This is a genomic window from Acidovorax sp. SUPP3334 (genome assembly GCF_030159055.1).
Taxonomy (GTDB): domain Bacteria; phylum Pseudomonadota; class Gammaproteobacteria; order Burkholderiales; family Burkholderiaceae_C; genus Paracidovorax.
The window spans coordinates 1-53,521 of record NZ_BQXQ01000008.1 but is presented as its reverse complement, the minus strand read 5'-3'; the positions used below and the strand labels follow the sequence as shown (position 1 = coordinate 53,521).

The following is a 53,521-nucleotide window of genomic DNA, read 5'->3' as shown; positions in this document are numbered from 1 at the left end:
CGGCACCAGCGCGGCCATCGTCATTTGGTCAGGAAGAAACGCCAGCTTGGCGCCGCAATGCAGACATTGGACGCTGTCGAAGAAAACCAGATGACCGCATTGGTCGCAATTGAATACCTGCATGGTGCGAGCTTAGGGCCTGTGAGATATCTTGCAGCGCACATGCGGCAAGAGTGTGGCAACCCTGTGGGCTTTGAAAGAAAAACAGGCTCCGAAGAGCCTGTTTTTCTGGAGGGTGGCAAGCCGTCAGGCCTGCGGAACCTCAAGGACGCACAACGATGCTGTTGCGCACGTCGCGCACATGCTTGGTGTTGCGGGCGATGGATTCAGCCGTGTTCTTTTCGGTTTGCGACTTGGCGAAACCGGACAGTTGAACGGTGCCGTTCAGCGTTTCCACGCTGATCGACGTTGCGGAAACCGATTTGTCTTCAGCCATCTTGGCCTTCACTGCGGTCGTGATGCCGGCGTCGTCCACGTAGGAGCCGACGGTTTGCTGATCGCGCGCCACCGAGCAGCCTGCGGAGATGATGGTTGCGCCAGCGAGGGCTGCAAAAGCGAGGGCACGTGCGTATTTCATGATTTATTTCCTTGGTTTGGTTGAACACGGGTGCTTTGGGGTTCTGCAGCCCATCGACCTGTTGCACCCTCCGTGGTCGATGAACTGTTTCTTGGGTGGCGTTGCGCCTTTCAGCGCTGCAGCCAATCCTTGAGTTCGTCGGCATGCTCTTCTTCGTCGGCCAGGATGCCTTCCAGCATCCGGCGCGTCGTCGGGTCCTTGTCGCCGATCAGCGTGATCATCTGGCGGTAGGCTTCCACGGCGATGCGCTCCGCCACCAGGTTGGCGCGAACCATGGCCTTGAGGTCGGACGATTCGTCGTAGTCGGCGTGGCTGCGTTCTTCCAAGGTGCTGGGCGAAAAATCAGGCTCACCGCCCAGTTGCACGATGCGCTGCGCGATCTTGTCCGCGTGGGCGGACTCTTCATTCGCATGCACCAGAAACTCGGCGGCGATCGCAGGAGACTCCATGCCATCGGCCGTGAAATGGTGGCGCTTGTAGCGCAGCACGCAGACCAGTTCGGTCGCCAGGGCATCATTCAGCAGCTTGACGATGGCATCGCGGTGGGGGCCGTATGCAGGGGTCACTGCCCCTTCTTCGAGGTCTTGGGTCGCTGCGAAATGGAGCGCCTTTTCATCCAGCACGAGGGTCTGGGAATCGGCCGGCGAATGGGTGGCCGGGTTGAGAGCGGTTTCAGGAGGCATGGAGCGCTCGCTTGTTGTTATGGGTGTTTTCTAAGCCGTGGACGACGAAGTCGTTCAATAGTCGTAGCGGCGGGGACGGCGGCTCATCATGCAAAGCGCTGCCACTGCGGCGCCGGCAACCGCAGCCATCAGCAACGACTTGCCAGGCTGCTCGACCACATAGCGCGTGGTGACGTCTGCTGCCTGATTCAGTTGGCGGCGCGCGCGTTCGGTGGTGTCAGCACAGTACGAAATACCGCGCGAGGCCAGATCCTGTGCCCGGGCTGCCAAATCGTCGATGAGCGGGTTCACCTCGCTGTGCAGTTCATCGACCTTGCGCTCTGCCTTGTCCAGGGTGGCATTGGCTGCGGTGCGGGTGGATTGCACGGCGTCCTTGGCAGAGTCCAGCATGCTGTCGGCTGCACTGTGGGCGGAGTCCACGGCTTTTTGTGCGGCGTTCTGAGTGTTCATCATGATTGAAGTCCTTTCGGGATTGCGAAGGTAGGCGAGCCAGCTTGATTCGTGAGCGTTCTGGTCAAGCGGGCATCAACCGCGCTTGAGCAGGCTCAGAACGAAAGTGACCACGGCCATGATCACGAATACGAAGAACAGAATCTTCGCGATACCCACGGCACCGGCAGCAATACCGCCGAAGCCAAAAAGTGCGGCGATCAGGGCGATCACCAGGAAAACCACTGCGTAATGCAACATATCCATCTCCTCTTGCACCAGATGTTCCGGCGGGTTGGTGGGGTGGCGCCGCTTTGTCAGCGCCTGGATTGAATGTAGTTTTCGCGGCGTGCGCACGCTGCCGGTGCCCGGCGCGCAGCCATGTAGGACGCGGCCGATCTGAAATGCAATGGCCCAAGATGCCGGGCGCTACCGCGTGTGAAGGGGAGGGCGGCTCTGCCGAAGAGCCGCAGTGCGGCCAGGTCAGTGAACGTGCGGCAGCACGGCGGAAACGAGCGTGCCTTCACTGGGATCTGACGTGACCGTCAGCCGGCCGCCCGCTGCTTCCACCCGGTGCCGCATGCCCATCAGTCCATGGGCGGAAGAGTTGACCTTCTCGGTGTCGAAGCCGCTGCCGTTGTCGCGAATCTGCACCGCCACGTGCGTTGGGTAGTTGTGGACGGCGACCAGCACCTTGGCGGCGTTGGCGTATTTGCCGATGTTGGTGAGCGATTCCTGCACCATGCGGTAGATGGTCAACTGAACGGATTCCGGCAGATCGACGGCTTCGAGATTCAGGTCGACCTGAATATTGCTGCGCTCCGCGAACTCCCGGCCCAGGATTTCCAGCGATGCCGTCAGTCCCAGATTGAACAGCGACGAAGGACGCAGGTCTTCGATGATGCGGCGCTTCAGGGCAATGCCGCTGTTCAGCGTTTCGGTCAGGTGCTTGAGGCGCTCCGCAATTTCAGGGGCCTGGGAATCGACCTTGGACTTCAGCCGCGCGACATCGAGCTTGGCAGCGGTGAGCAACGCACCCAGTTCGTCGTGCAACTCACGCGCCAAGTGTCCTCGCTCGTCTTCTCGCACCTGTTGCAGGTGGTTCGCCAGTTCGGTGAGCGAAGCCGTGCGCTCGCGCACCAGTTGCTCCAGGCGGTCCCGTTCCCGCTCGAGCGTCTCTTGTTCGCGCTGATTGAACGACTGCAGCGCGCTGGCCTGCCGCAGGTACATGTAGAACGCCAGCAGCCCGATCGCTGCCATGGTGGCGATGCCGATGCGCGACAACATGAGAGAGTGCAGGATCTCTTGCGTGCTGTGGTTCGTTCTGTCGGTGCTGCGCTCGGTCAGTTTGCCCGACAGGGACCGAATGGCATCCATGTTCTCTTTGCCGACATCGGTGGACAGCACGAACTTCCAGGCGTCGTCGTTGTCCTGGCGCCGCAGCCGCAGGCTCAGGTCGAGCTCGGACATCTTGCGGGAAATCTGCCGCGACAGCTGCGTGAAGTCTTCCTGATCTTCGGCGGAAGATCCTAGAAAGATGGCACGCAGCTCATCCAGGTTGCTGTTGATCGTGGAGGCCGCCTTTTCATAAGGCTCCAGATAGCGCTCATCACCCGTCAGCAAATAACCTCGAAGGCCGGTTTCCGCGTCGAGCATGTTCTGCATCATGCGGTCGAGTGCGGCACGCGTCGCGTAGGTGCGAGACAGGGCGCTGACTGCGTCGTGCGAGCGGTCGTAACCGGCCTCGTTGATGCCAACCAACGCCGATGCAGCCAGCAGTGCCAGGGGCAAGCTGACAGCCATCTTGCGAAAATTGGACCAGCGCATAGGTTTCTCCGAAAGACAAGCGGGTGATTTCTGGATAATGTCACCAGCCAGCGGTGTTCCGCTGCACGCACGCCCGCAACGGGTGAATTGGCTACCAGAACGATAACGGGCAGCTAGGCTGCCCCTTGAAAGAATGCTCAATGATCAAGATCGGCATTGTGGATGACCATGCGATTGTCCGCTCGGGATTGCGACAATTTTTGTCAGAACATGTAGACCTTCGGGTGGTAGGCGAGGCGTCCAATGGGCGCGAGGCCATCGATTTGGTGCGCGCACAGGAGATCGACGTGCTGCTCATGGATTTGTCGATGCCAGGGCAAAGCGGGCTCGACGCATTGGCCATGTTGCGCGCCAAGGCGCCTGACATGGGCATCCTGATCCTCAGCGGGTACCCGGAAGAGCACTACGCCATCAACCTGATTCGCCAGGGCGCCAGTGGTTATCTCAACAAGGAATGCGACCCCAAGGAAATCGTCGAAGCCATTCGCACCATTTCGTTGGGCCGCCGTTACCTGACCCCTGCCGTCGCCGATCTGCTCGCGCAGCAGCTCAACCGCAAGGACGATGCCCCGCCGCACGAACAGTTGTCGGAACGCGAGTTCCAGGTGTTCCTCAAGCTGGCCAAGGGTGAAACGGCTGGCGACATCGCCAAGTCGCTGTCGCTCAGCGTGAAAACGGTGAGCACCTACCGCACGCGGTTGATGGAAAAAATGGCGCTGTCGTCCAACAGCGACCTCACCTATTACGCGCTGAAAAACAAGCTGATCGATTAAAGCGGCGCTCAATGCAAAAGGCCACCGAATCCGGTGGCCTTTTTTGCGAGCGTGTTCGGCGCCGTCCCCCGCCATTTGCCACGCCAGTGGCTTCCTAACCTGTGGCGGACTTTGTAGTGGTCTGGCGGCGGGTGGTGCTGTGCTCCACGCAGTACTCCACCAGTGCGTCGATTTCATTGGACTTGTCGAATACGGCGTCAACACCAAGCTGCGCGCACCGCATGCGGACGTCAGGCGTCGCATAGTTGCTGAGCACCACCATTTTCTGGCCGGCAGTCCGGTTGCGGCAGGCAGCTAAAACACCCAGGCCACTTCCCTGGCGCAGGAACAGATCGACGATGGCCAAGTCCCACTGGCCTGAATTGTTGGCAAGCCACTCTTTGCCTTCATCTTCGGTTTCCGCAATGCCTACGGCCTCCACCTCTGCCAGTTCCTCTAGCGTGCCGATCAGGTTTTCGCGGATGGTGGCGTTGTCTTCAACAATATAGGTACGCAGTTTCACTGTGGGGTCCAGTCCGGATCACGGCGGCAGAAGGGGGAGGTGATCACAGCTTCACTTTATGGGGAACCAGTGTGTCATTCTGCCAGTAGCAACATGCTGAGCCGGTAGGATTCTTCCTACGGTCTGGCATGGCGGCACACGGAGCAATGCTCCTGGCGTGGGATTTTCAAAGCAGTCCACTCCATGGAACGCCCATCGAGCATCAGCAACCGTCCTGCGAGCGATTCACCGCATCCGACGATGAGCTTCAATGCTTCCGCTGCCTGCATGGAACCCATGATTCCCACCATCGGGGCAAAGACGCCCAGTGTCGAGCATTGGGTTTCTTCGAACGCCGCATCGGGTGGGAAGATGCAGGCATAGCAGGGTGCCTGTGCGTTGCGAGGGTCCACCACGGTGATCTGCCCATCGAACCGAATGGCTGCTCCGATGACCAACGGAATGCGGTGGTTCACACACGCCGCATTCACGGCTTGGCGAGTTGCATAGTTGTCGCTGCAGTCCAGCACGACGGTGGCTTGGGGCACCCGTTCGTTCAGCCATTGCGAATCGGCGCGGGCCTGTACCGCCTCGATTCGGACTTCCGGATTGAGCGCTTTCAACGCCTGTGCGGCGGAGCGCACTTTCGACTCGCCCACGCGCGCGCTGGTGTGGGCGATCTGGCGCTGAAGATTGGTCAGGTCCACCGCATCGTCGTCCACCAGGGTGATGCGGCCCACGCCCGCTGAGGCCAGGAACAAGGCGGCTGGTGAGCCCAACCCGCCGGCACCGATCACGAGCACATGGGCGTTGAGGATGCGTTCCTGCCCCTCGATCCCGATGTCGTCGAGCATGATGTGGCGGGAATAGCGGAGTAGCTGATCGTCGGTCATCGGCAGCGAAAGAGATGAGCCCTGGGCCATGAAAAAGGCCGGGCGCCCGTAAGGAGCCCGGCCATCGGTGAGCGGTGGAAGCCTTGGAAAACCTCAGTTTTCCTTCTTCTCTTCCTTGCGTTCCGTCTGCGTCTTGCTGACCAGTACGGCCTGGCCCTTCAACTGGTTGAGCGCCTGTGCCAACTGGAAGTCTTTGTCCGAGCCGAACTCGGGCATCTTGCGGTCGGCGACCGGCTTCTTGGCTTCTTCCTCAAGGCGCTTGCGTGCTTCTTCGCGGGCTTTTTCGCGGGCTTCGTCCTTCTTCTCTTCGCCCTGGCCGCTGGTCAGATGCTTTTCCAGATCGGCTTCTCGCATGCGCAAGGATGCATAGACATCGCCCTCGGCGCTTTCGTCCACCATGACGTCGGGCACGATGCCCTTGGCCTGAATGGATTTGCCGCTCGGGGTGTAGTAGCGTGCCGTGGTCAGCTTGATGCCGGTGTCTGGGCCCAAAGGACGCACCGTCTGCACGGAGCCCTTTCCGAACGTCTGGCTTCCCATGATGGTGGCGCGCTTGTGGTCTTGCAGGGCGCCGGCCACGATTTCGCTGGCAGAGGCGGAGCCTTCGTTGACCAGCACCACCAGCGGAACGCTCTTGAGCGATGCGGGCAGCCGCTTGAGGGGATCTCCGTTGCCGCGGCGTTGGTAGAACTCCGGCGCCGCCTTGAACGTGGCCTTGCTTTCCGCGAGTTGTCCGTCGGTCGTCACCACGGTCACGTTCTCTGGGAGGAACGCTGCCGACACAGCCACCGCGGCATCGAGCAGTCCACCCGGATCGTTGCGCAGGTCGAGCACCAGCCCCTTCAGATTGGGTTCCTGGCGATAGACCTCTTCGATCTTGCGCACGAAGTCGTCCACCGTGCGTTCCTGGAACTGCGACAGGCGAATCCAGCCGTAGCCAGGCTCGATGACCTTGCCCTTGACGGACTGCGTCTTGATTTCTTCGCGCGTGATCGTCACCGGAAAGGTCCGGCTTTCGTCCTTGCGGAAGATGGTCAACGTCACCTGGGTGCTCGGCTCGCCGCGCATGCGCTTGACGGCGTCGTTCAGCGCGAGGCCCTTGACGGCGGTGTCGTCGATCTTGGTGATGAGGTCGTTCGTCTTCAGGCCCGCACGGAAGGCAGGAGAGCCCTCGATGGGCGAGACGACCTTGATCAGTCCGTCTTCCTGCGTGATCTCGATCCCGACTCCGACGAAGCGGCCGGAGGTTCCTTCGCGGAATTCCTTGAACGACTTCTTGTCGAAATACTGGGAATGCGGGTCCAGGCTGGACACCATGCCCGAGATCGCGTCGGTGATGAGCTTTTTGTCATCGACCGGCTCAACGTAGTCGGTCTTGACCAGTCCGAAGACGGCAGACAACTGCTGGATTTCCTCAAGCGGCAGCGGCGTCATCGCTCCGCGCGCCACCGTCTGCAGAGAGACGGTGGTCAGTGCCCCGGCAACGACGCCGATCGACACCCAACCTGCGATTTTCAGTTTGTGGCCCATTAAAAACACCTTTGCCGCTTCAATATACACCTTGGAAAGATTGCCCCCATTGCAGTTCCGCGATGGAAGCGACTTTTGCGTGGCACGGACCGCCTTTACATGCGCTTTACGCCTTGCCTTGGGACGCCACCGCAGCCGCTGCCTTGGCGGCCGCTTCGGCATCGCCCAGGTAGTAATGCCGCAGGGGCTTCAGGTCGGCATCGAGCTCATAGACCAGCGGAATGCCATTCGGAATGTTCAGGCCGACGATGTCGTCGTTCGAAATTCCGTCGAGGTATTTGACCAGTGCGCGGATGGAGTTGCCGTGCGCGGCCACGACGATGCGCTTGCCCGACCGGATCGCTGGCGCCATGGATTCGTTCCAGAACGGCAGCACGCGCTCCACTGTGTCCTTGAGGCACTCCGTGAGTGGAATCTGTTCGGGCGCAAGGCTGGCGTAGCGGATATCGCCGCGTTCGCTGCGGGGGTCGGTGGCTTCCAGGGCCGGCGGTGGGGTGTCGTAGCTGCGTCGCCACACCAGCACCTGTGCATCGCCATATTGCTTGGCCATGTCCGCCTTGTTCAGCCCCTGCAGCGCGCCGTAGTGGCGCTCGTTGAGGCGCCAGCTGTGCTGTACCGGCAGCCAGGTGCGGTCCATTTCGTCGAGCGCATGCCACAGCGTGCGCGTGGCGCGTTTGAGCACGCTGGTGTAGGCCAGGTCGAATTCATAGCCTTCCGCCTTCAAAAGGCGGCCTGCGTTCTTGGCCTGCTCCACGCCGGTCGGCGTGAGGTCGACGTCGGTCCAGCCGGTGAAGCGGTTCTCAAGATTCCAGGTGGATTCGCCGTGGCGGATGAGGACGAGTTGGTGCATGGTTTCCCTAGAGCAGGCGGGTCAAAATCCAGCATTCTAAAATCGTGCGGTTTGCCAACCCTAGGACTGACGTGAAATTCATCATCGACAATTGGTATCTGGTCTTCATCGCGCTGGCCTCCGGCGGCATGCTCTTGGTGCCGCTCCTGAAGGATGCGACGGGCGGATCGTTGACGGCGGCGCGCGCCGTGCAACTCATCAACCGTGAAAAAGGCGTCGTCATCGACGTGTGCGAGCCCGAGGAATTTGCGGCCGGCCATGTCGGCGGCGCGAAGAACATTCCCCTGGGCCAGCTGAAAGAGCGCCTGCCGCAGGTGGTCAAGAACAAGGCCCTGCCGCTCGTGCTGGTGTGCGCCAAGGGCCCGCGGGCCCAGCGCGCCGTCGGCATCGCCAAAAAGCTCGGCTACGACAATGCGCAAGCCCTGGCGGGTGGCCTGAAGGCATGGAAAGACGCCAGCATGCCGGTTGAAAAGGCCTGATTGGCCGCAATGTGCGATGTATCGCTAATTTTTTGAGCAGAAAGGCCGTCCCATGCAAGCCGTGAAGATGTACACCACCGCCGTCTGTCCCTATTGCATTCGGGCCAAGCAGATTCTCAAGTCGAAAGGCGTCGAGCAGATCGAGGAAATCCGCGTGGATCTCGATCCCGTGGCCCGCACGCACATGATGGAAACCACCGGGCGCCGCACGGTGCCCCAGATCTTCATCGGCGAAACGCACGTCGGCGGGCACGATGACCTGGTCGCGCTCGACGGCCGTGGCGGCTTGATGCCGCTGCTGGGCGGTACGGCGGCCGATGCCTGAGAGGCGGCTTTCCAGCCGCTGCGCCGCTGCATAATGCAGCCCCAAGTGCCCGCTGCGGGAGCGTTTCCCCAGCGGGCTTTGTTTTGTCGAATAGTGTTCTGACTGAAAGACCGACACCATGGCTACCGAAGAAAATCCCGTGTTCCAGATCCAGCGCGTGTATCTGAAGGACTTGTCCCTGGAGCAGCCCAATTCGCCCGCCATCCTGCTCGAGCAAGAGCAGCCCAGCGTGGACATCCAACTGGGTGTGGAAGCCACGCCCGTGGCCGACGGTATCTTCGAAGTGGCCGTGACCGCCACGGTGCAGACCAAGATCAAGGACAAGACCGTGTTCCTGGTCGAAGCCAAGCAAGCCGGCATCTTCGAAATCCGCAACATTCCTGAAGACCAGATGGGCCCGATCATGGGCATCGCCTGCCCGCAGATCGTGTATCCCTACCTGCGCGGCAACGTGGCCGACATGATCACGCGCGCCGGTTTCCCCCCGGTGCACCTGGCCGAAATCAACTTCCAGGCCATGTACGAGCAGCAGCAAGCCCAGGTGGCCTCGGCCGCACCGTCGCCCATCATCACGCAGTAATCAGCTGCGCATTGCGCAGGGAGGCCCGCTCGGCCTTTCGTGCGCAAGCCCAGGCACGCACGCACGAATGAACATTGTTGTTTTGGGGGCTGGTGCCTGGGGAACCGCCATGGCCATCAGCGCCGCGGCACACCCGGCAGCGCATGCCGTGACGCTGTGGGCGCGCGATGCCCATCAGATCGCCGGCATGCAGGCGGCCCGGCAGAACGCTCGGTACCTCCCGGACATCGAATTCCCTTCTTCCCTGGCGCTGAGCGCGGGTGACCCGTTGGCGCTCGCATTGGGCGCGGACCTGGCCATCGTCGCAACGCCCATGTCCGCCTTGCGGGGCATGCTCCACACGCTGAGCGCCCTCGATGTGCCGGTCGCCTGGCTGTGCAAGGGCTTCGAGGCCGCGCCACCCGGCGGCAGCGCCGTCGGTTTGATGGGGCATGAAGTCTGCGCGCAGGCCGCGCCGCGCCTGCGCAGCGGCGTTTTGAGCGGCCCCAGCTTCGCCCAGGAGGCCGCGCGCGGCCAGCCCACGGCCCTGGTGGCGGCGAGTCCCCATGCGGCGGTGCGCGACTTGCTGGTGGACGCATTCCATGGCCCCACGCTGCGCGTGTATGCCAATGACGACATCGTCGGTGTGGAGGTGGGAGGTGCCGTGAAGAACGTGCTGGCCATCGCCACGGGGCTGTGCGACGGGCTCGATCTGGGCCTGAATGCCCGAGCCGCCCTCATCACGCGCGGCCTGGCCGAGATGACCCGGCTGGGGCTCGCACTGGGCGCAAGAGCCGATACGTTCATGGGGTTGTCCGGCCTGGGCGATCTGGTCTTGACCGCCACCGGAGACTTGTCACGCAACCGGCGCGTGGGCCAGGCGCTGGCGCAAGGGCTGACGCTCGCGCAGGCCGTGGATTCACTGGGCCATGTGGCGGAGGGCGTGTACAGCGCCAGAACGGTGCTGGCGCGGGCACGCCACCTGCAGGTGGACATGCCGATCACCGAAGCGGTGGTCGCGTTGCTCGACGGCCGAAGAACGCCGCACGATGCGTTGACGATGCTCATGGGCAGAGGCCCGGTGGCTGAGCTCTCGCGGCCTTGAGTCAGGCCCCTAAAGCTCAGTCACCGGGCCTCTTGAGCCCACAACATACCGGGGTGCTCAGAGCACGCCGAACAGCATCAGCAGCAGAACGAGGGACAGTGGGACGCCGAGGAGCCAGAGGATGACGGGCATGGAATTTCTCCTGAAAAGTGGTTGATCGATGAATCAACCTTAAGGGCCCACCCTGGCCCTTGCGGTGCGGCGTGGGCACCTGCCAGCGTAGTCCCGAGCCTACCGGCCATGCAGGAGAGCGCAAGGCGCCAGACGGCTCCCTTGCACTGGGCGATGGCTCGGAAAACTCGGTCCAGCAGCCCGGGTTTCAAAACTCCAGGTTGTCGATCAGCCGGGTGCTGCCCAGCCGTGCGGCGCCGAGCGCCACCCATGTGCCGCCACGCAGTGAGCCGTCGCCCGATGGCGGCTGCAGATCGCTGCGGCGGCGCACGGTGAGGTAGTCCGGCTGCCAGCCTTGGCTGCGCAGCGCCTCAATGGCCTGCTGCTCCAGTGCGCCCAGGCCGCCTTGGCCGGGTTGGACCGCCAAGGCGGCGTCCGCCAGCGCTTGGAGCGCCTGCGCCAGCTGCCGGGCGCGCGAGCGCTCTTGCGTACCGAGATAGCCGTTGCGCGAACTGAGCGCCAGGCCGTCCTCGGCGCGGCGGGTTTCGCCAGCCACCACGTCGATCGGCAGGGCGAACTGCCGCACCATCTGCCGGATCACCATGAGCTGCTGGTAGTCCTTCTTGCCGAACACGGCCGTGCCGCCGCTCGCGCCGAGCACGCAGGCGAAGAGCTTCATCACCACCGTGCAGACGCCGACGAAGAACCCGGGGCGAAAGTGCCCTTCCAGGATGTCGGCCAGCGCCGGATCGGGGTGCACCTTGAAGGTCTGCGGCTCGGGGTACAGATCGGCCTCGCGCGGGGCGAACAGCACGTCGCAGCCGGCCTCGCGCAGTTGGGCGCAGTCGGCCTCCCACGTGCGGGGATAGCTGTCGAAGTCTTCGTGGGGCAGGAACTGCAGGCGGTTCACGAAGATGCTGGCCACCGTCACGTCGCCCAGTGGCCGGGCCTGTTCCACCAGCGAAATATGGCCGGCGTGCAGGTTGCCCATGGTGGGCACGAAGGCGGGGCGGCCCCGGCCTGCCAGAGCCTGCCGCAGGTCGGCCAGCGTGTGTGCGATGAGCATGGTGTTCCGATCAGAAGAGGGCAGCCGCCGGGCCGCCATGAAGCCGCAGGGCCGGCCGTTGAGGAAGGAAGCGGGATGAGAGCGGGATGAGCGCGGGATTAGCGCGGGATGAGCGCGGGGAGAGCGCGCCCTACCAGGCGTGCAGCGCGTCGTCGGGAAAGCGCCCGGCCTTGACGGCCTGCACATAGGCCTGCATCGCGCCTCGCACGCTGCCGGCTTCCTGCATGAAGTCGTGCACGAAGCGCGGCATTTTGGCCAGGTGGATGCCCAGCATGTCGTGCAGCACCAGCACCTGGCCGGCAGTGCCGCTGCCCGCCCCGATGCCGATGGTGTGGCAGTGGGCCAGCTCGGCCGTGAGTTCGCGCGCCAGGGCTGCCGGCACCATCTCCAGCACCAGCATGGCGGCACCTGCGTTCTGCAGCTCGGACGCCTGCTGGCGCAGCGCGCGCGCGGCCAGGTCGCCCTTGCCCTGCACGCGGTAGCCGCCCAGGGCATGCACCGTCTGCGGCGTGAGGCCCAGGTGGGCGCACACGGGCACGCCGCGCTGCACCAGGAACTCCACCGTGGGCGCCGTCCAGCCACCGCCTTCCAGCTTGACCATGTGCGCGCCGGCCTGCATGAGCGTGCAGGCGCTGCGCAGCGCCTGTTCGCGGCTTTCTGCGTAGGTGCCGAAGGGCAGGTCGGCGATGAGCCACGCCGTGCCCTGCACGCGGTGCAGGCCGCGCGCCACGCTGGCCGTGTGGTAGGCCATGGTGTCCAGCGACACGCCCACGGTGCTGGGCAGGCCCTGGCAGACCATGCCCAGCGAATCGCCGACCAGGATGCACTCCACGCCCGCGGCGTCCGCCATGGCGGCGAAGGTGGCGTCGTAGGCCGTGAGCATGGTGATCTTCTCGCCGGCCTCGCGCATCTGCTGCAGGCGCGGCAGGCTCACGGGGCGGCGCTCGGGCAGGGGAGAGGCGGGCGGCAGCGTGCCGTAGGGCGTCGCGGTGGACGCCGCAGCGGAGGCGGTGGCAGGGGTGGCAGTGGTCATGTGGATGTGGCAGAGCCGGGCCGAAAGTGCGGCGAGTCTATGCGATGCCGCTATGCTTGCCGCCCATGACGAAATCCCCCCTTTCCCTGGACGGCGGCATCGCCGCGCTGGCCCAGGACGACGTTGCCCGCGCGCTGCGCGAAGACGTGGGTGCCGGCGACCTCACCGCCGGCCTGATCGACCCTGTGCGCCGCGTGCGCGCCCGCGTGCTGGCCCGCGAAAGCGCGGTGATCTGCGGCGGCCCGTGGGTGGAGGCCGCCGTTCTCGCGCTGGACCCTGCCGCGCGCACCGTGTGGCACGTGCAGGAGGGCGAGCGCTGCGCACCCGATCAGGTCGTGGTGGAGGTGGAGGGCAGCGCCCGCGCGCTGCTGAGCGCCGAGCGCACCGCGCTGAATTTTCTGCAACTGCTGTCGGCCGTGGCCACCAAGACCGCGACCTATGTGGATGCCGTGCGCGGCACGCGGGCGCAGATCGTCGATACGCGCAAGACCCTGCCCGGCCTGCGCCTGGCGCAGAAATACGCCGTGCGCACGGGCGGCGGCACCAACCACCGCATCGGTCTGCACGACGCGGTGCTCATCAAGGAAAACCACATCGCCGCCGCCGGTGGCGTGACGGCCGTGCTGCGTGCCGCGCAGGCCGTGGCCGCGCAGGCGGCTTTCGTGGAGATCGAGGTCGAGACGCTGGAGCAGTTGCAGGAGGCCCTGCAGGCCGGCGCGAAGATGCTGCTGCTGGACAACATGCCGCTTGCGATGCTGCACGAGGCCGTGCGCCTGAATGCCGGCCGCGCCATCCTGGAGATCTCCGGCGGTGTGACGCTCGAAGGCCTGCGCGCGCTGGCCGAAACCGGCGTGGACCGCATCTCCATCGGCACGCTGACCAAGGACGTGAAAGCCATCGATTTCTCGATGCGCATGCAGGACATCGCCTGACCCGGCCAGCTCCCTGCACCCCTGAAGCCCATCGAACCGGGCTGCCGCGCGCTCTGCCGCTGCAGCCGAAAGAAGCCACTGCCCCATGACCCCCATCGCCCTCAAGGAAGTGGAATACGAGCAGCCCGAAGAAGGCGCCGCCTGCTCCACCAAGTTCGCCTGGGCCCGCGTGCCCGCCGAGCCCTCGCCCACCGAGCGCGCCGCGCTCAAGGACCGCATCCGGCGCCTGCTGCGCGACAAGAACGCCGTCATGGTGTCGCACTACTACGTGCACCCGGACCTGCAGGACCTGGCCGAGGAAACCGGCGGGCTGGTCAGCGATTCGCTGGAGATGGCGCGCTTCGGCCGCGACCATGCCGCGCAGACGCTGGTGGTCTCGGGCGTGCGCTTCATGGGCGAGACGGCCAAGATCCTCTCGCCCGAAAAGACCGTGCTCATGCCCGATCTGGACGCCACCTGCTCGCTCGACCTGGGCTGCCCCATCGATGCGTTCAGCGCCTTCTGCGACGCGCATCCGGACCGCACGGTGGTCGTGTACGCCAACACCAGCGCGGCCGTGAAGGCACGGGCCGACTGGCTCGTCACCTCCAGCTGCGCGCTGGAGATCGTGGGCGCCCTCAAGGCGGCGGGCCACAAGATCCTGTGGGCGCCCGACCGCCATCTGGGCGCCTACATCCAGCAGCAGACCGGCGCCGACATGCTGTTCTGGAACGGCGCCTGCATCGTGCACGACGAATTCAAGGCCGAGGAACTGCAGGCGCTGAAGGCGGCCCACCCGCAGGCGAAGGTGCTCGTGCACCCCGAGAGCCCCGCCGACGTGGTGGCCCTGGCCGATGCGGTGGGCTCGACCTCCGCCATCCTGAAGGCCGCGCGCGAGATGGATGCGCGCGAATTCATCGTGGCGACCGACAACGGCATGATGCACAAGCTGCGCACGCTCAATCCGGCCAAGACCTTCCATGAAGCGCCCACCGCCGGCAACAGCGCCACCTGCAAGAGCTGCGCGCACTGCCCCTGGATGGCCATGAACGGACTGGCCGACGTGGCCCGCGTGCTGGAGACCGGCGCCAACGCCATTCACGTGGACCCGGCGCTCATCCCGCGCGCGCGCCAGCCCATCGACCGGATGCTGGCCTTCACGGCGGCGCTGAAGGGTGGGCAGCCGGTCGGCGCGCTCGTGCCGAACATCGGTGCGGCATGAGGCGCCTGGATGGCTTTTATCGTGATGCTATTGTTTTGATAGCTGTTGCCGCATGATTCTCTAGGGCGCTGGCCTGTTTTGACGTGAATTTCAGGATCGACTTCTCCGACCCGCGCGATCGCAGCGGCCCGCGCCTGCGCCATGCGTTCGGCACGCCGCGCCGCGTGCTGGCCGCCAGGGCCCCGCACGAAGTGCGCGCGGTGCTGGACGCGGTCGAAGCCGCAGCGCGCGAGGGGGGCTGGTGCCTCGGCTATCTGCGCTACGAAGCGGCCGGCGCGTTCGATGCGGCGCTGCGCACGCATCCGGCCGACGGTCCGCTGGCGTGGTTCGCCGTGTTCGATCAGCCGCTTCCCTGGCCCGATGCGCCCGCCGACGAAGCGGGCGCGACCGCTGGCATGCCGGCCGCGCCCACCATCGACTGGCACACCCGCCCGCAGCGCGTGGCTTTCGATGCCGCCGTGGCCGCCATCCACCAGTCGATTGCCGCGGGCGAGTATTACCAGGTGAACTACACCGCGCCCATCCGGGGCAGCCTGGCGCAGGGCGACGGGCCTTCGGCGGCGCTGCCGCTGTTCGCTGCCTTGCAGCGCGCCCAGCCCGGTGGCTATGCCGCGTGCATCGACAGCGGCGCCGAACAGGTGCTGTCGGTGTCCCCCGAGCTGTTCTTCGACTGGCGGGGAGGCAGCCTGCTGGCGCGGCCCATGAAAGGCACCGCCCCGCGCGGCGCCACGACCGATGCCGACGCCGCGCAAGCCGCCGCGCTGCGTGCCTCGCCCAAGGAGCGCGCCGAGAACGTGATGATCGTGGACCTGCTGCGCAACGACCTCTCGCGCATCGCCGAGCCGCACAGCGTGCGCGTTCCCGCGCTCTTTCACACCGAAGCGCTGCCGGCCGTGTGGCAGATGACCTCCGACGTCGAGGCCCGCACGCGCGCGGGCACCACGCTGGCCGACGTGTTCGCCGCGCTGTTCCCCTGCGGCTCCATCACCGGCGCGCCCAAGGTGCGCGCCATGCAGGCCATCCACGCGCTGGAGCCCGAAGCGCGCGGCGTTTACTGCGGCGCCGTGGGCATCGTGCGGCCGGACGGCCAGGGCGCCGTGGCCGCCACCTTCAACGTGCCGATCCGCACCGTGGTGCTGCACGGCCGCGATGCGCGCTGCGGCATCGGCAGCGGCATCACCAGTGGCGCGCAAGCGGCGGCGGAATGGCGGGAGTGGCAGCACAAGAGCGCCTTCCTGCAGCGCGCCAGCGCCCCGTTCGACCTGCTGGAAACCCTGGCGCTGGAGGATGGCGTGCTGCGCCACCGCGCGGACCATGTGGCGCGGCTGGCCACCTCGGCCGCGCACTTCGGCCATGCGTTCGACACAGCGCGCGTGCAGGACTGCCTGAACGCGCTGGCCCAGGCCCACCCCGGCGGCCTGTGGCGCGCCCGCCTGCTGCTGGACGCTGCGGGCACACCGCGTGCCCAGGCGTGGGCCATGGCACCCACCGCCACCCCGGTGCGCCTGCAACTGGCCACGCGGCCGATGGAAGGCGCACACGGCGAATTCGTGCGCCACAAGACCACGCGCCGGGCGCACTACGACGCCTTCACGCCAGAGGACGAGGGCGTGTTCGACACCTTGCTGTGGAACGAGTCCGGCGAGATCACCGAATGCACGCGCGGCTGCATCGCGGCGCTGCGGGCCGACGGCCAGTGGGTGACGCCGCCGCTGTCGTGCGGCCTGCTGCCCGGCGTGGGCCGGGCGGTGGCGCTGCGCGAAGGCCGAATGACCGAGGCCGTGCTGCGCGTGCAAGACGTGCCGAAGGTGCGGGCCTGGGCCTTCGTGAACAGCCTGCGGGGCTGGCTGGACGCCGCGCTGCAGGCCTGAGCCGGTGGGGGCGGGAACCCCGGTTCTGGCTTTTGCTACTTATTTCGTAGCAATATGCCCTAGTGTTTATTGCGCTGGAGCCCTGTAGGGCTCAAAGCCGCTCTTTCACGTACGAGCCGCGGTCCATGTCCACGATCTCCACGCTGAGCTGCACCATCACGCCGTCCGGCCGGGGCGTGAGCCGGCGCAGCACGTCCACGACGCGGGCGCCGAGGTCTTGCTTGGCCTCGTGCGAGCGGCCGGAGAGCAGCCGCAGCTGGGCGTGCACGAACGCGCGGTCGGCGGGGGCCGTGCCGATCTCGAAGCGGTCGGCGCGCAGGAAGCGGGATTTCAGGTCCGCCTCGTTCTGGATCTCGGGGCTTGCGGTGAGGGACCGGTTCAGTTCCGCCAGCATTTGCGCTTCGGGCAGACCGTTCAGGTTCTGGCTGTATTCGATGACGAGGTGGGGCATGGCGGATCTCCTGCAGGGGTGGGATGGAACGAAAGGAAGAAAAGGTTTGCGAGAGGGTCGGCGCCGGCTCAGCGCGCCGGGCCGGGCGCGGCCAGGTCCAGCACGCAGCCATCGCCCAGCGCCTCGCGCCACACGCGCACGCGGCTCGCGGGCGGCTGCATGCCCGCCAGCGCCTGGGCGATGAATTGGCAGAGGTTTTCCAGCGTGGGGGTGCCGAGGCCGGGCACTTCATCGAGCCAGTGGTGGTCGAGCTGCTCGCGCACGGTGGCCAGGCGCTCGCGCAGATGCCCCAGGTCGATGACCATGCCGGTGTCGGGATCGCGCGGGCCGGTGACGGCCACCTCGGCGTGGTAGGTGTGGCCGTGGATGCGGCGGCTGCCTTGCGCCTCGATCTCGCGCTGCAGGGTGTGCGCGGCATCGAAGAAAAAGCGCTGGTGGACGGTGAACTGCATGGTCGGCAAGTGGCGAAGCGGGGCGAAAGGAAACGGCGAAAAAACGAGATGGGCAGGGGCTCAGCGGATGCCGGTGAGCTTGTGCGTCTGCAGGCTCAGGCGCCAGGCGGGGCGCTCCAGGCAAGCGTCGATGCAGCGGCCGGTGTTGGCGGCCTGGTCGGGCCCGTCCATGGGTTGCAGAAAGCGGTGCGTGAACTGGGTCTGGGCCTCCAGCGCCACCAGGTCGAAGCCGGGCTGCGGCCACACCAGCTTGAGTTCCTGGCCGCTTCGCTGCACCCACGGCGCGCCGGCCTTGGGGCTGATGCACAGCCAGTCGATGCCGGGCGGCGCGGCGACGGTGCCGTTGCTCTCCACGGCGATGCGAAAGCGCCGCGCATGCAGGGCCTCGATGAAGGCCGGGTCCACCTGCAGCAGCGGTTCGCCGCCTGTGAGCACGACCAGGCGGTGCGCGGCATCGTGCGCCGGCCACTGCGCGGCGATCACGTCGGCCAGCGCGTCTGCGGTGGCGAACTTGCCGCCCAGCGTGCCGTCGGTGCCCACGAAGTCGGTGTCGCAGAAGCGGCAGACGGCGGTGGCGCGGTCTTCCTCGCGCCCGCTCCAGAGGTTGCATCCGGCGAAGCGGCAGAACACGGCGGGCGTGCCGGCCTGGCCGCCTTCGCCCTGCAGGGTGTAGAAGATTTCCTTGACGCTGTAGGTCATGCCAGGGCCTTCACTGGAGACGGTGCGGCCGGGGCGGCCGGGGGCGCCAGTTCGGCCAGCGCCTGCAGGAGCCGGTCCACGTCGGCCTCGGTGTGCGCGGCCGACAGGGCGATGCGCAGGCGCGCCGTGCCTTCGGGCACGGTGGGCGGGCGGATGGCGGGCACCCACAGGCCGCGCTGGCGCAGGCCCTCCATGGCGGCGAGGGCCTCGTCGTTGGCGCCGATCACCACGGCCTGCACGGCGGTGCGCGACTCGCCCAGCTGCCAGTGCGTGCCCTGCAGCAGCGGCGCGAGGCCTTCGCGCAGGCGCAGCACGAGGCGCGCCAGGTGCTCGCGGCGCGAATCTTCCGCCTCGATGAGTGCCAGGCTGGCCTGCAGCGCCCGCGCCAGCAACGCCGGCGCAGCGGTGGCGAAGATGTAGCTGCGCGTCTTTTGCAGCAGCCATTCGATCAGCGCGCCGTCGCCCGCCACGAAGGCGCCGGCCACGCCCGCGGCCTTGCCCAGCGTGGCCATGTAGAGCACGCGCCGCGAGGCCTGCGCGCCGACCAGGCCCGCTTCGGCCAGCGCGCCGCGCCCCTGCGGGCCGAGCACGCCGAAGCCGTGCGCGTCGTCCAGCAGCAGCAGCGCATCGTGGCGCTCGCACAGCGCCAGCAGCGCGGGAATGTCGGCCACGTCGCCGTCCATGCTGAACACGGCATCGGTGATGACCAGCTTGCGGCGCGCGGGGCTGCCGGCCAGGGCGGCCTCCAGCGCGGCCAGATCGGCGTGGGGGTAGCGGTGAATGCGGGCGCGCGACAGGCGGGCGCCGTCGATCAGGCAGGCATGGTTGAGCGCATCGGAAAAAACCGCATCGCCTTCGCCCACCAGCGCGGGCACGATGCCGGCGTTGGTGGCGTAGCCCGCGTAGAAGTACAGCGCGCGCGGCAGGCCCACGAAGCGGGCGAGATCGGCCTCCAGCGCCGCGTTGGCCGCGCTGTGGCCGCTCACCAGCGGCGAGCCGCCCGATCCCACGCCGAACTCGCGCGCGCCTGCGCAGGCGGCGTCGGCGAGTGCCGGGTGGCTGGCCAGGCCCAGGTAGTCGTTGCTGCAAAAGGCCAGCATGGGCGCGCCATCGACCAGCAGGTGCGCGCCGCCGGCGGGCACCACCGCGCGGCGCTGGCGGCGCAGGTGGGCGGCGTCGAGCGCGGCGATGCGCGCCGGGAATTCGTCGATCCAGGAGGCTTCGGAGCGGGGAGTCATCGGGTCGTCCATTCGGCGGGAAGGTCGAAGGGCAGTGCGCGGGCATCCGGCACGGCCTGGTGGGGAATATCTGCCAGCAGCGGTGCGCCCAGCCGCTGTGCGAGCCAATCGAGGTTTTCCTGCGGCGCCAGCATGTGCGGGTCGATCCGGTTGGCGATCCAGCCGGCCAGCGTCAGCCCGCGGGCGCGCACGGCGTCGGCGGTGAGCGCCGCGTGGTTCAGGCAGCCCAGACGCAGGCCCACCACCAGCACCACGGGCAGGCCCAGCGCCTGCGCCAGGTCGGCGCCGGTCTCGGTGTCCGACAGCGGCACGTGAAAGCCGCCCGCGCCCTCGACGACGACCGCATCGGCCAGCGCCGCCAGCGCCTCGTAGCTGCGCACGATGTGGGCGATGTCGATGCGCGTGCCGGCGCGCACGGCGGCGATGTGGGGCGACAGCGGGTCGGGCAGCAGCACGGGGTTGTCCAGCCCGGGCGGCACCGCGAGGGTGGAGGCGGCACGCAGGGCCAGGGCGTCTTCGTTGGCGAGCACGCCGTGGTGCCATTCGGCGCCTGCGGCGATGGGCTTCATGCCCACGACGCGCGCGTGGTGGCGCGCCAGGGCGTGCAGCAGGCCGGCCGAGGCCAGCGTCTTGCCCACGCCGGTGTCGGTGCCGGTGACGAAGCAGGCGAATGTCGGGGTCGGGCTCATGGGGCGGTTTCCTCGGCCAGCGTGGCCTGCAGTGTGGCGAAGGCGGCCTCGCCCAGGTGCTGCACGGCCTCGTCGTCCAGCACGTAGGGCGGCATGGCGTACAGCGTTTTGCCGATGGGGCGCAGCACCAGTCCGCGCGCCATGGCGTGGCGGTGGTAGCGGCGGGAAAAATCGGGCAGCGACGTCTCCACGTCCCACGCCCACACCATGCCGAGCCGGCGCGCATGGCGCACGCGCGGGTGCTGCGTGATGGGCGTGCAGGCGGTGTCGATGCGCGCGGCCAGCGCGGCATTGGCCGCGAGCGGATTGAGCTGGTCGAACAGCTCCAGCGTGGCCAGCGCCGCGCGGCAGGCGAGCGGGTTGCCGGTGTAGGAGTGCGAATGCAGAAAGCCGCGCGCCACGTCGTCGTCGTAGAACGCGGCGTACACGGCGTCGGTGGTGAGCACGGCCGACAGCGGCAGCGTGCCGCCCGTGAGGCCCTTGGACAGGCAGATGAAATCGGGCCGGATGCCGGCCTGCTGGTGCGCGAACATCGTGCCGGTGCGGCCGAAGCCGGTGGCGATCTCGTCCACCACCAGATGCACGCCGTAGCGGTCGCACAGCGCGCGGGCCTGGCGCAGGTATTCGGCATCGTGCATGGCCATGCCGGCAGCGCACTGCACCAGGGGCTCGACGATCAGCGCGGCGGTGCTCTCGTGGTGGTCGGCCAGCCAGTCTTCCAGCGCACGGGCGGCGCGCCGGGCCACCTCCAGCGCGCTCTCGCCGGGCTGCGCGCCGCGCGCATCGGGGCTGGGCACGGTGGCCGCCAGGCGCACCAGCGGGGCATAGGCCTCGCGGAACAGGGCGATGTCGGTCACGGCCAGCGCGCCCACGGTTTCGCCGTGGTAGCCGCCGGCCAGGCCCACGAAGCGGCTTTTTTCCGGCCGCCCGGCATTGCGCCAGGAGTGCGCGCTCATCTTGAGGGCGATCTCCGTCGCGGCCGCGCCGTCGCTGCCGTAGAAAGCGTGGCCCAGCCCGGTGAGCGTGCCCAGCCGCTCGGACAGTTCCACCACCGGCGCGTGCGTGAAGCCCGCCAGCATCACGTGGTCCAGCCGCGCGAGCTGGTCGGCCAGCGCGGCCTGGATGTGCGGGTGGCTGTGGCCGAACAGGTTCACCCACCACGAGCTGATGCCGTCCAGGTAGCGCCGCCCGTCGGCGCCGTGCAGCCACGGGCCGCGGGCGCTGGCGATGGCCACGGGCGGATCGGCCTCATGGCGCTTCATTTGCGTGCAGGGGTGCCAGACGCTGGCCAGGCTGCGGGTGACGAGGTTGTCTTGGTTCATCTTGTGCGAATGGTCAGAGCGCCTGCGTGGGCACGTGTTGGCGCAGCTCCACCTGGCGATTGGCGGCGTCCACGAACACCAGTTGCGGCCGGTGCGTGGCCACCTCGGCCTCATCGACCTGGGCGAAGGCGGCAATGATGAGCAGGTCGCCCACGGCGGCGCGGCGCGCGGCCGAGCCGTTGACCGACACCATGCCGCTGCCGCGCTGGCCCTTGATGGCGTAGGTGACGAAGCGCTCGCCGTTGTCGATGTTCCAGATGTGCACCTGTTCGTTTTCCACGAGGTTCGCGGCGTCGAGCAGGTCTTCGTCGATCGCGCAGGAGCCTTCGTAGTGCAGTTCGCAGTGCGTGGCGGTGGCGCGGTGGATCTTGGATTTCAGCAGGGTGCGTTGCATGGCGGAATGGTCGAAAAAAGAGAGAAGGCGTGCGGTGAGGCGGTCAGCGGATCGGGGGGACCAGGATGGTCGGCGCGGCCGGGGCGGCCCGCTCGGGGTAGTCGCGGCTGTAGTGCAGGCCCCGGCTTTCGCGGCGCATCTGGGCCGAGCGCACGATCAGCTCGGCCACCTGCACCAGGTTGCGCAGCTCCAGCAGGTCGCGCGTGACGTGGAAGTGGGCGTAGAACTCTTCGATCTCGGCCTGCAGCAGCGTGATGCGGTGCGCCGCGCGCTCCAGGCGCTTGTTGGTGCGCACGATGCCCACGTAGTCCCACATGAAGCGGCGCAGTTCGTCCCAGTTGTGCGAGATGACCACGCATTCGTCGGCATCGGTGACCTGGCTGTCGTCCCATGGCGGCACGTCGGGCACGGGCTCGGCCTGGGCGGTGGCGATGGCCTGCGCTGCCGCGCGCGCGAAGACCATGCATTCCACCAGCGAGTTGCTCGCCAGCCGGTTGGCGCCGTGCAGGCCGGTGCAGGCCGTCTCGCCGATGGCCAAGAGGCCGGGCAGGTCGGTGCGGCCGGCCAGATCGGTGAGCACGCCGCCGCAGGTGTAGTGCGCCGCCGGCACCACGGGAATGGGCTCCTTCGTGATGTCCAGGCCCAGCTCGGCGCAGCGCGCGAGGATGTTGGGAAAGTGCTCCTGGATGAACGCGGGGCTCTGGTGCGAAATATCGAGGTGCACGCAATCCAGGCCGTGGCGCTTCATCTCGTAGTCGATGGCGCGGGCCACCACGTCGCGCGGGGCGAGTTCGGCGCGTGGGTCGTGCTGCGGCATGAAGCGCGTGCCGCCAGCCGATTCGGGCAGCCTGAGCTGTCCGCCCTCGCCGCGCACCGCCTCGGTGATGAGGAACGACTTGGCATGAGGGTGGTACAGGCAGGTCGGGTGGAACTGGATGAACTCCAGGTTGGACACGCGGCAGCCCGCGCGCCAGGCCGCGGCGATGCCGTCGCCCGTGGCCGTGTCGGGGTTGGTGGTGTACAGGTACACCTTGCCCGCGCCGCCCGTGGCCAGGATGGTCTGCGGCGCCCGGAAGGTGACGACCTCGTCGGTGCCCTCGTCCAGCGCATACAGCCCCAGGCAGCGCTGCGGCCCGCCACGGCGCAGCTTGTGCGGGGTGATCAGGTCCACCAGCGTGTGCTGCTCGAAGAGCGTGATGCCCGGCGTGGCGCGCACCGTGTCGATCAGGGTGCGCTGCACGGCGGCGCCGGTCGCGTCGGTGGCATGCACGATGCGGCGCGCGCCGTGGCCGCCCTCGCGCGTGAGGTGCAGGGCGCCGTCCTCCTGCGAGAACGGCACGCCCAGGCCCTGCAGCCAGCGAATGGCCTCGGGCGCGTTCTCCACCACGAAGCGCGTGGCGGCCAGGTCGCACAGCCCTGCGCCGGCCACCAGCGTGTCCTGCACGTGGGCGTCGTAGGTGTCGCCCTCGGCCAGCACGGCGGCGATGCCGCCCTGCGCCCAGGCACTGGCCCCGTCCTGCAGCGCGCGCTTGGTGATGACCGCCACGCGGTGCGTGGGCGCCAGGTGCAGCGCGGCCGACAGCCCGGCCAGCCCGCTGCCGATGATGAGAACGTCGAAATCGTGCGTTGGCATGGTGTGGCTCGTGAACGGTTCGGGCGTATGGACGCGTGTGGGCAGAAAGGCCGCGGCACACGGCCGCTGCGGTGAAGAAAGGCCGGCTAGACCGGCGTGTAGGCCAGCCGCACGTAAATGGGCGCGAACGCCTCGGCCTGGGTGATCTCGATCAGGGTTTCCTTGGCAAGCTCCAGCAATGCGATGAAGGTCACCACCAGCACGGTGCTGCCTTTTTCGGGCTCGAACAACTCTTCGAACGGTACGAAGCGCCGGCCCTGCAGCGTTTTGAGCACCGCGCTCATGTATTCGCGCACGCTCAGTTCCTCGCGGGTGATTCGGTGGTGCTGCACCAGCTTGGCGCGCCGCAGAATGTCGCGCCACGCCTCCTGCAGGTCGGCCACATGCACGTCGGGAAAGCGCGGCTGCAGGCTCTGCTCGATGTGCACCTGCGCCCGCAGGAAGTCGCGTCCGTATTGCGGCAGGCGCGACAGGCCGGCGGCAGCCAGCTTGATCTGTTCGTATTCGAGCAGGCGGCGCACGAGTTCGGCGCGCGGGTCTTCGGGCTCGGCGCTGCCTTCCTGCTTCTTGGGCGGCAGCAGCATGCGCGACTTGATCTCGATGAGCATGGCCGCCATCAGCAGATACTCGGCCGCCAGCTCCAGGTTGCGGCTGCGGATTTCGTCCACGTACACCAGGTATTGGCGCGTGACGCCCACCATGGGGATGTCCAGGATGTTGAAGTTCTGCTTGCGGATCAGGTACAGCAGCAGATCGAGCGGCCCCTCGAACGCTTCGAGGAACACCTCCAGCGCATCGGGCGGGATGTACAGGTCGGTGGGCAGCGCGAACAGCGGCTCGCCATACAGGCGCGCCAGCGCCACGGCATCCACGACCTGGGGGGAGGCCCCCTCGGCGGCCAGCGAGGGCGCGGGTGCCGTGTCCGCAGCGGTGTTCATCGGTTGCTATTGAAAATATAGCTGCCAGCGCTATTTGCTATTGCGCTGGAGGGCATTTTGATGCCTGAAAAATCAGCCTTGGGTCTGGTAAACGTAGGGCTTTTGCGGCACGCTGGCCTCGTCGTATTCGCCCCAGATGCTGCGGTCCACCCGCTTGTCCCACAGCAGCGCGCGGCCGGCCTGCTGCTGCGCGTCCAGCTCGGGCTTCTCGGTCTTGAGCTGGTTGATGAACTGGGTGGTGTCGGACTGGTAGTCGGGGCGGCGAAAGAAAGACATGGCGGTGGGTGCAGTCGCTGTAGGGAGGCGGCGATTTTACCGGGCGGCGCCCGTGCCCGGCGCCGCGCCCCCGGCACGCTACAGTGCCAACCCTGAATCCCCCTCGGAAAGGCCCTCGATGAACACCCCCCGATGGAGCGCCCCCGTGGTCCGGGCGCTGCGCGCCACTGGCCTCGCCTGCGCGCTCGGCACCATGGCGGCCCTGCTGGCCGGGTGCGACCCCCAACGCATCAGCGAACTGGAGGAGGGCAGCTCGACCGAGGCCGACGTGCGCTCGCGCTTCGGCGAGCCCGAGCGCGTGTGGGACGAGCCCGGCGGCGCCCGCACCTTCGAATACAACCGCCAGCCAGCCGGCCACCAGAACTACATGATCACCATCGGCCCGGACGGCCGCATGAGTTCGCTGCGCCAGGTGCTGGCGCCGCACAACTTCGAGCAGATCGTGCCCGGCATGGCCATGGAAGACGTGCGCCGCCGCCTGGGCAAACCCATGAAGGCCGTCACGTACGAACGCAAGGGCGAAACCGCCTGGGACTGGCGCTGGAACGACGGCGGCAACCAGCCCATGGTCTTCACCGTGTACTTCGACGGCCAAGGCCGGGTGCTGCGCAGCGGCAGCGCGGTCGAGATCCGCGACGGCCGCTAGCCATACCCCGCGCCGCCCCGCAGGCGCCGGGCGGGGCGCCGGAATGCCGCTGGCGCGTTGTTTGCATGGCCTTGCGGTGTTGGAGTAGCCTGTGACACCCATCCGCCCCGCCATGCCTGAACAACCATCGCCATCTCCCGCACCCGCGCCGCCGCCCGTGCCGCCGCCGCCGGCGTCAGCGCCGCTCTACCCCATGGAGTCGCTGCGCCACGGCCACTACGAAGACGTGCAGGCACTCTTTGCCGGCACATTGTTCGTGGCCATGGCGCTCATGCTGTTCGGGCAGGCGGGGCTGCTCATCGGCAGCACGGCGGGCATCGCCTTCTTGCTGCACTACGTGACCGACATCTCCTTCGGCAAGCTGTTCTTTGCCATCAACCTGCCGTTCTACTGGTTCGCCTGGACGCGCATGGGGCGCGAGTTCACCATCAAGACGTTCCTTTCGGTGGCGCTGCTGTCGGTGCTGACCGAGCTGTTTCCGCACGTCATGCACGTGGACTACCTCAACCCGCTCTTCGCCGCCGTGCTGGGCGGGCTGCTGCTGGGCACCGGCTGCCTGTTCCTCGCCCGCCACAAATCCAGCCTGGGCGGGGCGACCATCCTGTCGCTGTATCTGCAGCAAAGCCGCGGGGTGCGCGCCGGCAAGGTGCAGATGGCCATCGACTGCGTGGTGGTGCTGCTGGCGCTGTTCGTGGTGCCGCCGGACCGGGTGGCCTATTCGGTCCTGGCGGTGCTGGTCATGAGTGGTTTTTTATGGATCAGCCATCGGCCGGGGCGGTATGTGGGGCATTGAGCGCCACTGATAAAGCTAGAGTTCGTGAGCCCGTTTGCGCTCGTCAGTTGGGCCCGGTCATCGGACAAGACAGGGTTTGCCTCTCCGGTAGCGGAGAGTTGCTCCAGTCAGGTGCCTCTTTCTTCTGGAACCCCTCCAGAGATTGGTAACCCGTCACGTTCCAGCGGTAGTCGCTGGCCTGTGTCACTTCGATCACTGGGTAGAGGCATTGGCTGCTGCGTTTTTTCAGACGAAAGACGATTCGCTTCGGGCCATCCTCAGCGTTCTTTTCCAGTATCTCGTATGGCGTCGGCTTGCAGGTACTGAACGCTGAACGCCATTCGATCGTTTTCGCACGTACCTGCAATGCGCCGGAACAGGCCCTGCCAGTACCGTCGAAGACGCCGGTAAAGAGCTTTTCCGATGCTGCCGCAGTGCTTGAGCTAATGCCGATAGCGGCGGCCAACACTGAATTTATTACTGCGTGCATGTTGTTGTCTTGCCACTTCGAATAAGAATTAAGCAATAGTCAAGTTTTCTTGCGTACATCGAATCTCCTACGTTATATTTTGACGCTACGCTTGATGATGTAATCATTGCCCAGCCTGTTATAACTTTTTTCAATTTTGCTTTTTGATATTTAAGTAATTGTCCGGTCTTCAGTATGTGTGCCGCAGGATTGAGTTTTTTTATTATTTCAACTGTGCTACTCCTCTCGTTGGCAATTTTGGCGATGCTATCCCCAGGTTTTACTGTCACTTCATAGATGGCTTGGTCTGCATCTAAAACGCTTTTGATTGAATAGTTTGCTAAGCGCATTAATAAATAGCCAATTCCTGCGCGAATATTATGTGATGGCAGGGTAGTTGCTGTGCCAGCCGTCAATAAATTCCTCCAGGCCGGTGGGATGATTAAGTCACCTCCTTCTTTACTTGAAAGAAGAGATTGAAGTCCTGGATCGCCAGGATTTCCGATTTGCATTGGATTTGATGTCCATTTCGGACTTTCTGCGCCAGTTTCCACCCAGACCATGGCCTTGATTAACTGCCAATCCAGTGCTATGTACCCAGTTGTGCTGGACAAATGGCGATTGTATTCGTTGGTGGCGATTTGAATTTCGCAATCCAGCGAATTCCATTTGGAGTCGCCTACTGCTTTGTTGATTCCGTCCTGCCATTTCTCGAAACCGGTTTTAGCTGTATTTCGCGTTGTCATATATCACCTTCCTTTGTTGGTTGTATTCATAGTGAATTCGCTAATGCATAGCAGTTCTTGCTTCAGCCCATTTAATGGATATGACCTAGCAATAACTGTAGGGGCCAGTGGCTTGGTGCGGTAGCCTTTTGAAAAGAAGGTCTGTCGCGTTACGTACGCTTCTCAACAAGCAGCTAGTCAGCGCACGCGCATGCCAGGCGTCGCGCCCGGCCAAGGCTCCAGCACATGGATGCCCGGATGGGCCTTTTCATCGCCGTGGCTGGCGGCCAGCACCATGCCTTCGCTGATGCCGAACTTCATCTTGCGCGGGGCGAGGTTGGCCACCATGACGGTGAGCTTGCCGATCAGATCCGCGGGCTGGTAGGCGCTGGCGATGCCGCTGAACACGTTGCGGTGGCTGCCTTCGCCCACGTCGAGCGTCAGGCGCAGCAGCTTGGTCGAGCCTTCGACCGGCTCGCAGTTCACGATCTGCGCGATGCGCAGGTCGATCTTGGCGAAGTCGTCGATGGTGATGGTGGGCGCGATCTCTTCGCCGCCGGGCACGGTCTTTTCGGGCGCTGGGGTGGCAGGCGGCTCGAACAGGGCGTCGAGCTGCTTCACATCCACGCGCTGCATCAGGTGCTGGTACGCACCGATGGCGTGGCCTGCGCCCAGCAGGGTCCGTGCGTCGGCCGAGGTGAGCGGCGGCACGTTCAAGAAGGCTTCGACCTGGGCCGCCAGCGCCGGCAAGACGGGCTTGAGGTAGATGGTCAGCAGGCGGAAGGATTCGATGCAGGTCGTGCACACGTCTTGCAGGCGTGCGTCCATGCCTTCCTGCTTGGCCAGTTCCCAGGGCTTGTTGGCGTCCACGTATTCGTTCACGCGGTCGGCCAGCAGCATGACTTCGCGCAGGGCGCGTGCGGTGTCGCGTTTTTCCAGCGCTTCGGAGATGGTGCCGGCCTGGCCCGACAGCGTGGACAGCAGGGTTTGGCCGTCGCCGCTCATGGCGCCCAACTGGCCGCCGAAGCGCTTGGCGATGAAGCCGGCCGCGCGCGAGGCGATGTTGATGAACTTGCCGATCAAGTCGCTGTTGACCCGGGCCATGAAATCTTCGGGATTGAAGTCGATGTCTTCATTGCGGCCATTGAGCTTGGCGGCGATGTAGTAGCGCAGCCACTCGGGGTTCATGGACAGGCCCAGGTACTTGAGGGGGTCCAGGCCCGTGCCGCGGCTCTTGCTCATCTTCTCGCCGTTGTTCACGGTGAGAAAGCCGTGCACGCAGATCTTGTCCGGCGTCTTGCGGCCGCTGAACTTCAGCATGGCGGGCCAGAACAGGGTGTGGAAGGTGACGATGTCCTTGCCGATGAAGTGGTACTGCTCAAGCAGCGGATCGGCCATGTAGGCCTCGTAGTCTTCGCCGCGCTTTTCCAGCAGGTTCTTGAGCGAGGCGAGGTAGCCCACGGGCGCATCGAGCCACACGTAGAAATACTTGCCGGGCGCATCGGGGATCTCGATGCCGAAGTAGGGCGCGTCGCGGCTGATGTCCCAGTCGCCCAGGCCTTCGCTGGTGCTGCCGTCCGGGTTGGTTCGCACGGTGAACCATTCCTTGACCTTGTTGGCCACCTCGGGCTGCACGTGCACGCCGTTCTGCGTCCAGTCCTGCAGGAACTCCACGCAGCGCGGGTCGGAGAGCTTGAAGAAGAAGTGCTCCGAGCTTTTCAGCACCGGCTTGGCGCCCGACAGCGCCGAGAAGGGGTTGATGAGGTCGGTGGGCGCATAGACGGCGCCGCAGTTCTCGCAGTTGTCGCCGTACTGGTCCTTGGCATGGCACCGGGGGCATTCGCCCTTGATGAAGCGGTCGGGCAGGAACATGTTCTTCTCAGGGTCGAAGAACTGCTCGATGGTGCGCGTTTCGATGAGGCCGTTGGCCTTGAGGTCGCGGTAGATCTGCTGGGCGAGCGCGTGGTTTTCCGGCGCATCGGTGTTGTGCCAGTTGTCGAACGCGATGTGAAAGCCGTCCAGGTAGGGCTTGCGGCCCGCGGCGATGTCGGCCACGAACTGCTGGGGCGTCTTGCCGGCCTTCTCGGCCGCGATCATGATCGGCGCGCCGTGGGCGTCGTCCGCGCCCACGAAGTTCACCTGGGCGCCCTGCATTCTTTGATACCGCACCCAGATGTCGGCCTGGATGTATTCCATGATGTGGCCGATGTGGAAGTTGCCGTTGGCATATGGCAGGGCGGTGGTGACGAAGATCTTGCGTGCGGTCATCGGGTGCGGGCGTTCGGGGTGGGCCGCGAAAAACGCGGACAAGCTGCGGATTTTAGGCGCTCGCCCCGGCCCGTGCCGCCCTGCCATGCGGTGTGGTGCGTTGCGTGCGGGTCTGGCGCGTCAGAGGGCCGTGCGCCGTCCCGCACACCGCGCCTTGCGGATCAATCGGCAGGCGCCCGCACTGCGTTGCCCGCATCGGACCAGCCGAAGAAGCGGCAGATCTCGCTGCGGCGCGCCAGGGCGTCCGCGCGGCCGAGGGCCATCAGTTCGCGCGTGTACCCGGCTTCGAACAGCAGGTAGCTGGCCAGCGCGGCGCCGCGCACGTCCTTCATGTTGGAGGTCACGCCCAGACCGCCCAGCAGCGTGCGGATGGGCCGGGGCAGCTCGCCCACGTAGCGGGCGGCCACCGCGTCCAGCCGCTGCGAGGGGGCGATCACCAGCAGCTCCAGCGGGCGCAGCGCGCTGTGGGCGCGCACCTCGGGCGGGATCAGCGCGAGCGTCTGGTTGATCCGCTGGGCGCGCTCCACATCGACCGACAGCGCATCCAGGAAGATGTTGGACAGCGTGTGCCCGGCGATCTGCGCGAGCGACGGGTAGGCGGGCGAATCGCTGTGCTGCGCCTCGCCCGCCGGCTCGTGCATGCGGCCCGCGCCCACCACCAGAATGCGTTCGGCCCCCAGGTGGATGGCCGGTGCGATGGGGGCGGACTGCCGCATCGAACCATCGCCGAAGTATTCGGTGTGGCCGTCGATGCCAAGGGCCGTGGCGGGAAAGACGAAGGGGATTGCCGACGATGCCAGCAGGTGCTCGTGCGTGATGCGGTCGCGCGTGGCCTTGCGCTGCGACCGCACCCACGGCTGCTGCGCCTGCGCGGCCTCGAAGAAGGTGACGTGCTCGCCCGAGCTGTAGCTCGATGCGGTGATGGCCAGGGCCTGCAGATGCCCCTGGCGGATCAGCTTGGGCAGCCGCACCAGCGGCACCAGTTGCGTGAGCAGGCCGGTCAGGGGCGAGTTGTCCAGCAGCGAGCGCGGCCGCATGCGCCGCCAGCGCGCGAGCAGCCAGCCCAGCGACATCAGCGTGAGCCAGCCCGCGCCGCTGCGCATCACGCTCAGCGAATCGGCGCGATAGACCTGGTGCGCGTGGAAGTTGCGCCACACGCGGGCGATGCGGCGCACGGCCCGGTCGAAATGGTCCGCACCGCAAGCCAGGGCGGCCGCGTTGATCGCCCCGGCCGAGGTGCCGGTGATGATCGGAAACGGGTTGGGCTCGCGGCCCGCGCCACAGGCCATGCGCAGGTCGGAGATCGCCTCCAGCACGCCCACCTGATAGGCCGCGCGGGCCCCGCCGCCGGTCAGCACCAGGCCGATGGGGCGGGGCGATGCGGGGGCAACGGGCGGCGGCGGCGCGGCGGAAAACGGCGGCATGGCGGGCCTCCTTGTCGTAGGTGCGGGCTCAGGCGCCGGGCGGCGGCGCCTTCAGCAGCAGGGCGGCCAGGGCGTCGGCCTCGATCAGCGCGATGCCATGCTCGCGGGCGTAGCTGCGGGCGTTGTCGCTCACGGTCCCTTGCAGCGCGATGTATGCGCTGCCGTGGGCGTCCTGGGCCTGGGCGGCGGTGTGCAGGTCGCGCAGCGGCTCCACGCCATGCGTGGCGGCCTTCCAGCGGCGGGCGCTGACCAGCGTCACCTGCCCGGCCTTTTCCAGGCAGAGATCGGCCTGCAGGCCGGTCAGCCGGCGCACGGCGTAGCCCTCGGCCTGCCAGGCGCGCTCCAGCGCGTCGGCGAAGGTGCGCCAGGGCATGTCGGCCGCCTGGGCGAGCACGGCCTGCACCCGCGCGCTGCTGGGCGCGCGCCACTGGCGCCATGCAGCCAGGCAGCCCACGCCGAAGATCGGCATTGCGCCCACTGCGGCGTAGGGGGCGATGTGCGAGGGCAACAGGGCTCCGCACGCCAGCGCGATCAACCCGGCCACCGACCAGCTGACCCACCACGGCGAGCGCAGCAGGATCGCGAACAGGGAGTTGGGGGCCATCTTGAATTTCACGGGGATCCTTGTGCTGAAGCGGGTTGATTGCGTGCGTGCGTACGGCCGAGCCGCGCGAGACCTGCGCATTGTCCCCGCCCCTGCGGGGTTGGCGGATCAGGGAATAGACTACCGGCCCCCTAAGGAGTTATTGGCATGGCAGTCACAGAACAGGCGCTTTTGGCGGCGCTCGCAAGCGTAAGCGATCCGCACACGGGCAAGGATTTCGTCAGCGCGCGCGCGGTGCGCAACGTGCGCGTCACGGGCGGCGATGTCGCCTTCGACGTGGAACTGGGCTACCCCGCCAAGAGCCTGGTGCCCGAGCTGGAGCGCCAGTGCATCGCAGCGGCCCGGACCGTGCCCGGGGTGGAGCAGGTCACCGTTCGCATCACCAGCCAGGTCGTCGCCCATGCGGTGCAGCGCGGGGTGCCGCTGCTGCCGCAGGTCAAGAACATCATCGCCGTGGCGTCGGGCAAGGGCGGCGTGGGCAAGAGCACCACGGCCGCCAACCTGGCCCTGGCCCTGGCTGCCGAAGGCGCCAGCGTGGGCGTGCTGGATGCCGACATCTACGGCCCCAGCCAGCCCATGATGCTGGGCATTGCCGGCAAGCCCGAGAGCGCCGACGGCAAGACCATGGAACCCCTGCGCAACCATGGCGTGCAGGTGATGTCGATCGGCTTCCTGGTCGATGCCGACCAGGCCATGATCTGGCGCGGCCCCATGGCCACGCAGGCGCTGGAGCAGCTGCTGCGCCAGACCAACTGGCAGGACCTTGATTACCTCATCGTGGACATGCCGCCCGGCACCGGCGACATCCAGCTGACCCTGAGCCAGCGCGTGCCCATGACCGGTGCGGTGATCGTCACCACCCCGCAGGACATCGCCCTGCTGGACGCCAGGAAGGGCATCAAGATGTTCGAGAAGGTGGGCGTGCCCATCCTGGGCATCGTCGAGAACATGGCGGTGCACGTTTGCAGCCAGTGCGGCCACGCCGAGCACATCTTCGGCGAAGGCGGCGGCCAGCGCATGGCCGCCGAATACGGCATGGATTACCTGGGCGGGCTGCCGCTGGACATGCAGATCCGGCTGCAGGCCGACAACGGCGCCCCTACCGTGGTGGCCGACCCCGAGGGCGACGTGGCCCGCATCTACAAGAAGATGGCGCGCGACATCGCGGTGAAGGTGGCCCAACAGGCCAAGGATTTCTCGTCCAAATTCCCCACCATTTCCGTCAGCAAGACCACCTGAACGCGCCGCCGCCGGTGCATGCACCGCTGTCCTTGCTGTTGCCTGATAGCGCGAAAAAAACATGACATGTTGTGTGCCATGTGTCTTGACGTAGCTCAAGCATTGCGCTGAAACTGTTCATCGAACCCGCGCCAAGGGGGGCGCGAGAACGTCGAGAAGAGCACACCAGAGAGGAACGCATGTCATCCACGCAACCTGGTTTTCTGGACAAGGATCGCATCATCGCCGGCCCCGGTTTCAATCGGTGGCTCGTTCCTCCGGCGGCCTTGGCGATCCATCTGTGCATCGGCATGGCCTACGGGTTCTCGGTGTTCTGGCTGCCGCTGTCCAAGGCCCTTTCCACGTCCGGCACCGGCGCTGCCTGTCCCAAGGACATGAGCTTCTTCGCCGAGCTGTTCGCCTCCGGCTGCGACTGGCGCGTGGCCACGCTGGGCTGGATGTACACCCTGTTTTTCGTGTTCCTTGGCTGCTCGGCCGCCATCTGGGGCGGCTGGCTGGAGCGTGCCGGTCCGCGCAAGGCGGGTGTCGTGTCGGCGGTGTGCTGGTGCGGCGGCATGCTGCTGTCGGCGCTGGGCATCCACTTGCACCAGTTCTGGCTGATGATCCTGGGCTCGGGCGTCATCGGCGGCATCGGGCTGGGGCTGGGCTACATCTCGCCGGTGTCCACGCTCATCAAATGGTTTCCCGACCGGCGGGGCATGGCGACCGGCATGGCCATCATGGGCTTCGGCGGCGGCGCGATGATCGGCTCGCCCCTGGCGGTGGACCTGATGAAGCGGTTTTCCACCCCCACCGACGTGGGCGTGATGCAGACCTTCGTGGTGATGGCCCTCGTCTATTTCGTCTTCATGATGGCTGGCGCTCTCGGCTACCGCGTGCCCGCCACGGGCTGGAAGCCGGCCGGCTGGACGCCTCCTCCACCCAGCGCCAACACCATGATCACGCAGCGCCATGTGCATGTGAAGCGCGTGTGGGGCATTCCGCAGTTCTGGCTGGTGTGGGTCGTGCTGTGCATGAACGTGAGCGCGGGCATCGGCGTGATCGGCATGGCCTCGCCCATGCTGCAGGAGGTGTTCGGCGGCGCGCTCATCGGTGTGCCTCAGAAATTCGGCGAACTCGACAAGGCGCAGCTGGCGGCCATCGCGGCCGTGGCTGGCGGCTTCACCGCGCTGCTGTCGCTGTTCAACATCGGCGGCCGGTTCTTCTGGGCCAGCCTGTCGGACAAGCTGGGCCGCAAGATGACCTACGTGGTGTTCTTCGTACTGGGCGGCCTGCTGTATGCCAGCATTCCCAGCTCGGCCGGGGCCGGCAGCAAGCTGCTGTTCGTGGGGGCGTTCTGCCTCATCCTCTCGATGTACGGCGGCGGCTTCGCCACGGTGCCGGCGTACCTCGCCGACCTGTTCGGCACGCAGTTCGTGGGCGCCATCCATGGCCGTCTGCTCACCGCCTGGGCCACGGCCGGCATCCTGGGCCCGGTGGTCGTCAACTACATGCGCGAGTACCAGCTCGGCCTTGGCCTGCCGCGCGAGCAGGTCTATAACCAGACCATGTACATCCTGGTGGGCATGCTGGTCATCGGCCTGATCGCCAACCTGTTGGTGCGCCCGCTGGCCGACAAATGGTTCATGAGCGATGAAGAACTGGCCCACGAGAAAAAGCTCGCGCACGAGAAATCGCTGGCGACCGAGGTGGGCTCGGGCACCGGGGCCGGCAGCGCCACCAGCCCGGCGCTCGTGGCATTCGCCTGGGCCGCCGTGGGCCTTCCCCTGGCCTGGGGCATCTACAAGACCCTGGTGAGCGCGGCCAAGTTCTTCCAGTAAGGGCGGGGCGTCATGGTGCTGCCAGGCGCTCTTCACCGGCGGATCAATGCCGCCGCGGTCCGGTTCGCCGCCGAGCACGCAGGCAGTTTCACGCTGGAGCCACCGCAGGGCGGCGCGGCCCAGGCGCCGCTGCTGCGCTGCGCCGGGCGTCTGCTGAATGGCGACTTCTCGGTGGCTGACCGATTCACCGCGCACGGCGGCGTGCGTGCCACGGTGTTCGCCCGGCAGGGCAACGACTTCGTGCGCATCGCCACCTCGGTCCGCAAGCAGGACGGCGAGCGCGCAGTGGGCACGCTGCTCGATCGCTCCCACCCCGCTTATGCCAACCTGCTGGCGGGGCGGGCCTATGCGGGCTACGCCACGGTGTTCGGCCGCCAGAACATGACACGCTACGACCCGGTGCGCGATGCGTCCGGCCAGGTCGTGGGCGTGCTTTACGTGGGCCTGGATGTCAGCGAGATTCCGGCCTTGAACCTGGCGGGCCGGCTGGCCCTGTCGGTGCTGGCGGTGCAATACGTCCTGTGGGCGCTGGCCTGGCTGGTGTTTCCGCCGCTGCCCGCTGCCTGGGTGGCGGTGGTTGCGGGGCTACCGCTGATCGCGGCGGCCGTGGTTTACCGCACGGTGCATCGCGGCATTGCGCGGCCGGTGGCCCAGGGGCGTGCGGCGGCGCAGCGCATTGCGGCGGGCGACCTCACCACCCAGATGCACGTTGCCCGGCGCGACGAGGTGGGGCAAATGCTGCAGGCCATCAACGGCATCGGCGTGGGCTTGGCCGGGCTGGTGGGCAATGTGCGGCGTGGCGCGGACGGGTTGCGCCTGTCCACCAGCGAGATCGCGGCGGGCAACAGCGATCTGGCCACACGCACCGAGCAGCAGGCCGGCGAGGTCAACAGCGCCGCCTCGGCGCTGGAGCAACTCACGGCCACGGTGGGGCAGAACGCCGAGCACGCCCGGCGCGTCAACGGGCTCATGGGCTCGGTTTCGCAGGCCGCCGAGCAAAGCGGTGCGGCGGTGGATCGGGTCGTCGCCACCATGGGCGGCATCCGCGAGGGCGCGCACCGCATCCGCGACATCATCGGCATCATCGACAGCATCGCCTTCCAGACCAACATCCTGGCGCTGAATGCCGCGGTCGAGGCCGCCCGTGCGGGCGAGCAGGGCCGGGGCTTCGCGGTGGTGGCGGGCGAGGTGCGGGCGCTGGCCCAGCGCTCGGGCGATGCGGCGCGGGAGATCCGCGGCCTCATCGCCGCATCGGTCGAGCGGGTGGACGCGGGCGGCGGCCTGGTGGACGATGCGCGCCAGTCCATGCAGGGCATCGCCCACTCGATCGCCGAAGTCACGCGCCTGATCGAAGGCATTGCCGCAGCGAGCGGCCAGCAAAGCAGCGGCATCGACGGCATCCACCAGAGCGTCGCCCGCATCGAGCAGATGACCCAGCAGAATGCGGCGCTGGTGGAGGAGGCAGCGGCTGCCGCCCTGCGCATGCGCGAGCAGGCGGCGGCCCTGGCCGACGCGGCAGCCACCTTCAAAACGCCCTAGCATGGTGGCCGCTGCGGAATGCCGCGCGCGCGGCGATGTCCAACCCGGCCGCGCTCTCGGGCGCCCACTCTGATCGCCGTTCGTTTCGCCTTGGAGCAGGAGACCACGATGACCGACAAGAAAATCGAGTTCTACAAAGGCCCGGCCGGTGGCTGGGGCGCGCTGCGCTCCGTCGGCCGCGCCCTTCAGTACCAGGGCATTCCCCTCAAGGGGGCCAAGACCCTGCTATCGGCCAACCAGCCCGACGGATTCGACTGCCCCGGCTGCGCCTGGCCCGACCGCAACCACGCGTCCACCTTCGAGTTCTGCGAGAACGGCGCCAAGGCCGTCGCGGCCGAGGCCACGGCCCGCCGCGCGGGGCCGGAGCTTTTCGCCCGGCATTCGGTGGCTGCCCTGGCCGAGCAGAGCGACTTCTGGCTGGAAGACCAGGGCCGGCTCACCCACCCCATGGTGTACGACGCGGCCAGCGACCACTACGTGCCGATTGCCTGGGACGATGCCTTCGCGCTCATCGCCCGGCACCTGAACGCGCTGCCCGATCCGAACCAGGCCATCTTCTACACCTCGGGCCGCGCCAGCAACGAGGCCGCCTTCCTGTACCAGCTGTTCGTGCGCGAATACGGCACCAACAATTTTCCCGACTGCTCCAACATGTGCCACGAGCCCAGCGGCAGCGCCATGCGCCCGCAGATCGGCGTGGGCAAGGGCACGGTCACGCTGCAGGACTTCGAGGAGGCCGACGCCATCTTCATCTTCGGGCAGAACCCCGGCACCAACCACCCGCGCATGCTGGGCGAGCTGCGCGCAGCGCACAAGCGCGGTGCGCAGATCGTGAGCTTCAACCCGCTGCGCGAGCGCGGCCTGGAGCGCTTTCAGGACCCCCAGAACAAGATGGAGATGGCCACGCTCGGCTCCACGCCCATCAGCACGCATTACTTTCAGCTGCGCGTGGGCGGCGACCTGGCGCTCGTCAAGGGAATGATGAAGCACCTGATCGAGGCGGAGGACCGGGACGGCGGCGTGCTCGACCATGCCTTCATCGCCGAGCACACCACCGGCATCGACGGCCTGCTGGCCGACCTGCGCGCCGAGTCGTGGCCGCTGCTGGAGGAGGAATCCGGCCTGCCCGAGGCGCAGATACGCGCCGCGGCCGAGGTGTACCGCAATGCCCGGCGCGTGATCGCCTGCTGGGGCATGGGCATCACCCAGCACCGGCACTCGGTGGCCACCATCCAGATGATCGTCAACTGGCTGCTGCTGCGCGGCAACATCGGCCGGCCCGGCGCTGGCCCGTGCCCCGTGCGCGGCCACAGCAACGTGCAGGGCGACCGCACCATGGGCATCTGGGAAAAGCCCCCGGCCGCGCTGCTGGACAAGCTGCAGGAGGTGTTCGGCTTCGAGCCCCCGCGCGAGCACGGCGTCGATACCGTGGAGGCGATCCAGGCCATGCTGGACGGCAAGGGGCGCGTTTTCTTCGCGCTGGGCGGCAATTTCGCCGCCGCCACGCCCGACACGTACGAGACCTGGAAGGCGCTGCGCCGCTGCGACCTGACCGTACACGTCACCACCAAGCTCAATCGCAGCCACGTCGTGCACGGGCGCGAGGCGCTCATCCTGCCCTGCCTGGGCCGCACCGAGATCGACGTGCAGGCCGGGGGCCCGCAGGGCGTCACGGTGGAAGACTCGATGAGCATGGTGCATCTGTCGATGGGCATCAACCCGCCGGCCTCGGACCGATTGCTGTCCGAGCCCGCCATCGTCGCGCGGCTGGCTGCGGCCACCCTCGGGCCGCGCAGCCGCACCCCTTGGCTCTGGCTCGTCGAAGACTACGCCCGCATCCGCGACCAGATCGAAGCCGTGTTCGCCGACTTCAAGGACTTCAACCAGCGCGTGGCCGTGCCCGGCGGCTTTCGCCTGCGCAATACCGCCAGCGAGCGGGTATGGGCCACCGACGACCACAAGGCCCACTTCGTCGCGCACCCGGTGCCGCTGGACACGCCCTCGCACCAGGCCCGCGCCAAGCGGCGCGATACCGTCGTGTTCACGCTGCTCACCACCCGTTCGCACGACCAGTACAACACCACCATCTACGGGCATGACGACCGATACCGCGGCGTGTTCGGCCAGCGCCGCGTGGTCTTCATCCACCCCGAAGACATCCGCGCGCTGGGCATGAAGGAGGGCGACTGGGTGGACATCCACACCGTGTGGACCGACGGCCAGGAGCGCCGCGCCGACCGCTTCAAGCTCGTGGGCTACGACATTCCGCGTGGCGACCTGGCTGCCTACTACCCCGAGACCAATCCGCTCGTGCCGCTGTCATCGGTCGCGCTGAACGCGGGCACCCCCACGTCCAAGTCGATTCCCGTGGTGCTGGTGCCGCATGCGGCTGGCGCCGGTTCGCCGGGCACCGCCGACGCGGCGGCCGAGCCCGAAACCGCTCCCGTGGCGGCCATTTGACGCAGAGCGCGGCGTTGACGGACACCAACGGCGGGCTGACACCGGCGCTGCTTTTTGCGCTGGCCGAACTGCACGATCCGGGCGGCGTCTCCCTGCCGCGCCTGGCCAAACACCTCGGCCTGCCCGGCAGCACCGTTCTGCGGGGCCTGCACCTGTTGAGCGGTGCTGCGCTGGGCGGACAGCCCGGCCCCGGATGGGTGCGCGTGGCGCAGGACGAAAAGGACGGCACCCGCTGGCTGGCCTGGCTGACCGACGCCGGGCGCCGGCAATGCGCCAACGCCCTGAACACCCCGAACGCGCCGCAAGTGGCGGCCACCGACAGCCTGCACGACGATGGCAGCCCGCTGCCCGCACCCCTGGCCACCCGCCGCGTGCAGCGCCATCCGCCCATGCCCGAAACGGCCGCCGGCGCGTGGGAAGACGATGCGGTGGCCGCCGAAGTGCCGGTGGCGCTGGTCTTCAACGGGCTCTCCCACGCCGTGATGATGGCCACGCCCGCCGACCTGCATGCCTTCGCGCTGGGTTTCGCCCTGAGCGAAGGGCTCATCGACCAGCCCGCCGACTGCCACGGCATCGAAGTGCGCACGCTGAACACGCCTGCCGGCAGCCCCGCCGGCACCGCGGCGGCCTGCGAAGTGCAGATGGACATCGCCGCCCGCTGCTTCGCACGCCTGAAAGACAAGCGCCGCTCGCTCGCGGGCCGCACCGGCTGCGGCGTGTGCGGCATCGACAGCCTGCAGGCGCTCGATCTGGTGCCCGAACGCGTCACGCCGCGCGCCTGGGCCAGCGCGCTGCCGGCCGAAGCCGTTCTGCGTGCAGTGGCCGCGATGCCTGCGCTGCAATCGCTGAATGCCGCCGCCGGAGCCGTGCATGCCGCCGGCTGGGCCACGCCCGAGGGCGACCTCACCGACCTGCTCGAAGACGTCGGTCGCCACAACGCACTGGACAAGCTCATCGGCCAACTCGCGGCGCAGGGCCGGCTGGGGGAGGACGGCTTCGTCGCCATGTCCAGCCGCGCCAGCTACGAGCTGGTGCGCAAGTGCGCCCGGCTCGACATTCCCCTGCTGGCCGCCGTATCGGCCCCGACCTCGCTCGCCATCGATCTGGCGCAGCAGGCCGGCATCACGCTCTGGGGGCTGTGCCGCCCGCCTCGGGCGGTGAGGTACGTGGGGATGGACGGGGAGCGGTGAAAGGGGTCATGGAGCCAGCCGGGCGATCCGCTCGGCTGCCAGGGTGACATGCGACTGCAGGGCGGCAAGACAGGGCTCGAATCCACCGCTGAAGCCTTTGGTCTCCGGCAGGCGCTTCACGAACTCCTGGGCCATGGGCAGCGCCTGGAGCCAAGCCCGGGCGGGCACTTGCTGGCCCACGTTCAACGCCAGCTTGCGCTGCGGAAGATCCCCGCCGGCCGTCGGCGCGAAAGCCATGGGCGTCATGTCGTAAGCGGGTGCCAGCCGGTAAGGGCGGCCTTGTTCCGACATGAACGAAAGATTTCCGCTGTGCATGTCGGTATTGCCGATCAGGGTGCCGAAAGCCCAGAGCAGGCAGGCCCCTTCCACCGCTTCGGGCACGATGATCCGTTCGCGTGCCAATGCCTGCGCGATGTCGGGCCATCGGCCGCCATGACCCACGAATTCCGCGTCCAGCGCCGCGAGAGAGTACAAGGCACGGCGGCCCAGCGCCCCCACCCGGTCGAAACGCTGCACTTCGAGAAACCGCTGCGTGCCATGGTCGATGACACGGGTGAGCGATGCCGCGATTCCAGCGTCTCCCAGCACTTGCAGCGCGATATGTTCCGCCAGCAGGAGGTCACGCCAGCGCTCGCTGACCAAGGTCGGTAGGGATGCGGAAAATTTGACGAGGGTGTGCACGGCCGGCCCGGCTTTCGGTTGCACATAGGCGGTGAACTTCGGTTGTTCACCCGCTGCGGACGACCCCTGCAGTTCGCCACGCGTTGCCGCAGCAGCAAGTTCTGCGTAGGCCCGCGGCCTGCGAGCCGCCGGGATGGGCGTCGGGGCTGGCGCATTGACGAACTGCTCTCGCGCCGCCGACCCCAAAAGAAGGTTGCCTGGCAAGTCGTCTCCTTGGAGCAGCAGCGCGCGCAGCGCATGGGTGTCTCCCCAGTCGCTCAACCGTTCCGGCAGGCCCAGGCGCGCGCCGTGTCGTTGGTTATAGGCCCGCCCCAAATAGCCTTGGGGTCGCATATCGAAGATCCACCAGGGCAAGCCATCGCTGTGAACGCGCTGGCCATCGGCCTGCGCCATCACGAAGCCTTCGGGAGTGACCGGAATCAGCGTGCCGAGTTCGTGGACTTTTCCTTCGGCGGACACACGGTAGACCGGGGCCTGCAAATTCGCACGGGCACCATCCTGGAGTGCATATTGAATAGATCTTGCAGCGCCGATCCGCACCACTTCATCACCCAATGCCTTGAGGGTGCGCGACACCGTAGGCTGGCTGGCACCCAGAGCATTCATGAGGAATTGCGCGGTTCTCGGGCCTTGAAGAAGCATCTTCAGAATCAGTGCGGAATGATGCTCGGCGGCGGACTGCATACCTTTCAGTCTATCTGGATCGAATGCTTTGATGAATAGATCAATGAAAGGATTTTGGCGATGCGGCCGCGCTTCATCTCCTCAACGCGCCACCTCGATTTTCACGCGGTCCGTGTCGGTTCCTACCGTGACCATGAGGCAATCGCCCGACCACTCGGGATCGAGATAGGCGCCCTCTGAAAAGTCCGCTCGTCCGAACCCCTTGCCTTGTCTGTCCGTCAATTCGACATAGCCCGCGCCGCCGCTGTATTTATAGACATTGAGACGATAGCTTCCAGCCCCGCACGCGTCGGTGTGAGCCAGCTTTGCACGGTCGAAGTTTGTGGTGACGAAGAAGAGCGTTGCCGCCACGATGGCCGCGAGCACTCCGCAGACGGTGTGGGGTGGTGGGTCGCTCATGAATTGCTGAATAGTCACGTACTAATGGCGAGCGAATCATAAACCGCGTCATGGCCCGCATGCCCGACCCATCCACACTGGCCGCCGCAAAACTCCAGATCGCGCGCCCTGAGCCCCTTCCCACCCGAAGCCCAACCCATTTGCGCTAACGTCGCCCTCCATGAACCTGTCCTTCTTCCGAATCGGCTGGCGCACGCTGTGGCGTGATCTGCGGGCTGGCGAGCTGCGTCTTTTGATCGTTGCGGTCACGCTGGCCGTGGCGGCCCTCACTTCGGTGGGATTTTTTGCCGACCGGCTGCAGGGCGGGTTGCAGCGCGATGCGTTGCAGCTGCTGGGCGGCGATGTGGTGGTGGCGAGCGACAACCCCACGCCGGCGGCGTTCGTCGAGCGGGCCAGGGCCGCGGGCTTGTCCGCGGTGACCACGCTGGGCTTTCCCACCATGGGCCGAGCGAGCGATGCGCAGGGGGGCGCCAGCCGGCTGGTGGCCTTGAAGAGCGTGGAGCCGGGCTATCCGCTGCGCGGCAGCCTGCAGGTGGCCGATGCGCCGGGCGCGCCCGCGCGGTCCACGCGCGACATTCCAGCCCAGGGTGAGGTGTGGGTGGATGCGCCCGTGCTGGGCTCGCTGGGCCTGCAGATGGGCGATTCGCTGCTGCTGGGCGATGCCCGGTTGCGCATCGCCCGCATCATCGCCATCGAGCCGGACCGGGGAGCGGGCTTCATGAGCTTTGCGCCGCGCGTCATGGTCAATGCGCTCGATCTGCCGGCCACGGGGCTGGTGCAGCCGGCCAGCCGGCTCACCTACCGCTTCGCCGTGGCGGGCGAGGCGCGGGCGGTCAAGCAGTTCGGCGATTGGGCCGTCGAGGCGGTGAAGGCGCCCGAGGTGCATGGCGTGCGCGTGGAGTCGCTGGACAGTGGCCGCCCCGAGATGCGCCAGACGCTGGACCGGGCGCAGAAATTCCTCAACCTGGTGGCGCTGCTCGCGGCGCTGCTGTCGGCCGTGGCCGTGGCGCTGGCGGCGCGCGGCTTTGCCAACGAGCACCTGGATGCGGCCGCGCTGCTGCGCGTGCTGGGCCAGAGCCAGCGCACCATCGCGGGCGGCTACGTGGTGGAGTTCGCGCTGATCGGGCTCTTCGCCAGCGCGCTGGGCGTGCTGCTGGGCTACGCGGTCCACCACGTGTTCGTTCTGCTGCTCGCCGGGCTGGTGGAGACGGCGCTGCCCGCGCCCAGCCTGTGGCCGGTGGCGTTCGGCTTAGGCATGGGCCTCACGCTGATGTTCGCCTTCGGCCTGCCGCCGGTGCTGCAGCTGTCGCAGGTGCCGCCGCTGCGCGTGATCCGGCGCGACCTGGGGGGCTTGAAGCCCGCGTCGCTGGCCGTGCTGGGCGTGGGCGTGGCCGGCTTTGCCGCGCTGCTGCTGGCGGTGAGCAGCGACCTGAAGCTGGGCCTGATCGCCGTGGGCGGTTTTGCGGGCGCGGTGCTGCTGTTCGCCGGCCTTGCGTGGGCGGCGGTGAAGCTGCTGCGCCGCAGCGTGAACGAGGCCACGGCGCCGCGCTGGCTGGTGCTGGCCACGCGCCAGATCTCCGCCCGGCCGGTGTATGCCGTGGTGCAGGTCAGCAGCCTCGCGGTGGGGCTGCTCGCGCTGGTGCTGCTGGTGCTGCTGCGCACTGATCTGATCAGCAGCTGGCAGCGCTCCACGCCGGCCGATGCGCCCAACCGCTTCGTGATCAACGTCATGCCCGACCAGTCGCAGGCGTTTCAGAAGGCGCTGCGCGACGGCGGTGTGGCGCAGTACGACTGGTATCCCATGATCCGTGGCCGCCTGGTGGCCATCAACGGCCGGGACGTGGGCACCAGCGATTACACCGACGACCGGGCCAAGCGCCTGGTGGACCGCGAATTCAATCTCTCGAACGCCGAGCAGGCGCCCGGCCACAACCCCATCGTGGCCGGCCGCTGGACACCGGGCGAGAAAGACTCGGTGAGCGTGGAAGAAGGCATTGCCGAAACGCTGGGCCTGAAGCTCGGCGACACGCTGCGCTTTGACATCGGGGGCGCGATGAGCGAGGCCCGCATCACCAGCCTGCGCAAGGTGGACTGGGGCTCGCTGCGCGCCAATTTCTTCGTGATGTACACCGTGGACCAACTGCCGCCCGAGCTGCCGGTGACGTACCTGGCCGCCTACCGCGCGCCGGCCACGCCCGGCTTCGACAACACGCTGGTGCGGGCGTTTCCCAACATCACCAACGTGGACATGAGCGCCACGCTGGCCCAGGTGCAGGGCGTGCTCGGGCAGGTGATCCGCGCGGTGGAGTTTCTCTTCGGCTTCACGCTGGCGGCGGGGCTGGTGGTGCTGTTCGCCGCCGTGACGGCCACGCGCGAGGAACGGGCGCGCGAGTTCGCCATCATGCGGGCCGTCGGCGCGCGGGCCAGCCTGCTGCGCCAGGTGCAGCGGGCCGAGCTGGCGGGCGTGGGGCTGCTGGCGGGCTTTCTTGCCAGCGTGGTGGCCGTGGCGGTGGGCTGGGCGCTGGCGCGCTACGTGTTCGACTTCGCCTGGACGGCCACGCCGTGGGTGCCGCTGATCGGTGCGCTGGCAGGGGCCGTGCTGGCGCTGGCGGCCGGCTGGTGGGGCCTGCGCGATGTGCTGCGCCGCCCCGTGGTGGAGACGTTGCGCCGGGCGGCGGAGTAGGGCGGCGGAACAGGGCGGCCGGGAAGCATTGATCGAGAACGCTCCTTTTTTGATAGCTATATCCCCTAGAGGAATATGCGCTGGAGGGCTTTTTGATTCAAACGCTGGTGGCTCGGTGGTCCTGAAACAGCCGCTCGCTGATGAAGTCCACGAACGCCCGCACCTTGGGCGATGGCTGCCGGCTCTACGGCCACAGCGCCGAGAACTGCCCGGTGTGCACCAGGTGCGTGGCCAGTACCTGCTGCAGTTCGCCCCGCTCGATGGCGTCCTTCGCCAGGAAGTCGGGCATTTAGACCAGGCGGTCGTTGAAGTCCAGCTCCAGTTCCACGTCGGGGTAGAGCGCCTTGAACTCGGGCAGGCTCACCCGCAGGCGCCCGCGCGGGGCCTGTCCCGTGCCCGGGCGCTGCTGCCCCGGCTCTCGCAGGACGAGCTGCAGCGGCGCTACGACCATGTCTTCGCCGCCTTGCTGCGCGTGCTGGCCGGGGTGACCGTGTTCACGGCAGTGGCGGTGTTCGCCTGCGTGCGGTCGGGCGGCGAACGCGGGGCGGCGCTTTCTACAATCGAGGGCTGGATTGCTCCCCTTCGCCCGCCGCCATGTCCCTGTCCGAATCCCCGCCCGCGCCCGCCGCCCCTGCCACGCCCTTCGAATGGATCGGCGGCGAAGAGCGCGTGCGCGCGCTGGTCGATCGCTTCTACGACCTGATGGACCTGGAACCCGGCTATGCCGAACTGCGCGCAGCGCACGGCAGCACCCTGGCGGACGCGCGCGACAAGCTGTTCTGGTTCCTGTGCGGCTGGCTCGGCGGGCCCGACCACTACCAGAGCCGCTTCGGCCACCCGCGCCTGCGCATGCGGCACATGCCGTTTTCCATCGGCATCAAGGAGCGCGACCAGTGGGTCGATTGCATGGACCAGGCCATGGGCGAGACCGGCGTGCCCGCCGACCTGCGCACCCGCCTGCGCGAGAGCTTCATGGGCACGGCCGACTGGATGCGCAACCGCGGCGGTTGACCGGCCAGCGCGGCATCAATAAATCCGTTTGCTATTGTTTTTGTAGCTGCATGCCGGCGTTTTTATTGCGCTGGAGGCCTTTTTGGCGCGCATTCCACCCGCGGCACCTGCCGCCCTGCCCACAGATTCACCCCCCCGAAAAAAGGAAATGGCGATGTCTTGCGATGCACGGTTCGAAGAGGAAGCACAGGCCCTGGGCCATCGGTTCGATGGCGAGATCAAGATCGGCGGCAACTACGTTCCGCTGGTGCGCGACGGCCGGCAGATCTACCTGAGCGGGCAGATTCCGCGCGTGGGCGATACCGTGGTGGTGACCGGCGCCGTGGGCGCACACGCGCACCTCGGTCGGCGTGCTGCAACTGCCCAAGAACGCCTCGGTCGAGGTGGACCTGATCGCCGTCGCGGACTGAACGCGCGCCGGCCGGGTGGGCATCGGCCATCGGGTGCATGCGGGTGGGCGGCTCGGGCAAGGGCACGTCCAAGTACCGGCTGGATCTGTCCAGGTAACGCGGCTTGGCTGGCGGGCTTCATCGGCTCGCCGGCCATGACCCGCCATTCATGGAGCGCGGCTGGCTGTCCAACTCCATCGGGCGGCTGCGCTGCACCAGCCGATCAGGCCCTGGGTGCTCGCGCATGCCAGGGCCTGATGCTCTGCGGCTGCCGGCAGCCGCGTGAAATCAATCGTCCAGCCGTTCGCTGATCACCTTGCCGGTGGTGGGCTCCACGCGCAGCTCCACCGACAGGTTGGCCAGGTTGGTGGCCTCGGCCTCCCAGTAGCCGTCTTCGTATTCGATGCCGTGCACCCGGGTGTAGCCGGCCTGCTGCAGGGCCTGCAGCACCTGGTCGGCGCCCAGCACCGGCTGGTTGTTGACCGTGCCGCCGCTGCGGCCCACCTGGCTCAGCACCTCCAGCGTGACGGGGTGCAGCACGAACTCCACCTTCTCGGCCTGGTTGGCGGACTGGCGCGCCTTGGCTTCCCAGAAGCCGTCGTCCAGCTCCACGTCGTACACGAAGCCGTAGCCCCTGGCGCGCAGCGCCTGCGCCACCCGATCCACGCTGGGCAGCGCGCCGCCGATGTCGCTCTTGCGCACGGTGGTGAGGGTGCCGTCCGCGTCGTTGACCAGCACGTCCACGCGCAGGCCATCGAGGGCGACGGCATCGGCGCTCCAGTAGCCGTATCGCTTTTGCAGGTCCTGCGGCGCGACGTACTGGTGCTGGGTGATCACGTTGGCGGCTTCCTGGGCCGTCAGCGCCCATGCCATGGAAGGAATGGCGGCGGATGCGGCGGCAGCGGCGGCGATGGCCAGGGTCACGGCGGTCTTTTTCATGGTGCTTTTTCCTTTCGGGTTGCGGTGGTGGTTGCAGGGGTTTGCAAGAACTGGGGGCAGTGTGCGCAACCGTTCCTAAACCTTCCATGAAGCGCCCGTTCATGGGCCGTTTAACCGCGCCGGCAATAATCCCGCGATGAAAAACCGGACCCTGGGCCTCTGCGCACTGCGGGCCGCCGCCTGCCTGGCGGCGGCGCTGGCGTGCGTGCAGGCGCCTGCGGCCGAGCAGGACGCGGCGCGGCGCGGCGTGCTGAACGGCCAGCTCAAGCCCCTCAACAGCATCATTGCGGACATCAGCCGCCAGTACGCCGGCCGGGTCATCGAAGTCGAGAGCAAGCGCGGGCGCAAGGGCGAGCTGCGCTACGAGATCACCGTGATCGATGCGCGGGGCAACAAGCGCGAAGTGCTGGTGGACGCCGCCACCGGCTCCGTGGTGGCACAGGAGCGCGATGGCCCCGCGCAACCCGTCACGCTGGCGCAGATGGCCAGGTACATCCGGCAGGTGGAGCAGCGCTACGGCTCGCGCGTGGTCAATGCCGAGTTCGAGCGCGACGCCCAGGGCAAGGCCGTGTACGAGGTCAAGCTGTCGGACCGGCCCGCCGGCGAGTTGAAGCTGCTGCTGGACGTCAACACCGGCGAGGTGCTGCACCCGCCCCAGGCCTCCTCCGCGCCGGCTGCGACCAAGTCCATGGACGCGGTGCTGGAATCGCTGCAGCCGCGCTTTTCCGGACTGGTGCTGGAGATCGAACTGGAAACCGACCACCGGCGCCGCGCCTACTACAGCGTGGAGCTGCAGCAGCCCAACGGCTTCAAGCTGGAGCTGGAGGTCGATGCCGTCACCCTCGAAGTCATACGGCGAAAGGCGGACGACTGATGCGCATATTGGTCGTGGAAGACGATGCCGCGCTGGCCGCGCAACTGCGCACGGCGCTGGAGGCCGCGGGGTTCGCGGTGGATGTGGAGCACGACGGCGAGGCCGCCTCTTTTGCCGGCAGCGCCGAAGCCTACAGCGCCGCCGTGCTGGACCTGGGGCTTCCGCTCAAGGACGGCCTGAGCGTGCTGCGCGACTGGCGCGAGGCGGGCTGCGGCTGGCCCGTGCTGGTGCTCACCGCCCGCAACCGCTGGAGCGACAAGGTCGCCGGCTTCAACGCAGGCGCCGACGACTACCTGACCAAGCCGTTCCTCATGGACGAAGTGGTGCTGCGCCTGCGCGCCATGCTGCGCCGCGCCGCCGGCTCGACCGCCGCCGTGCTGCGGGCCGGCCCGCTGGAATACGACGTGGTGCAGGGCCGCTTTTCGCTGCAGGGGCAAAGCCTGCAGCTCACCGCGCAGGAGCACAAGATTCTTGCGTACTTCATGCACCACCCGGGCAAGCTGCTTACCCGCACCGACATCGGCGAGCACGTGTACGCGCGCGATCTCGACCCCGACTCGAACACGCTGGATGTGCTGATCGGCCGCATCCGCCGAAAGCTCGGCGGCTCGCCCCAGTTGGTGACCGAGCGCGGCCAGGGCTTTCGGCTGGTCTTTCCCGAGGTGCCCGGCTGATGCGCCGCGCCGGCCAGCGATGACGCAAAGCCGCCCCGGCCCGAGCGGCGAATCCAAGGCGCAGCCCACGCCGGCCCGGGGTTTTGTGGCCTGGGCGCTCGCGCTGGCCCAATGGCCCATGGCCACGCGCATCGCGGTGCTGGCGCTGGTTCCCATGCTGCTGCTGGTGGCTGCGGGCGGCCTGTGGCTGCGCGGGCAGATGGAGCAAAGCCTGCTGGGCGGCTTCGAGCAGATCCTTCGCGAAAAGGCCCAGCGCGTGGGCGCGCGGCTGCAGCGGGAACCGGCAGGCGGCCTGCGCGAGGCCTCCGGCGGTGCGGACGAATTCAGCGCCATTTACGCCGGCTGGTACTGGCGTGCTTTCGCAGGCGGCGAAGTGCTGCGCTCGCGGTCGCTGTGGGACATGGACCGCCTGCCCATCGGGCCGAAACCCGCGCGCGGCTCCCAGGTGTTGCACCTGGCCACCGGGCCGCTGCAGGAGCCCCTGCTCGCGCTGACCGTGCCCATCACCCTGGGCCAGCCCCCCGCGCCGGTGGCGCTCACCGTGTACGGGCCCGCCGGGCAACTGCAGGGCAGCCTGCGGCAGATCGACCGCACCCTGGTGCTGGCCGGGCTGACGCTGATGCTGCTGGCCGGCGGCCTGGCCTGGCTGCAGGTGCGCGTCGGCCTGGCACCGCTGCGGCGGCTGGAGGCGCTGCTGGCGGCCCTGCGGGCGCCCGAAGGGCAGCACACCGATGTGGCGGCGCATCTGTCCGAGCACCTGGCCGCCCCCACGGGGCGTGACCTGCAGCCCTTGCAAAACGAACTGGCCGGCCTGCTCGCCCACAACGCCCATGTGGTGGCGCGGGCCCGCGCCCACGCCGTGGACCTGAACCACGCCCTCAAGAAACCCCTGGCGCTGCTGAGCGCGCAGGCCAGCGCCCATCCCCAGGTGGCCAGCCACGAGGTGCAGCAGCAGGTCGATGCGATGGCCCAACTGGTGGACCGCTACCAGGGCCGCACCCTGAGCGATGCGCTGCACGCCCACCCCGGCGCTGCGGGCCAGGCGGTGGATGTGCGGGAGTGCGCATCGCAGGTGCTGTCGATGATGCGGCGCCTGCACGCCGCGCAAGCGCTGGACTGGTCGCTGCAGGACCACGCCGCGGGCCCCCTGCGGTGGCGCGGCGAGCGGGCCGATCTGGAAGAAGTGCTGGGCAACCTGCTGGACAACGCGGGCAAGTGGGCCGCCTCGCAGGTGCGGCTCACGCTGGCGGCGGGCCCGGCCGTGGAAGAGGGCGCCGAGCACCCCGGCCTGCGCATCGACATCGAAGACGACGGCCCCGGCATGACGGCCGAGCAGTTGCAGGCGGCCGGTCAACGCGGCCTGCGGTTCGACGAAACGGTGCAGGGCAGCGGCCTGGGCCTGGCCATCGCCAGCCAGATCGTGCAGGCTTACGGCGGCGGCCTGCACCTGGGCAAGAGCGACAGCCTCAAGGGCTTGTCGGTGCGGGTCGAGATGCGGGGGCTGGTGCCGGGGCCGCGCAGTCGGGGCGCCTGACCGGACAGCGGCTCAGTGCTCCCGCCGCTGCACCGGCTGCAGCAGCACCACCAGCGCACCCGCGCCGCCCTCGGCGGGCCGCGCCTGCACGAAGGCCAGCACCTCTTTCTTTTGCACCAGCCAGCTTTGCACGCGGCCCTTGAGCACCGGCGTCTTGCCGGGCGAGCCCAGGCCTTTTCCGTGCACCACGCGCACGCAACGCAGGCCGATGCGGTGCGCCAGGCGGATGAAGTCGCCCAGCGCCTCGCGCGCTTCGTCGGTGCGCAGGCCGTGCAGGTCGAGCTGGCGCTGAATGCTCCAGTGGCCCGCGCGCAGGCGGCGCGTCACCTCGGGGCCGATGCCGCTGCGGCGGTAGCTCATCTGATCGTCCACATCCAGCAGGGTCGTCACGTCGAACTCGTCGCTGATGGATTCCATCAGCACCCGTTCTTCGTCCAGCTCGCGCTGCACGGGCAGCGGCTCGGGCGGCAGGGGCCGGTGCCAGCGCCGGTCGTGCTGGCCGCGCAGGGCCTGCACGGGCCCGACGGCGTTCTCGAACAGCATCAGCTCGGCCCGCGCACGTCGCGCGGCCTCCTGCCGCTCGCGCAGCAGCCGGGCCTCGCGCTCGGCCGCCTCTGCCAGGGCCTGGCGCATCGGCTGGAGATCCTGCAAGGACTTCACTTTCATGCGCCGGTTGTACCCCAAGTGCAAAGGCCCCCGCCGCGTGCGTGGCAGAGCCCCGGAGGCGGCGCGGGCCATGGGCCTTGAGTCACACCCAGAGATCGTTCAGGGCCGTTCGCTCGCCGCCGCTGTCGCCGGTGTTGACCACGCCGCGCGGCTCCACCAGCAGCAGCCAGACCTCGCCCAGCGCGCACGGCCGGTGCTGGGTGTTTTTCGGGCGCGCTCCAGATCGGCGAGCGTGACCGGCGTGGCCGCATGCAGGTGGTCGTGCAGGAAATGCCGCGCGCGTTCGGCCGCCGCAGCATCGCAGGCCCTGCGCCCGCGCGGCTGGCCCGCCGCCGCGCACAGCCCCTGGGCGAGGTCGAAAAGCGCATCCTGCTCTTGCAGCGCGTCGAGCGGGCCGTCCATGCGCTGCAGCAGGGTCTGGATCGGCCCGGCGAGCCGTGGGTCGTCGCTGATGCCGCCCGCCACGAAAGGCAGCGGCAGGCCGCCCAACATCGGCTGCAGCAGCGCGGGCGGCACGTACACCATGCGGTAGCGAAAGCCGTCCCCGGTGCCCGCATGGCCGTCGTGCAGCTCGTCGGGGTGCAGCACGATGGTCTGGCCCGGCAGGCTGTCGCGGCGGCTGCGCTGGTAGCGAAAGCTCTGCACGCCCGCCAGCGTGCGGCCGATGGCGTAGGTATCGTGCCGGTGCGGCGCGTAGCCGTGGTTCTGGAAATACGCCTCGATGCACGGCAGGCCGGCTTCGTGGCCATTGCCCTCGGCCGCCTGCACGACCCAGTCGCGGGGGGATGGCAGCCCGTTCATGGCGCGGCCGTCCCCGTGGCCGCCGGGCGGTATTCCACCGCGATGAACTGCGTGGCCTGCGCCGGGTTGAAGTTGTCGTCGCTCACGAACACGATCACGCGCCCGCCCGTGGGCAGCGGCGGGCCCCAGGCCATGCCTTCCAGGTTGTCCAGCGTGCCGGCGCCCAACTGGCCCAGGTCGGCCACCAGCGTCTTCGGCGTGGCCGTGTCAAGGGCGGTGCCCTCGGTTTTCAGCGCGGGCAGCGCCAGCGTGTCGCTGCCCGCGCGGGTGTCGATGCGATACAGCCGCGCGGAAAAGCCCGCGCCTGCGCTGTAGCTGCGCTCCAGCACCAGCAGGTGGTGCGGCCCGTCCGCCAGGATCTCGCTCACGCCGTTCCATTGCGGCCCCCAGGGGATGCGGCGTGCGTGGGCGACGGCGTCCGGCACGTAGGCGATCTGGCGCAGCGCCTCGCCGCTCGCGATGTCGATGGCCGTGATGCGCAGCGGCCCGCCCGGCGCCTGCGGCGTGGGCCGGGGGCCGTCCTGCACCCAGGCCGCCTCCATGGCCAGCCAGGCGGTGCGGCCGTCGGGCGAGAGCGCAAGACCCTCCAGCGTGGCATTGGCGCGCGGGCCGCGCTGGCGGTCGGCGGAAGGGGTGAAGGCTGCGGGCAGCGGGAAATTCCGAACCCACGCGCCATCTGCCCGGGCTTCGCGCAACTGCGGCCCGAATCCGCGCGCGAAGTCGCCTTCGCTCGTCCACAGCAAACCGTCTCCGCCCGGCAGCCAGCGCACGGCCTCCGCATCGGGCACGTCCACACCGGGCTCTGGCCGGCGGGGCGAGGGAAAGGGCGCGCCGCTGGCCTGGCGCAGCGGCGCGGTGCCGGTGATCGCGGGAGCCTCCATCTGCGTGGCGGTGTAGCGCAGCGTGGCGGTGTAGATGCGCACCGGCTGCAGGGCCGAGCGGTCATCGCTGATCAGCAGCCAGCGGCCCCGCACCGGGTCGTAGTCGATGCCCGAGATACCGCCGAAGGTCGTGCCCAGCACCTCGGTGCCCGGGGCGATGGCGGCGGTGCCGATCAGGCGCAGCGCGGGGGGCGCGGTGGCGGGCGCTGGCTCAGGGGCCTGCCGCGCGCCAGTGCAGGCCGTCAGCAGCGCGGCCGATGCTGCAGCGCAGGCTGCCCGGCATCCCCAGGGGCGTTGTCTCACAGGCGGCGGGCGGGTCGCTGGCATGGCGCGCAGTGTAGGAGCGACTCTCAAAACCCTCTCTGCCCTGTCCTTCCTGCTGGCCTGCGCCGCGCTTTTGTCCGCGTGCGGCGGGGGCAGCGATTCCCTGGATGGACGCGCAGCCTCGCTCACCGTGACCAATGCCTCGGTCAGCGGCCTGGACGGCGCTTATGGCGACGGAAACATCAACGCCATCGAAGTCACCAAGCTGCCCGCCACCGGCACAGACCCCGAGATGTGCAGCTTCGGCTTCGACGGGGCCGACCGGGTGGGCGGCGACGGCACGGCCTCCGGCACGGTGCGCTACGCGACCAATGCCGATTCGCTCTACCGGCTGATCCTGAACGTGCGCGGCCGCGAGTTCGCCACCGCCAATGGCGATGGCGACGACACCGACGTGCACCACAGCCGCGATTACCTGGAGATCGTCAACAAGCGCCTGACGGCCACGGACGGCACGGGTGACACACTGCGGGTCACCGGCCTGCTCACCCTGCGCGGAAACCGGCCGGCGGGGTGCTGAGCGGATGCAGCGGTCGCTCGATCAAAGAGCGGGTTCTTCGCTGACCTGGACAGGGCGGGGGTGGCCGCCGAGCGCGCCTGCTCGTTCACCCATTCCAAGCTCCTGCCTTTAGAACGGAACGGCTTAAAGAACCGAGCGCAGCGGTTCTGGCCGGGCGCCGTATCGCAGGCAGTACTGCAATGCGGCAACGATGCAGGAAGGGTTCTGTTTAGCCGCTCTTTCGGTGGGCGCGGCCTTGGCGGTATCCCACTATGGCGCCAAGAAGGTTCTATGCCGTTTCGAGTGGAACTTGACCTCAGGGAACGCGCGGGGTAATGCGATAGTGCTGGGCTGAAGCGGAGGCAAGAAGATGAGCGTTGGCGTAGAGACCTTGTTCACGGCGGCGCTGGGTTTGCAGGCACCGTGGTCGGTCAGCGAGGTGGACCTCAAGACGGCCAAACGGCGCATTGATTTCAAGGTCACCTGTGGCGAGCACAGGCTGGCGTGCC

The 53,521-nt window shown here is 67.6% G+C and carries 56 protein-coding genes and 1 pseudogene (1 of these 57 cut by a window edge); 22 read left to right on the top strand and 35 right to left on the bottom strand.

Going from position 1 to position 53,521, the window contains the following annotated elements:
• The 6 genes from AVHM3334_RS06150 to AVHM3334_RS06125 form a co-directional block, all read right to left on the bottom strand.
• Positions 1–123, bottom strand: partial view of a zinc-binding metallopeptidase family protein gene (locus AVHM3334_RS06150; protein WP_284410566.1) — the beginning only. 981 nt of this gene lie to the left of the window's left edge; the window shows 123 of its 1,104 coding nt (coding positions 1–123); it begins with the start codon at positions 121–123; the stop codon falls past the left edge of the window.
• Positions 124–262: 139 nt separating this feature from the next.
• Positions 263–577, bottom strand: coding sequence for a BON domain-containing protein (locus tag AVHM3334_RS06145; protein WP_092741513.1), 315 nt, complete (start codon positions 575–577; stop codon positions 263–265).
• 110 nt (positions 578–687) lie between these two features.
• Positions 688–1,260, bottom strand: a complete 573-nt coding sequence (locus AVHM3334_RS06140; RefSeq protein WP_284410564.1) for a ferritin-like domain-containing protein — start codon at positions 1,258–1,260, stop codon at positions 688–690.
• A gap of 54 nt (positions 1,261–1,314) precedes the next feature.
• Positions 1,315–1,710 carry a hypothetical protein gene (locus AVHM3334_RS06135; protein WP_284410721.1) on the bottom strand — a complete coding sequence of 132 codons (396 nt, stop codon included), beginning with the start codon at positions 1,708–1,710 and terminating at the stop codon, positions 1,315–1,317.
• A gap of 75 nt (positions 1,711–1,785) precedes the next feature.
• The gene (locus AVHM3334_RS06130; protein ID WP_011796896.1) at positions 1,786–1,950 is read right to left on the bottom strand and encodes a DUF1328 domain-containing protein; all 165 of its coding nucleotides are present in this window, start codon (positions 1,948–1,950) and stop codon (positions 1,786–1,788) included.
• A 222-nt stretch (positions 1,951–2,172) separates the two neighbouring features.
• On the bottom strand, positions 2,173–3,516 hold the full coding sequence (locus AVHM3334_RS06125; protein WP_284410563.1) for a sensor histidine kinase: 1,344 nt from the start codon (positions 3,514–3,516) through the stop codon (positions 2,173–2,175).
• Between the two features lie 140 nt (positions 3,517–3,656).
• On the opposite strand from AVHM3334_RS06125, the gene AVHM3334_RS06120 reads away from it, so the two are divergent.
• Positions 3,657–4,289, top strand: coding sequence for a response regulator (locus tag AVHM3334_RS06120; RefSeq protein WP_092741509.1), 633 nt, complete (start codon positions 3,657–3,659; stop codon positions 4,287–4,289).
• A gap of 94 nt (positions 4,290–4,383) precedes the next feature.
• Here AVHM3334_RS06120 and AVHM3334_RS06115 read toward each other — a convergent pair whose 3' ends face one another.
• From AVHM3334_RS06115 to gpmA, 4 genes are all read right to left on the bottom strand, one after another.
• Positions 4,384–4,791 (bottom strand): response regulator, encoded by a 408-nt coding sequence (locus tag AVHM3334_RS06115; RefSeq protein ID WP_284410560.1) that lies wholly within the window; start codon positions 4,789–4,791, stop codon positions 4,384–4,386.
• Positions 4,792–4,907: 116 nt separating this feature from the next.
• The gene (locus AVHM3334_RS06110) at positions 4,908–5,663 is read right to left on the bottom strand and encodes a HesA/MoeB/ThiF family protein (protein WP_284410720.1); all 756 of its coding nucleotides are present in this window, start codon (positions 5,661–5,663) and stop codon (positions 4,908–4,910) included.
• 93 nt (positions 5,664–5,756) lie between these two features.
• Positions 5,757–7,193 (bottom strand): S41 family peptidase, encoded by a 1,437-nt coding sequence (locus AVHM3334_RS06105; protein WP_284410558.1) that lies wholly within the window; start codon positions 7,191–7,193, stop codon positions 5,757–5,759.
• A 106-nt stretch (positions 7,194–7,299) separates the two neighbouring features.
• Entirely contained in the window at positions 7,300–8,043 is a 744-nt protein-coding gene (gene gpmA, locus AVHM3334_RS06100) for a 2,3-diphosphoglycerate-dependent phosphoglycerate mutase (protein ID WP_284410556.1), read from the bottom strand.
• Positions 8,044–8,114: 71 nt separating this feature from the next.
• Between gpmA and AVHM3334_RS06095 the strand changes: the two genes are divergently transcribed.
• From AVHM3334_RS06095 to AVHM3334_RS06080, 4 genes are all read left to right on the top strand, one after another.
• A complete protein-coding gene (locus tag AVHM3334_RS06095) occupies positions 8,115–8,522 on the top strand; it encodes a rhodanese-like domain-containing protein (RefSeq protein ID WP_284410555.1) in 408 nt (135 codons plus the stop codon).
• 52 nt (positions 8,523–8,574) lie between these two features.
• The gene (grxC, locus tag AVHM3334_RS06090) at positions 8,575–8,847 is read left to right on the top strand and encodes a glutaredoxin 3 (protein WP_284410552.1); all 273 of its coding nucleotides are present in this window, start codon (positions 8,575–8,577) and stop codon (positions 8,845–8,847) included.
• Positions 8,848–8,965: 118 nt separating this feature from the next.
• Complete coding sequence (gene secB / locus AVHM3334_RS06085) at positions 8,966–9,427, top strand: protein-export chaperone SecB (RefSeq protein WP_284410550.1); 462 nt, start codon at positions 8,966–8,968, stop codon at positions 9,425–9,427.
• Positions 9,428–9,494: 67 nt separating this feature from the next.
• A complete protein-coding gene (locus AVHM3334_RS06080; protein ID WP_284410548.1) occupies positions 9,495–10,511 on the top strand; it encodes an NAD(P)H-dependent glycerol-3-phosphate dehydrogenase in 1,017 nt (338 codons plus the stop codon).
• 319 nt (positions 10,512–10,830) lie between these two features.
• Here the strand turns inward: AVHM3334_RS06080 and panC are convergent, their stop codons facing one another.
• Together panC and panB are read right to left on the bottom strand one after the other, a co-directional pair.
• Positions 10,831–11,688, bottom strand: coding sequence for a pantoate--beta-alanine ligase (panC, locus tag AVHM3334_RS06075; protein WP_284410546.1), 858 nt, complete (start codon positions 11,686–11,688; stop codon positions 10,831–10,833).
• Positions 11,689–11,818: 130 nt separating this feature from the next.
• Positions 11,819–12,721, bottom strand: coding sequence for a 3-methyl-2-oxobutanoate hydroxymethyltransferase (panB, locus tag AVHM3334_RS06070; protein WP_284410544.1), 903 nt, complete (start codon positions 12,719–12,721; stop codon positions 11,819–11,821).
• Positions 12,722–12,786: 65 nt separating this feature from the next.
• On the opposite strand from panB, the gene nadC reads away from it, so the two are divergent.
• The 3 genes from nadC (at position 12,787) to pabB (ending at position 16,725) form a co-directional block, all read left to right on the top strand.
• Positions 12,787–13,653 carry a carboxylating nicotinate-nucleotide diphosphorylase gene (gene nadC, locus AVHM3334_RS06065; RefSeq protein ID WP_284410543.1) on the top strand — a complete coding sequence of 289 codons (867 nt, stop codon included), beginning with the start codon at positions 12,787–12,789 and terminating at the stop codon, positions 13,651–13,653.
• Between the two features lie 85 nt (positions 13,654–13,738).
• Positions 13,739–14,854, top strand: coding sequence for a quinolinate synthase NadA (gene nadA / locus AVHM3334_RS06060; RefSeq protein WP_284410541.1), 1,116 nt, complete (start codon positions 13,739–13,741; stop codon positions 14,852–14,854).
• An 83-nt stretch (positions 14,855–14,937) separates the two neighbouring features.
• Positions 14,938–16,725 (top strand): aminodeoxychorismate synthase component I, encoded by a 1,788-nt coding sequence (pabB, locus tag AVHM3334_RS06055; protein ID WP_284410539.1) that lies wholly within the window; start codon positions 14,938–14,940, stop codon positions 16,723–16,725.
• 91 nt (positions 16,726–16,816) lie between these two features.
• Here pabB and AVHM3334_RS06050 read toward each other — a convergent pair whose 3' ends face one another.
• From AVHM3334_RS06050 to AVHM3334_RS06005, 10 genes are all read right to left on the bottom strand, one after another.
• Positions 16,817–17,176: a 5-carboxymethyl-2-hydroxymuconate Delta-isomerase gene (locus AVHM3334_RS06050; RefSeq protein ID WP_284410537.1), complete on the bottom strand. Its 360-nt coding sequence runs from the start codon at positions 17,174–17,176 to the stop codon at positions 16,817–16,819.
• 68 nt (positions 17,177–17,244) lie between these two features.
• Positions 17,245–17,628, bottom strand: a complete 384-nt coding sequence (locus AVHM3334_RS06045; RefSeq protein WP_284410534.1) for a 6-carboxytetrahydropterin synthase — start codon at positions 17,626–17,628, stop codon at positions 17,245–17,247.
• A gap of 60 nt (positions 17,629–17,688) precedes the next feature.
• On the bottom strand, positions 17,689–18,327 hold the full coding sequence (gene queE / locus AVHM3334_RS06040; protein WP_284410532.1) for a 7-carboxy-7-deazaguanine synthase: 639 nt from the start codon (positions 18,325–18,327) through the stop codon (positions 17,689–17,691).
• The gene (gene bioF, locus AVHM3334_RS06035; protein ID WP_284410530.1) at positions 18,324–19,565 is read right to left on the bottom strand and encodes an 8-amino-7-oxononanoate synthase; all 1,242 of its coding nucleotides are present in this window, start codon (positions 19,563–19,565) and stop codon (positions 18,324–18,326) included. Before bioF ends, queE begins: the two co-directional genes overlap by 4 nt.
• Positions 19,562–20,254, bottom strand: coding sequence for a dethiobiotin synthase (gene bioD, locus AVHM3334_RS06030; protein ID WP_284410528.1), 693 nt, complete (start codon positions 20,252–20,254; stop codon positions 19,562–19,564). The genes bioF and bioD overlap by 4 nt, the downstream gene beginning before the upstream one ends.
• A complete protein-coding gene (gene bioA, locus AVHM3334_RS06025) occupies positions 20,251–21,576 on the bottom strand; it encodes an adenosylmethionine--8-amino-7-oxononanoate transaminase (protein WP_284410526.1) in 1,326 nt (441 codons plus the stop codon). The genes bioD and bioA overlap by 4 nt, the downstream gene beginning before the upstream one ends.
• A gap of 13 nt (positions 21,577–21,589) precedes the next feature.
• The gene (gene panD, locus AVHM3334_RS06020) at positions 21,590–21,970 is read right to left on the bottom strand and encodes an aspartate 1-decarboxylase (protein WP_284410524.1); all 381 of its coding nucleotides are present in this window, start codon (positions 21,968–21,970) and stop codon (positions 21,590–21,592) included.
• Positions 21,971–22,013: 43 nt separating this feature from the next.
• Positions 22,014–23,603 carry an L-aspartate oxidase gene (nadB, locus tag AVHM3334_RS06015; RefSeq protein ID WP_284410522.1) on the bottom strand — a complete coding sequence of 530 codons (1,590 nt, stop codon included), beginning with the start codon at positions 23,601–23,603 and terminating at the stop codon, positions 22,014–22,016.
• Positions 23,604–23,689: 86 nt separating this feature from the next.
• Complete coding sequence (locus tag AVHM3334_RS06010; protein WP_284410520.1) at positions 23,690–24,541, bottom strand: segregation and condensation protein A; 852 nt, start codon at positions 24,539–24,541, stop codon at positions 23,690–23,692.
• Positions 24,542–24,613: 72 nt separating this feature from the next.
• Complete coding sequence (locus AVHM3334_RS06005; protein WP_284393467.1) at positions 24,614–24,817, bottom strand: DUF3460 family protein; 204 nt, start codon at positions 24,815–24,817, stop codon at positions 24,614–24,616.
• A 118-nt stretch (positions 24,818–24,935) separates the two neighbouring features.
• Here AVHM3334_RS06005 and AVHM3334_RS06000 point away from each other — a divergent pair, with 118 nt between their 5' ends.
• Both AVHM3334_RS06000 and AVHM3334_RS05995 read left to right on the top strand, forming a co-directional pair.
• A complete protein-coding gene (locus AVHM3334_RS06000; RefSeq protein WP_502869866.1) occupies positions 24,936–25,463 on the top strand; it encodes an outer membrane protein assembly factor BamE in 528 nt (175 codons plus the stop codon).
• A 112-nt stretch (positions 25,464–25,575) separates the two neighbouring features.
• Entirely contained in the window at positions 25,576–26,256 is a 681-nt protein-coding gene (locus tag AVHM3334_RS05995; RefSeq protein WP_502869865.1) for a DUF6198 family protein, read from the top strand.
• A gap of 43 nt (positions 26,257–26,299) precedes the next feature.
• Here the strand turns inward: AVHM3334_RS05995 and AVHM3334_RS05990 are convergent, their stop codons facing one another.
• The 5 genes from AVHM3334_RS05990 to AVHM3334_RS05970 all read right to left on the bottom strand — a co-directional run bounded on the left by AVHM3334_RS05990 (position 26,300) and on the right by AVHM3334_RS05970 (position 31,725).
• Positions 26,300–26,701, bottom strand: coding sequence for a hypothetical protein (locus AVHM3334_RS05990; protein ID WP_502869864.1), 402 nt, complete (start codon positions 26,699–26,701; stop codon positions 26,300–26,302).
• An 11-nt stretch (positions 26,702–26,712) separates the two neighbouring features.
• Entirely contained in the window at positions 26,713–27,450 is a 738-nt protein-coding gene (locus AVHM3334_RS05985; RefSeq protein ID WP_284410517.1) for a LysM peptidoglycan-binding domain-containing protein, read from the bottom strand.
• 177 nt (positions 27,451–27,627) lie between these two features.
• Positions 27,628–29,697: a methionine--tRNA ligase gene (metG, locus tag AVHM3334_RS05980; protein ID WP_284410515.1), complete on the bottom strand. Its 2,070-nt coding sequence runs from the start codon at positions 29,695–29,697 to the stop codon at positions 27,628–27,630.
• Positions 29,698–29,858: 161 nt separating this feature from the next.
• Positions 29,859–31,121 carry a patatin-like phospholipase family protein gene (locus AVHM3334_RS05975; RefSeq protein WP_284410513.1) on the bottom strand — a complete coding sequence of 421 codons (1,263 nt, stop codon included), beginning with the start codon at positions 31,119–31,121 and terminating at the stop codon, positions 29,859–29,861.
• A 28-nt stretch (positions 31,122–31,149) separates the two neighbouring features.
• Complete coding sequence (locus tag AVHM3334_RS05970) at positions 31,150–31,725, bottom strand: restriction endonuclease (protein ID WP_284410716.1); 576 nt, start codon at positions 31,723–31,725, stop codon at positions 31,150–31,152.
• A gap of 147 nt (positions 31,726–31,872) precedes the next feature.
• Between AVHM3334_RS05970 and apbC the strand changes: the two genes are divergently transcribed.
• From apbC to fdhD, 5 genes are all read left to right on the top strand, one after another.
• On the top strand, positions 31,873–32,964 hold the full coding sequence (gene apbC, locus AVHM3334_RS05965; protein ID WP_284410511.1) for an iron-sulfur cluster carrier protein ApbC: 1,092 nt from the start codon (positions 31,873–31,875) through the stop codon (positions 32,962–32,964).
• Between the two features lie 179 nt (positions 32,965–33,143).
• Entirely contained in the window at positions 33,144–34,784 is a 1,641-nt protein-coding gene (locus AVHM3334_RS05960; protein WP_284410509.1) for an OFA family MFS transporter, read from the top strand.
• A 12-nt stretch (positions 34,785–34,796) separates the two neighbouring features.
• Entirely contained in the window at positions 34,797–36,323 is a 1,527-nt protein-coding gene (locus AVHM3334_RS05955; protein ID WP_284410507.1) for a methyl-accepting chemotaxis protein, read from the top strand.
• Between the two features lie 108 nt (positions 36,324–36,431).
• The gene (locus tag AVHM3334_RS05950; protein ID WP_284410505.1) at positions 36,432–38,783 is read left to right on the top strand and encodes an FdhF/YdeP family oxidoreductase; all 2,352 of its coding nucleotides are present in this window, start codon (positions 36,432–36,434) and stop codon (positions 38,781–38,783) included.
• Positions 38,784–39,106: 323 nt separating this feature from the next.
• Positions 39,107–39,973, top strand: coding sequence for a formate dehydrogenase accessory sulfurtransferase FdhD (gene fdhD, locus AVHM3334_RS23865; RefSeq protein ID WP_502869869.1), 867 nt, complete (start codon positions 39,107–39,109; stop codon positions 39,971–39,973).
• Between the two features lie 6 nt (positions 39,974–39,979).
• Here the strand turns inward: fdhD and yjjJ are convergent, their stop codons facing one another.
• Both yjjJ and AVHM3334_RS05935 read right to left on the bottom strand, forming a co-directional pair.
• Entirely contained in the window at positions 39,980–41,338 is a 1,359-nt protein-coding gene (gene yjjJ / locus AVHM3334_RS05940; protein WP_284410501.1) for a type II toxin-antitoxin system HipA family toxin YjjJ, read from the bottom strand.
• Positions 41,339–41,419: 81 nt separating this feature from the next.
• Entirely contained in the window at positions 41,420–41,737 is a 318-nt protein-coding gene (locus AVHM3334_RS05935) for a hypothetical protein (RefSeq protein ID WP_284410499.1), read from the bottom strand.
• Between the two features lie 160 nt (positions 41,738–41,897).
• On the opposite strand from AVHM3334_RS05935, the gene AVHM3334_RS05930 reads away from it, so the two are divergent.
• A complete protein-coding gene (locus AVHM3334_RS05930) occupies positions 41,898–44,420 on the top strand; it encodes an ABC transporter permease (RefSeq protein ID WP_284410497.1) in 2,523 nt (840 codons plus the stop codon).
• Between the two features lie 97 nt (positions 44,421–44,517).
• Here AVHM3334_RS05930 and AVHM3334_RS05925 read toward each other — a convergent pair.
• Positions 44,518–44,709: pseudogene (locus tag AVHM3334_RS05925) on the bottom strand (LysR substrate-binding domain-containing protein); the annotation flags it as partial.
• The gene (locus AVHM3334_RS24025) at positions 44,710–44,871 is read right to left on the bottom strand and encodes a hypothetical protein (RefSeq protein WP_502869863.1); all 162 of its coding nucleotides are present in this window, start codon (positions 44,869–44,871) and stop codon (positions 44,710–44,712) included. It lies immediately after the preceding pseudogene.
• Between the two features lie 143 nt (positions 44,872–45,014).
• Here AVHM3334_RS24025 and AVHM3334_RS05920 point away from each other — a divergent pair, with 143 nt between their 5' ends.
• Positions 45,015–45,431: a group II truncated hemoglobin gene (locus AVHM3334_RS05920; RefSeq protein ID WP_284410495.1), complete on the top strand. Its 417-nt coding sequence runs from the start codon at positions 45,015–45,017 to the stop codon at positions 45,429–45,431.
• A gap of 154 nt (positions 45,432–45,585) precedes the next feature.
• Positions 45,586–46,131, top strand: a complete 546-nt coding sequence (locus tag AVHM3334_RS24020; protein WP_502869862.1) for a RidA family protein — start codon at positions 45,586–45,588, stop codon at positions 46,129–46,131.
• Here AVHM3334_RS24020 and AVHM3334_RS05910 read toward each other — a convergent pair.
• The gene (locus tag AVHM3334_RS05910) at positions 46,109–46,759 is read right to left on the bottom strand and encodes a PepSY domain-containing protein (protein WP_284410493.1); all 651 of its coding nucleotides are present in this window, start codon (positions 46,757–46,759) and stop codon (positions 46,109–46,111) included. The genes AVHM3334_RS24020 and AVHM3334_RS05910 overlap by 23 nt on opposite strands.
• Positions 46,760–46,895: 136 nt before the next feature.
• Between AVHM3334_RS05910 and AVHM3334_RS05905 the strand changes: the two genes are divergently transcribed.
• Genes AVHM3334_RS05905 through AVHM3334_RS05895 form a run of 3 tightly spaced genes read left to right on the top strand, consistent with a single transcriptional unit; the run spans position 46,896 to position 49,841 of the window.
• Positions 46,896–47,633, top strand: coding sequence for a PepSY domain-containing protein (locus AVHM3334_RS05905; RefSeq protein WP_284410492.1), 738 nt, complete (start codon positions 46,896–46,898; stop codon positions 47,631–47,633).
• Positions 47,633–48,307: a response regulator transcription factor gene (locus AVHM3334_RS05900; protein WP_284410490.1), complete on the top strand. Its 675-nt coding sequence runs from the start codon at positions 47,633–47,635 to the stop codon at positions 48,305–48,307. Before AVHM3334_RS05905 ends, AVHM3334_RS05900 begins: the two co-directional genes overlap by 1 nt.
• A gap of 19 nt (positions 48,308–48,326) precedes the next feature.
• A complete protein-coding gene (locus tag AVHM3334_RS05895) occupies positions 48,327–49,841 on the top strand; it encodes a sensor histidine kinase (protein ID WP_284410488.1) in 1,515 nt (504 codons plus the stop codon).
• 12 nt (positions 49,842–49,853) lie between these two features.
• Here AVHM3334_RS05895 and AVHM3334_RS05890 read toward each other — a convergent pair whose 3' ends face one another.
• From AVHM3334_RS05890 to AVHM3334_RS05880, 3 genes are all read right to left on the bottom strand, one after another.
• Positions 49,854–50,507 (bottom strand): Smr/MutS family protein, encoded by a 654-nt coding sequence (locus AVHM3334_RS05890; protein WP_284410486.1) that lies wholly within the window; start codon positions 50,505–50,507, stop codon positions 49,854–49,856.
• A 99-nt stretch (positions 50,508–50,606) separates the two neighbouring features.
• Positions 50,607–51,308 (bottom strand): AraC family ligand binding domain-containing protein, encoded by a 702-nt coding sequence (locus AVHM3334_RS05885; protein ID WP_284410484.1) that lies wholly within the window; start codon positions 51,306–51,308, stop codon positions 50,607–50,609.
• Positions 51,305–52,516, bottom strand: coding sequence for an esterase-like activity of phytase family protein (locus AVHM3334_RS05880; RefSeq protein ID WP_284410481.1), 1,212 nt, complete (start codon positions 52,514–52,516; stop codon positions 51,305–51,307). The genes AVHM3334_RS05885 and AVHM3334_RS05880 overlap by 4 nt, the downstream gene beginning before the upstream one ends.
• Here AVHM3334_RS05880 and AVHM3334_RS05875 point away from each other — a divergent pair.
• The gene (locus tag AVHM3334_RS05875; protein WP_284410479.1) at positions 52,515–53,033 is read left to right on the top strand and encodes a hypothetical protein; all 519 of its coding nucleotides are present in this window, start codon (positions 52,515–52,517) and stop codon (positions 53,031–53,033) included. The genes AVHM3334_RS05880 and AVHM3334_RS05875 overlap by 2 nt on opposite strands.
• Positions 53,034–53,521: the final 488 nt, after the last annotated feature.

What these genes read in the sequence shown, in the direction of transcription:
- AVHM3334_RS06145 (WP_092741513.1), bottom strand. Translation starts at nt 577, where the DNA reads ATGAAATACGCACGTGCCCTCGCTTTTGCAGCCCTCGCTGGCGCAACC.
- AVHM3334_RS06140 (WP_284410564.1), bottom strand. Translation starts at nt 1,260, where the DNA reads ATGCCTCCTGAAACCGCTCTCAACCCGGCCACCCATTCGCCGGCCGAT.
- AVHM3334_RS06135 (WP_284410721.1), bottom strand. Translation starts at nt 1,710, where the DNA reads ATGAACACTCAGAACGCCGCACAAAAAGCCGTGGACTCCGCCCACAGT.
- AVHM3334_RS06130 (WP_011796896.1), bottom strand. Translation starts at nt 1,950, where the DNA reads ATGTTGCATTACGCAGTGGTTTTCCTGGTGATCGCCCTGATCGCCGCA.
- AVHM3334_RS06125 (WP_284410563.1), bottom strand. Translation starts at nt 3,516, where the DNA reads ATGCGCTGGTCCAATTTTCGCAAGATGGCTGTCAGCTTGCCCCTGGCA.
- AVHM3334_RS06120 (WP_092741509.1), top strand. Translation starts at nt 3,657, where the DNA reads ATGATCAAGATCGGCATTGTGGATGACCATGCGATTGTCCGCTCGGGA.
- AVHM3334_RS06110 (WP_284410720.1), bottom strand. Translation starts at nt 5,663, where the DNA reads ATGACCGACGATCAGCTACTCCGCTATTCCCGCCACATCATGCTCGAC.
- AVHM3334_RS06105 (WP_284410558.1), bottom strand. Translation starts at nt 7,193, where the DNA reads ATGGGCCACAAACTGAAAATCGCAGGTTGGGTGTCGATCGGCGTCGTT.
- gpmA (WP_284410556.1), bottom strand. Translation starts at nt 8,043, where the DNA reads ATGCACCAACTCGTCCTCATCCGCCACGGCGAATCCACCTGGAATCTT.
- grxC (WP_284410552.1), top strand. Translation starts at nt 8,575, where the DNA reads ATGCAAGCCGTGAAGATGTACACCACCGCCGTCTGTCCCTATTGCATT.
- secB (WP_284410550.1), top strand. Translation starts at nt 8,966, where the DNA reads ATGGCTACCGAAGAAAATCCCGTGTTCCAGATCCAGCGCGTGTATCTG.
- AVHM3334_RS06080 (WP_284410548.1), top strand. Translation starts at nt 9,495, where the DNA reads ATGAACATTGTTGTTTTGGGGGCTGGTGCCTGGGGAACCGCCATGGCC.
- panC (WP_284410546.1), bottom strand. Translation starts at nt 11,688, where the DNA reads ATGCTCATCGCACACACGCTGGCCGACCTGCGGCAGGCTCTGGCAGGC.
- panB (WP_284410544.1), bottom strand. Translation starts at nt 12,721, where the DNA reads ATGACCACTGCCACCCCTGCCACCGCCTCCGCTGCGGCGTCCACCGCG.
- nadC (WP_284410543.1), top strand. Translation starts at nt 12,787, where the DNA reads ATGACGAAATCCCCCCTTTCCCTGGACGGCGGCATCGCCGCGCTGGCC.
- nadA (WP_284410541.1), top strand. Translation starts at nt 13,739, where the DNA reads ATGACCCCCATCGCCCTCAAGGAAGTGGAATACGAGCAGCCCGAAGAA.
- AVHM3334_RS06050 (WP_284410537.1), bottom strand. Translation starts at nt 17,176, where the DNA reads ATGCCCCACCTCGTCATCGAATACAGCCAGAACCTGAACGGTCTGCCC.
- AVHM3334_RS06045 (WP_284410534.1), bottom strand. Translation starts at nt 17,628, where the DNA reads ATGCAGTTCACCGTCCACCAGCGCTTTTTCTTCGATGCCGCGCACACC.
- queE (WP_284410532.1), bottom strand. Translation starts at nt 18,327, where the DNA reads ATGACCTACAGCGTCAAGGAAATCTTCTACACCCTGCAGGGCGAAGGC.
- bioF (WP_284410530.1), bottom strand. Translation starts at nt 19,565, where the DNA reads ATGACTCCCCGCTCCGAAGCCTCCTGGATCGACGAATTCCCGGCGCGC.
- bioD (WP_284410528.1), bottom strand. Translation starts at nt 20,254, where the DNA reads ATGAGCCCGACCCCGACATTCGCCTGCTTCGTCACCGGCACCGACACC.
- bioA (WP_284410526.1), bottom strand. Translation starts at nt 21,576, where the DNA reads ATGAACCAAGACAACCTCGTCACCCGCAGCCTGGCCAGCGTCTGGCAC.
- panD (WP_284410524.1), bottom strand. Translation starts at nt 21,970, where the DNA reads ATGCAACGCACCCTGCTGAAATCCAAGATCCACCGCGCCACCGCCACG.
- nadB (WP_284410522.1), bottom strand. Translation starts at nt 23,603, where the DNA reads ATGCCAACGCACGATTTCGACGTTCTCATCATCGGCAGCGGGCTGGCC.
- AVHM3334_RS06010 (WP_284410520.1), bottom strand. Translation starts at nt 24,541, where the DNA reads ATGAACACCGCTGCGGACACGGCACCCGCGCCCTCGCTGGCCGCCGAG.
- AVHM3334_RS06005 (WP_284393467.1), bottom strand. Translation starts at nt 24,817, where the DNA reads ATGTCTTTCTTTCGCCGCCCCGACTACCAGTCCGACACCACCCAGTTC.
- AVHM3334_RS06000 (WP_502869866.1), top strand. Translation starts at nt 24,936, where the DNA reads ATGAACACCCCCCGATGGAGCGCCCCCGTGGTCCGGGCGCTGCGCGCC.
- AVHM3334_RS05995 (WP_502869865.1), top strand. Translation starts at nt 25,576, where the DNA reads ATGCCTGAACAACCATCGCCATCTCCCGCACCCGCGCCGCCGCCCGTG.
- AVHM3334_RS05985 (WP_284410517.1), bottom strand. Translation starts at nt 27,450, where the DNA reads ATGACAACGCGAAATACAGCTAAAACCGGTTTCGAGAAATGGCAGGAC.
- metG (WP_284410515.1), bottom strand. Translation starts at nt 29,697, where the DNA reads ATGACCGCACGCAAGATCTTCGTCACCACCGCCCTGCCATATGCCAAC.
- AVHM3334_RS05975 (WP_284410513.1), bottom strand. Translation starts at nt 31,121, where the DNA reads ATGCCGCCGTTTTCCGCCGCGCCGCCGCCGCCCGTTGCCCCCGCATCG.
- AVHM3334_RS05970 (WP_284410716.1), bottom strand. Translation starts at nt 31,725, where the DNA reads ATGGCCCCCAACTCCCTGTTCGCGATCCTGCTGCGCTCGCCGTGGTGG.
- apbC (WP_284410511.1), top strand. Translation starts at nt 31,873, where the DNA reads ATGGCAGTCACAGAACAGGCGCTTTTGGCGGCGCTCGCAAGCGTAAGC.
- AVHM3334_RS05960 (WP_284410509.1), top strand. Translation starts at nt 33,144, where the DNA reads ATGTCATCCACGCAACCTGGTTTTCTGGACAAGGATCGCATCATCGCC.
- AVHM3334_RS05955 (WP_284410507.1), top strand. Translation starts at nt 34,797, where the DNA reads ATGGTGCTGCCAGGCGCTCTTCACCGGCGGATCAATGCCGCCGCGGTC.
- AVHM3334_RS05950 (WP_284410505.1), top strand. Translation starts at nt 36,432, where the DNA reads ATGACCGACAAGAAAATCGAGTTCTACAAAGGCCCGGCCGGTGGCTGG.
- yjjJ (WP_284410501.1), bottom strand. Translation starts at nt 41,338, where the DNA reads ATGCAGTCCGCCGCCGAGCATCATTCCGCACTGATTCTGAAGATGCTT.
- AVHM3334_RS05935 (WP_284410499.1), bottom strand. Translation starts at nt 41,737, where the DNA reads ATGAGCGACCCACCACCCCACACCGTCTGCGGAGTGCTCGCGGCCATC.
- AVHM3334_RS05930 (WP_284410497.1), top strand. Translation starts at nt 41,898, where the DNA reads ATGAACCTGTCCTTCTTCCGAATCGGCTGGCGCACGCTGTGGCGTGAT.
- AVHM3334_RS24025 (WP_502869863.1), bottom strand. Translation starts at nt 44,871, where the DNA reads ATGGTCGTAGCGCCGCTGCAGCTCGTCCTGCGAGAGCCGGGGCAGCAG.
- AVHM3334_RS05920 (WP_284410495.1), top strand. Translation starts at nt 45,015, where the DNA reads ATGTCCCTGTCCGAATCCCCGCCCGCGCCCGCCGCCCCTGCCACGCCC.
- AVHM3334_RS24020 (WP_502869862.1), top strand. Translation starts at nt 45,586, where the DNA reads ATGTCTTGCGATGCACGGTTCGAAGAGGAAGCACAGGCCCTGGGCCAT.
- AVHM3334_RS05910 (WP_284410493.1), bottom strand. Translation starts at nt 46,759, where the DNA reads ATGAAAAAGACCGCCGTGACCCTGGCCATCGCCGCCGCTGCCGCCGCA.
- AVHM3334_RS05905 (WP_284410492.1), top strand. Translation starts at nt 46,896, where the DNA reads ATGAAAAACCGGACCCTGGGCCTCTGCGCACTGCGGGCCGCCGCCTGC.
- AVHM3334_RS05900 (WP_284410490.1), top strand. Translation starts at nt 47,633, where the DNA reads ATGCGCATATTGGTCGTGGAAGACGATGCCGCGCTGGCCGCGCAACTG.
- AVHM3334_RS05895 (WP_284410488.1), top strand. Translation starts at nt 48,327, where the DNA reads ATGACGCAAAGCCGCCCCGGCCCGAGCGGCGAATCCAAGGCGCAGCCC.
- AVHM3334_RS05890 (WP_284410486.1), bottom strand. Translation starts at nt 50,507, where the DNA reads ATGAAAGTGAAGTCCTTGCAGGATCTCCAGCCGATGCGCCAGGCCCTG.
- AVHM3334_RS05885 (WP_284410484.1), bottom strand. Translation starts at nt 51,308, where the DNA reads ATGAACGGGCTGCCATCCCCCCGCGACTGGGTCGTGCAGGCGGCCGAG.
- AVHM3334_RS05875 (WP_284410479.1), top strand. Translation starts at nt 52,515, where the DNA reads ATGGCGCGCAGTGTAGGAGCGACTCTCAAAACCCTCTCTGCCCTGTCC.
- AVHM3334_RS05880 (WP_284410481.1), bottom strand. Translation starts at nt 52,516, where the DNA reads ATGCCAGCGACCCGCCCGCCGCCTGTGAGACAACGCCCCTGGGGATGC.